55 protein-coding genes and 1 riboswitch (2 of these 56 only partly in view) are annotated in these 56,209 nt (G+C 69.9%); of the genes, 41 read left to right on the plus strand and 14 right to left on the minus strand.

The window, feature by feature from the left end; all coding sequences use genetic code 11:
• Positions 1-1,027, minus strand: the start of a protein-coding gene (locus NGF19_RS10795) for a hypothetical protein (RefSeq protein ID WP_252424414.1). 1,082 nt of this gene lie to the left of the window's left edge; the window shows 1,027 of its 2,109 coding nt (coding positions 1-1,027); it begins with the start codon at positions 1,025-1,027; its stop codon lies beyond the left edge, outside the window.
• 233 nt (positions 1,028-1,260) lie between these two features.
• On the opposite strand from NGF19_RS10795, the gene NGF19_RS10800 reads away from it, so the two are divergent.
• Genes NGF19_RS10800 through NGF19_RS10810 form a run of 3 tightly spaced genes read left to right on the plus strand, consistent with a single transcriptional unit; the run spans position 1,261 to position 2,481 of the window.
• Positions 1,261-2,205, plus strand: coding sequence for a helix-turn-helix domain-containing protein (locus tag NGF19_RS10800; protein WP_252424415.1), 945 nt, complete (start codon positions 1,261-1,263; stop codon positions 2,203-2,205).
• Positions 2,168-2,284, plus strand: a complete 117-nt coding sequence (locus tag NGF19_RS10805; protein ID WP_252424721.1) for a DUF397 domain-containing protein — start codon at positions 2,168-2,170, stop codon at positions 2,282-2,284. The genes NGF19_RS10800 and NGF19_RS10805 overlap by 38 nt, the downstream gene beginning before the upstream one ends.
• Positions 2,281-2,481: a DUF397 domain-containing protein gene (locus tag NGF19_RS10810; RefSeq protein ID WP_252424416.1), complete on the plus strand. Its 201-nt coding sequence runs from the start codon at positions 2,281-2,283 to the stop codon at positions 2,479-2,481. The genes NGF19_RS10805 and NGF19_RS10810 overlap by 4 nt, the downstream gene beginning before the upstream one ends.
• A gap of 2 nt (positions 2,482-2,483) precedes the next feature.
• Here the strand turns inward: NGF19_RS10810 and NGF19_RS10815 are convergent, their stop codons facing one another.
• Positions 2,484-2,879 carry a PLD nuclease N-terminal domain-containing protein gene (locus NGF19_RS10815; protein WP_252424417.1) on the minus strand — a complete coding sequence of 132 codons (396 nt, stop codon included), beginning with the start codon at positions 2,877-2,879 and terminating at the stop codon, positions 2,484-2,486.
• 332 nt (positions 2,880-3,211) lie between these two features.
• On the opposite strand from NGF19_RS10815, the gene NGF19_RS10820 reads away from it, so the two are divergent.
• From NGF19_RS10820 to NGF19_RS10855, 8 genes are all read left to right on the plus strand, one after another.
• Entirely contained in the window at positions 3,212-4,669 is a 1,458-nt protein-coding gene (locus NGF19_RS10820) for a menaquinone biosynthesis decarboxylase (RefSeq protein ID WP_252424418.1), read from the plus strand.
• A gap of 82 nt (positions 4,670-4,751) precedes the next feature.
• Positions 4,752-5,654 (plus strand): menaquinone biosynthesis prenyltransferase MqnP, encoded by a 903-nt coding sequence (gene mqnP / locus NGF19_RS10825; protein WP_252424419.1) that lies wholly within the window; start codon positions 4,752-4,754, stop codon positions 5,652-5,654.
• Positions 5,655-5,700: 46 nt separating this feature from the next.
• On the plus strand, positions 5,701-6,276 hold the full coding sequence (locus tag NGF19_RS10830; RefSeq protein ID WP_252424420.1) for a Uma2 family endonuclease: 576 nt from the start codon (positions 5,701-5,703) through the stop codon (positions 6,274-6,276).
• A 103-nt stretch (positions 6,277-6,379) separates the two neighbouring features.
• Complete coding sequence (locus NGF19_RS10835) at positions 6,380-7,060, plus strand: UbiX family flavin prenyltransferase (protein ID WP_252424422.1); 681 nt, start codon at positions 6,380-6,382, stop codon at positions 7,058-7,060.
• Between the two features lie 153 nt (positions 7,061-7,213).
• On the plus strand, positions 7,214-7,669 hold the full coding sequence (locus tag NGF19_RS10840) for an Lrp/AsnC family transcriptional regulator (RefSeq protein ID WP_252424424.1): 456 nt from the start codon (positions 7,214-7,216) through the stop codon (positions 7,667-7,669).
• A 93-nt stretch (positions 7,670-7,762) separates the two neighbouring features.
• Positions 7,763-8,926: an aminofutalosine synthase MqnE gene (mqnE, locus tag NGF19_RS10845; RefSeq protein ID WP_252424426.1), complete on the plus strand. Its 1,164-nt coding sequence runs from the start codon at positions 7,763-7,765 to the stop codon at positions 8,924-8,926.
• 159 nt (positions 8,927-9,085) lie between these two features.
• Positions 9,086-9,610 (plus strand): GNAT family N-acetyltransferase, encoded by a 525-nt coding sequence (locus tag NGF19_RS10850; RefSeq protein WP_252424428.1) that lies wholly within the window; start codon positions 9,086-9,088, stop codon positions 9,608-9,610.
• 97 nt (positions 9,611-9,707) lie between these two features.
• Positions 9,708-10,013: a DUF4229 domain-containing protein gene (locus NGF19_RS10855; RefSeq protein ID WP_252424430.1), complete on the plus strand. Its 306-nt coding sequence runs from the start codon at positions 9,708-9,710 to the stop codon at positions 10,011-10,013.
• Here NGF19_RS10855 and NGF19_RS10860 read toward each other — a convergent pair.
• Entirely contained in the window at positions 9,982-10,848 is an 867-nt protein-coding gene (locus NGF19_RS10860; RefSeq protein ID WP_252424432.1) for a MaoC/PaaZ C-terminal domain-containing protein, read from the minus strand. The genes NGF19_RS10855 and NGF19_RS10860 overlap by 32 nt on opposite strands.
• A gap of 181 nt (positions 10,849-11,029) precedes the next feature.
• On the opposite strand from NGF19_RS10860, the gene NGF19_RS10865 reads away from it, so the two are divergent.
• Entirely contained in the window at positions 11,030-12,235 is a 1,206-nt protein-coding gene (locus NGF19_RS10865; RefSeq protein WP_252424434.1) for a cytochrome P450, read from the plus strand.
• A gap of 36 nt (positions 12,236-12,271) precedes the next feature.
• Here the strand turns inward: NGF19_RS10865 and NGF19_RS10870 are convergent, their stop codons facing one another.
• Together NGF19_RS10870 and NGF19_RS10875 are read right to left on the minus strand one after the other, a co-directional pair.
• Entirely contained in the window at positions 12,272-12,586 is a 315-nt protein-coding gene (locus tag NGF19_RS10870; RefSeq protein ID WP_252424436.1) for an AzlD domain-containing protein, read from the minus strand.
• Positions 12,583-13,272: an AzlC family ABC transporter permease gene (locus tag NGF19_RS10875; protein WP_252424438.1), complete on the minus strand. Its 690-nt coding sequence runs from the start codon at positions 13,270-13,272 to the stop codon at positions 12,583-12,585. Before NGF19_RS10875 ends, NGF19_RS10870 begins: the two co-directional genes overlap by 4 nt.
• A gap of 68 nt (positions 13,273-13,340) precedes the next feature.
• Between NGF19_RS10875 and NGF19_RS10880 the strand changes: the two genes are divergently transcribed.
• Positions 13,341-13,919: a helix-turn-helix domain-containing protein gene (locus NGF19_RS10880; protein ID WP_252424439.1), complete on the plus strand. Its 579-nt coding sequence runs from the start codon at positions 13,341-13,343 to the stop codon at positions 13,917-13,919.
• A 182-nt stretch (positions 13,920-14,101) separates the two neighbouring features.
• Here the strand turns inward: NGF19_RS10880 and NGF19_RS10885 are convergent, their stop codons facing one another.
• A complete protein-coding gene (locus tag NGF19_RS10885) occupies positions 14,102-14,305 on the minus strand; it encodes a cold-shock protein (protein WP_043442843.1) in 204 nt (67 codons plus the stop codon).
• 385 nt (positions 14,306-14,690) lie between these two features.
• On the opposite strand from NGF19_RS10885, the gene NGF19_RS10890 reads away from it, so the two are divergent.
• A complete protein-coding gene (locus NGF19_RS10890) occupies positions 14,691-15,539 on the plus strand; it encodes a menaquinone biosynthetic enzyme MqnA/MqnD family protein (RefSeq protein ID WP_252424440.1) in 849 nt (282 codons plus the stop codon).
• 36 nt (positions 15,540-15,575) lie between these two features.
• Here the strand turns inward: NGF19_RS10890 and NGF19_RS10895 are convergent, their stop codons facing one another.
• Complete coding sequence (locus tag NGF19_RS10895) at positions 15,576-16,556, minus strand: DUF8017 domain-containing protein (protein WP_252424722.1); 981 nt, start codon at positions 16,554-16,556, stop codon at positions 15,576-15,578.
• A gap of 137 nt (positions 16,557-16,693) precedes the next feature.
• Between NGF19_RS10895 and NGF19_RS10900 the strand changes: the two genes are divergently transcribed.
• The 4 genes from NGF19_RS10900 to NGF19_RS10915 all read left to right on the plus strand — a co-directional run bounded on the left by NGF19_RS10900 (position 16,694) and on the right by NGF19_RS10915 (position 21,733).
• The gene (locus tag NGF19_RS10900; RefSeq protein ID WP_252424441.1) at positions 16,694-18,358 is read left to right on the plus strand and encodes a serine/threonine-protein kinase; all 1,665 of its coding nucleotides are present in this window, start codon (positions 16,694-16,696) and stop codon (positions 18,356-18,358) included.
• Positions 18,359-19,051: 693 nt separating this feature from the next.
• On the plus strand, positions 19,052-20,266 hold the full coding sequence (mqnC, locus tag NGF19_RS10905) for a cyclic dehypoxanthinyl futalosine synthase (RefSeq protein ID WP_252424442.1): 1,215 nt from the start codon (positions 19,052-19,054) through the stop codon (positions 20,264-20,266).
• Between the two features lie 43 nt (positions 20,267-20,309).
• Positions 20,310-20,954: an amidohydrolase family protein gene (locus NGF19_RS10910; RefSeq protein ID WP_252424443.1), complete on the plus strand. Its 645-nt coding sequence runs from the start codon at positions 20,310-20,312 to the stop codon at positions 20,952-20,954.
• Between the two features lie 86 nt (positions 20,955-21,040).
• Positions 21,041-21,733: a demethylmenaquinone methyltransferase gene (locus tag NGF19_RS10915; RefSeq protein WP_252424444.1), complete on the plus strand. Its 693-nt coding sequence runs from the start codon at positions 21,041-21,043 to the stop codon at positions 21,731-21,733.
• A 23-nt stretch (positions 21,734-21,756) separates the two neighbouring features.
• On the opposite strand, the gene NGF19_RS10920 is transcribed toward NGF19_RS10915, so the two are convergent.
• Both NGF19_RS10920 and NGF19_RS10925 read right to left on the minus strand, forming a co-directional pair.
• Positions 21,757-22,089, minus strand: a complete 333-nt coding sequence (locus NGF19_RS10920) for a PASTA domain-containing protein (RefSeq protein WP_252424445.1) — start codon at positions 22,087-22,089, stop codon at positions 21,757-21,759.
• Between the two features lie 94 nt (positions 22,090-22,183).
• Positions 22,184-22,687 (minus strand): GNAT family N-acetyltransferase, encoded by a 504-nt coding sequence (locus tag NGF19_RS10925; protein WP_252424446.1) that lies wholly within the window; start codon positions 22,685-22,687, stop codon positions 22,184-22,186.
• 194 nt (positions 22,688-22,881) lie between these two features.
• On the opposite strand from NGF19_RS10925, the gene NGF19_RS10930 reads away from it, so the two are divergent.
• Positions 22,882-24,171 (plus strand): geranylgeranyl reductase family protein, encoded by a 1,290-nt coding sequence (locus tag NGF19_RS10930; RefSeq protein WP_252424447.1) that lies wholly within the window; start codon positions 22,882-22,884, stop codon positions 24,169-24,171.
• A 76-nt stretch (positions 24,172-24,247) separates the two neighbouring features.
• Here the strand turns inward: NGF19_RS10930 and def are convergent, their stop codons facing one another.
• Complete coding sequence (gene def / locus NGF19_RS10935) at positions 24,248-24,886, minus strand: peptide deformylase (protein ID WP_252424449.1); 639 nt, start codon at positions 24,884-24,886, stop codon at positions 24,248-24,250.
• 104 nt (positions 24,887-24,990) lie between these two features.
• Here def and NGF19_RS10940 point away from each other — a divergent pair, with 104 nt between their 5' ends.
• Complete coding sequence (locus NGF19_RS10940) at positions 24,991-25,506, plus strand: winged helix-turn-helix domain-containing protein (protein WP_252424451.1); 516 nt, start codon at positions 24,991-24,993, stop codon at positions 25,504-25,506.
• Between the two features lie 115 nt (positions 25,507-25,621).
• On the opposite strand, the gene NGF19_RS10945 is transcribed toward NGF19_RS10940, so the two are convergent.
• Positions 25,622-26,470, minus strand: coding sequence for a C40 family peptidase (locus NGF19_RS10945; RefSeq protein ID WP_252424453.1), 849 nt, complete (start codon positions 26,468-26,470; stop codon positions 25,622-25,624).
• Positions 26,471-27,266: 796 nt separating this feature from the next.
• Here NGF19_RS10945 and NGF19_RS10950 point away from each other — a divergent pair.
• The 14 genes from NGF19_RS10950 to nuoN are packed head-to-tail and all read left to right on the plus strand — an operon-like array spanning position 27,267 to position 43,337.
• Positions 27,267-27,626: an NADH-quinone oxidoreductase subunit A gene (locus tag NGF19_RS10950; RefSeq protein WP_252424455.1), complete on the plus strand. Its 360-nt coding sequence runs from the start codon at positions 27,267-27,269 to the stop codon at positions 27,624-27,626.
• Positions 27,627-27,639: 13 nt separating this feature from the next.
• Entirely contained in the window at positions 27,640-28,194 is a 555-nt protein-coding gene (locus tag NGF19_RS10955; RefSeq protein ID WP_252424457.1) for a NuoB/complex I 20 kDa subunit family protein, read from the plus strand.
• Complete coding sequence (locus NGF19_RS10960; protein WP_252424459.1) at positions 28,191-28,982, plus strand: NADH-quinone oxidoreductase subunit C; 792 nt, start codon at positions 28,191-28,193, stop codon at positions 28,980-28,982. The genes NGF19_RS10955 and NGF19_RS10960 overlap by 4 nt, the downstream gene beginning before the upstream one ends.
• Complete coding sequence (locus NGF19_RS10965; protein ID WP_252424461.1) at positions 28,979-30,310, plus strand: NADH-quinone oxidoreductase subunit D; 1,332 nt, start codon at positions 28,979-28,981, stop codon at positions 30,308-30,310. The genes NGF19_RS10960 and NGF19_RS10965 overlap by 4 nt, the downstream gene beginning before the upstream one ends.
• Positions 30,307-31,197 (plus strand): NADH-quinone oxidoreductase subunit NuoE, encoded by an 891-nt coding sequence (gene nuoE, locus NGF19_RS10970; protein WP_252424463.1) that lies wholly within the window; start codon positions 30,307-30,309, stop codon positions 31,195-31,197. Before NGF19_RS10965 ends, nuoE begins: the two co-directional genes overlap by 4 nt.
• Positions 31,197-32,576, plus strand: coding sequence for an NADH-quinone oxidoreductase subunit NuoF (nuoF, locus tag NGF19_RS10975; RefSeq protein WP_252424465.1), 1,380 nt, complete (start codon positions 31,197-31,199; stop codon positions 32,574-32,576). The genes nuoE and nuoF overlap by 1 nt, the downstream gene beginning before the upstream one ends.
• Positions 32,573-35,077, plus strand: coding sequence for an NADH-quinone oxidoreductase subunit G (locus tag NGF19_RS10980; RefSeq protein ID WP_252424467.1), 2,505 nt, complete (start codon positions 32,573-32,575; stop codon positions 35,075-35,077). The genes nuoF and NGF19_RS10980 overlap by 4 nt, the downstream gene beginning before the upstream one ends.
• Complete coding sequence (nuoH, locus tag NGF19_RS10985) at positions 35,074-36,441, plus strand: NADH-quinone oxidoreductase subunit NuoH (protein WP_252424468.1); 1,368 nt, start codon at positions 35,074-35,076, stop codon at positions 36,439-36,441. The genes NGF19_RS10980 and nuoH overlap by 4 nt, the downstream gene beginning before the upstream one ends.
• Positions 36,442-36,448: 7 nt before the next feature.
• Positions 36,449-37,072 carry an NADH-quinone oxidoreductase subunit NuoI gene (gene nuoI, locus NGF19_RS10990; RefSeq protein WP_252424723.1) on the plus strand — a complete coding sequence of 208 codons (624 nt, stop codon included), beginning with the start codon at positions 36,449-36,451 and terminating at the stop codon, positions 37,070-37,072.
• A complete protein-coding gene (locus NGF19_RS10995; protein ID WP_252424470.1) occupies positions 37,069-37,908 on the plus strand; it encodes an NADH-quinone oxidoreductase subunit J in 840 nt (279 codons plus the stop codon). The genes nuoI and NGF19_RS10995 overlap by 4 nt, the downstream gene beginning before the upstream one ends.
• Entirely contained in the window at positions 37,905-38,204 is a 300-nt protein-coding gene (gene nuoK, locus NGF19_RS11000; RefSeq protein ID WP_252424471.1) for an NADH-quinone oxidoreductase subunit NuoK, read from the plus strand. The genes NGF19_RS10995 and nuoK overlap by 4 nt, the downstream gene beginning before the upstream one ends.
• Before the next feature lie 14 nt (positions 38,205-38,218).
• On the plus strand, positions 38,219-40,114 hold the full coding sequence (gene nuoL, locus NGF19_RS11005) for an NADH-quinone oxidoreductase subunit L (protein WP_252424473.1): 1,896 nt from the start codon (positions 38,219-38,221) through the stop codon (positions 40,112-40,114).
• Between the two features lie 5 nt (positions 40,115-40,119).
• Complete coding sequence (locus NGF19_RS11010; RefSeq protein ID WP_252424475.1) at positions 40,120-41,691, plus strand: NADH-quinone oxidoreductase subunit M; 1,572 nt, start codon at positions 40,120-40,122, stop codon at positions 41,689-41,691.
• The gene (nuoN, locus tag NGF19_RS11015) at positions 41,688-43,337 is read left to right on the plus strand and encodes an NADH-quinone oxidoreductase subunit NuoN (protein ID WP_252424477.1); all 1,650 of its coding nucleotides are present in this window, start codon (positions 41,688-41,690) and stop codon (positions 43,335-43,337) included. Before NGF19_RS11010 ends, nuoN begins: the two co-directional genes overlap by 4 nt.
• 73 nt (positions 43,338-43,410) lie before the next feature.
• Here the strand turns inward: nuoN and NGF19_RS11020 are convergent, their stop codons facing one another.
• Positions 43,411-44,010 (minus strand): Uma2 family endonuclease, encoded by a 600-nt coding sequence (locus tag NGF19_RS11020; RefSeq protein WP_252424479.1) that lies wholly within the window; start codon positions 44,008-44,010, stop codon positions 43,411-43,413.
• A gap of 185 nt (positions 44,011-44,195) precedes the next feature.
• On the opposite strand from NGF19_RS11020, the gene recQ reads away from it, so the two are divergent.
• A complete protein-coding gene (gene recQ / locus NGF19_RS11025; RefSeq protein ID WP_252424481.1) occupies positions 44,196-46,190 on the plus strand; it encodes a DNA helicase RecQ in 1,995 nt (664 codons plus the stop codon).
• A 187-nt stretch (positions 46,191-46,377) separates the two neighbouring features.
• On the opposite strand, the gene fahA is transcribed toward recQ, so the two are convergent.
• Entirely contained in the window at positions 46,378-47,604 is a 1,227-nt protein-coding gene (gene fahA / locus NGF19_RS11030) for a fumarylacetoacetase (protein WP_252424483.1), read from the minus strand.
• A gap of 272 nt (positions 47,605-47,876) precedes the next feature.
• On the opposite strand from fahA, the gene NGF19_RS11035 reads away from it, so the two are divergent.
• The 3 genes from NGF19_RS11035 (at position 47,877) to NGF19_RS11045 (ending at position 51,350) form a co-directional block, all read left to right on the plus strand.
• Entirely contained in the window at positions 47,877-49,148 is a 1,272-nt protein-coding gene (locus tag NGF19_RS11035; protein ID WP_252424485.1) for a carboxylate--amine ligase, read from the plus strand.
• Positions 49,149-49,206: 58 nt separating this feature from the next.
• Entirely contained in the window at positions 49,207-50,409 is a 1,203-nt protein-coding gene (locus tag NGF19_RS11040; RefSeq protein WP_252424487.1) for an FAD-dependent oxidoreductase, read from the plus strand.
• 134 nt (positions 50,410-50,543) lie between these two features.
• Positions 50,544-51,350 carry an HAD family hydrolase gene (locus NGF19_RS11045; RefSeq protein WP_252424489.1) on the plus strand — a complete coding sequence of 269 codons (807 nt, stop codon included), beginning with the start codon at positions 50,544-50,546 and terminating at the stop codon, positions 51,348-51,350.
• Positions 51,351-51,368: 18 nt separating this feature from the next.
• Here NGF19_RS11045 and NGF19_RS11050 read toward each other — a convergent pair whose 3' ends face one another.
• The gene (locus NGF19_RS11050) at positions 51,369-51,866 is read right to left on the minus strand and encodes a transglycosylase SLT domain-containing protein (RefSeq protein ID WP_252424491.1); all 498 of its coding nucleotides are present in this window, start codon (positions 51,864-51,866) and stop codon (positions 51,369-51,371) included.
• Between the two features lie 4 nt (positions 51,867-51,870).
• Positions 51,871-52,038: riboswitch (cyclic di-AMP (ydaO/yuaA leader) on the minus strand.
• 657 nt (positions 52,039-52,695) lie between these two features.
• On the opposite strand from NGF19_RS11050, the gene NGF19_RS11055 reads away from it, so the two are divergent.
• The 3 genes from NGF19_RS11055 to NGF19_RS11065 form a co-directional block, all read left to right on the plus strand.
• Complete coding sequence (locus NGF19_RS11055) at positions 52,696-53,706, plus strand: polyprenyl synthetase family protein (protein ID WP_252424493.1); 1,011 nt, start codon at positions 52,696-52,698, stop codon at positions 53,704-53,706.
• A 321-nt stretch (positions 53,707-54,027) separates the two neighbouring features.
• Positions 54,028-55,287 (plus strand): LolA family protein, encoded by a 1,260-nt coding sequence (locus NGF19_RS11060; RefSeq protein WP_252424495.1) that lies wholly within the window; start codon positions 54,028-54,030, stop codon positions 55,285-55,287.
• A 123-nt stretch (positions 55,288-55,410) separates the two neighbouring features.
• On the plus strand, positions 55,411-56,209 hold the 5' portion of the coding sequence (locus NGF19_RS11065; protein ID WP_252424496.1) for an ABC transporter ATP-binding protein. Its footprint extends 260 nt past the window's final position; the window shows 799 of its 1,059 coding nt (coding positions 1-799); the start codon lies at positions 55,411-55,413; the stop codon falls past the right edge of the window.

Raw genomic sequence — 56,209 nt, forward strand, 5'->3', positions numbered from 1 at the left:
AGCCGGTGGCGCGGGTGACCTCGGTCAGCGAGCGCCGGGCGGCGTTGGGGAGCGCCGGGAAGGTGCCGCCGCCCGGGAGCGTCCGACCGCGCAGGGCGGCGAAGAAGACGACCTGGTCGCGGATGCCGTCCGCGCGGTCGCGCAGCACGTACTCCATGACGGCGCGCCCGGCGGGCGCGTGCACGTTGTCGAGCAGCACGACCGGGCGGCCCAGGCGGTGCGAGCGCTGCATGACGCTCGCGTAGGCCTCGTCCAGGTCGGCCAGCAGGGCGCGGACGAGATGGCGCTCGGCGTGGGCGCGGGAGTCGCCGTCGGCCCGGAAGTGCCCCGACAGCAGGATCAGGCCGAGCTTGGGGTTGCCGCCCGCGTTCGGATAGTCCCGGTACCAGCCGACGGCCCGGCGCAGCCGCCGATGGGTCGGCGAGACGCCCTCGCTGAAGGACTCCAGCGTCGCCTCGATGATCCCTTCCACGACGGGCCCGGTGTGGGACATGGTCGAGACGAGCTTGGCGACGACCTTGGTCGCCCAGCGGCCGGCGAAGCCGTCGAGGAAGGACCGCGAGTCGTTGAGCAGCAGGATCCGCTCGGCCTCCTGCCGCATCCGGGGCATGTCCCGGTCGCTCCAGCCGCCCGCGGCGACGGCGAGCAGCCCGGAGGCGAGCCGCGGGAACCCGATCCGCCGGGCGCCCTTCACCGGCTCGGCGAGCTGCTCGGCGATCGTGGTGAGCGCCTGGGCGACCGGCGACCAGGCCGCGACGGGCCGCTCCGGCGGCGCGACGGCGAACTGCGGCTCCTCGCCGTCGACCAGCGCGATGGGCGTATGCCCCTGATAGGCGGCGCGCACCTCGCCGAGCAGCGCGCTCTTGCCGAGCCCGCGCCCACCCGTGAACACCACGAACGGGACGTCCACCGCATGCTCGTACGGGCCGGAGCGAAGCTGATACGGGCGCAGCCCGACCAACCGCGAGGCAAGACCGGGCGGGTCCGTGTCGAACAGCGGCCCCCGGCCGTGCAGCCGTCTGTCCACCGCGTCTCCCCCCGGGACGGTCCGGTCGGATGTGCTGCTGTGATGTGTACCCAACCCAGTGTAAGAAAGGGAGAGTTGATTCGGACTGGGGTGTGCGGTGTCCATTGGGTCACGGAATTCCCCGCGCCCGCGCGCTGCCGTGTCCGTTCCCTCATGCCCTCCCGCTCGTTACTCCGAATGGGGCGTTTCGACGCCCGCTGTGGGTGAGTGGCGCACTGTCAGAGGGGGGAGTTGTGGGCAGACGCAACGCCGAGGTCGGCTCGGGAGCCGGTACCGCAGCGCTGTTCGGCGAGGTGCTCAGGTACTTCCGTGAGGCAGCCGGGCTCACGCAGGAGGGCTTGGCGCGCGAGATCCCGTGCGACCGTTCGTTCGTGACGCGCGTGGAGGCGGGTACACGGGTACCGCAGGACTGGTTCGCGAAGAAGTGCGACGAACTGCTGGGCACGGGTGGGGTGTTGCTGCGACTGTGGCAGAAGATCGACTGGTATGGGCGGGTGGAGCATCCGGACTGGTTCCGGCAGCGGGCTGACATGGACGCGGAGGCAGTGGCGCTGCGGGAGTATCAAGAGCGCGTCATACCTGGCCTGTTGCAGACGGAGGACTACGCGAGGGCTCTGTTCTCGCGTGTTGCGACCGGTGAAGAAGTCGAGGAACGAGTTCACGCCCGACTGAGCCGACAGCAGCGGTTCCTGGCTGAGGACGGTCCGTTGTACCTCGTGGTGCTGGACGAGAGCTGTCTGCGTAATGTGGTGGAGAACTCAGCCGTTATGCGGGACCAGTGCGCGCACCTGCTCGCCGTGGGGCGTCGCCCCAACATTCGTATTCAGGTGGCCCCCGCCGGCCCTCGCGAACTCTCCCGGCCCAGTGGTTCCATGTCGTTGATCACGCTGCCGGACGGCCATCAGTGGGTCTATTCGGAATCGCTGGATCGTGGCCATTTCACCGACGAACCAATCGTGTTCGCATGCCACAGCCAGACCTATGATGTGCTCAGGGCCGACGCTCTGTCAGTCCCGGAATCCGCCGCTTTGATCGGTGACGTGATGGAGGGTTACGAGCAGCATGGACAGGTACGAACTCAGCGCGGCGATGTGGATCAAGAGCAGCTACAGCGACTCCAACGGCGGCAATTGCGTCGAAATCGCCCCCGGTTTCCCCGCCGCCGTCCCCGTTCGTGACAGCAAGGTTCCGGACGGCCCGGTGCTGTCGGTCTCGCGCCGGGCTTGGTCGGCGTTCGTCGCGGACGTAGCGCGATGAACCGGCACGAACTCAGCGCGGCGATGTGGATCAAGAGCAGCTACAGCGACTCCAACGGCGGCGACTGCGTCGAAATCGCCCCCGGTTTCCCCGCCGCCGTCCCCGTTCGTGATAGCAAGTCCCCTGATGGCCCGGTGCTGTTGGTCTCGCGCCGGGCCTGGTCGGCGTTCGTCGCGGCAGCGGGGCGCCGCGTCTGACGTCAGTCCGCCGAGGGCTCCTCGCCTCGCTCCCGCCGCCGCAGCTCCTCCTCGCGGCGGCGCAGGTCGGCCTCCCAGTCCTTCAGCAGCGACTCGTCCTTCTTGTTCTCTTCCTTCAGCGACTTGAGGAACTCGGGGTTGTCATCGGGCGCGACCCAGGTCGTGCGGTGGTTGCGATGCCACTCCGAGGGCGTGGCGCCGCCCGCCGGAGCCTGGCGCACCTTGCCGGCGACGAGCCAGGCGATCGGGCCGACCAGCACCTCGCCGAAGAGCAGGATGATGATCACCCAGACCACCTTGGGCAGCCCCCGCACCTGCTCCTCGGGGGTGTTCAGGCAGTCGATGAAGGCATAGATCCACAACGCGAGGACCAGCAGGAAGGGCAGATACCGGAACATGGTTGTGCGATCCCCCCAGAGGACGGTGACAGAGCCGGGGACGGCCCGGTGACGGGGTCAGGGTAGCCCGTACCCCCGACACCCTTCCGCGTCGAACCCGACGGGTCTGGGGCCTGTATGGAGTTGCCCGTCGTTCGCCCGGAGGGCGGGCGTCACGGCGTCTGGTGCGGTGCATCGCAAGGCGGAGGGTCGCCCGCGTACTGGGTGTACGCGGGTGATCCGACAACGCGGCGAGGTGCCGTGCCAGGCGTCGTGACGCAGGTGGGCAACTCCATACAGGCCCCAGGGGGTGGGCGCAGGGGCGGCGCGGCGCCTCGGCGATACTGGTGCGCATGGCTTACGACGATCTTCGGACCCTGCTCCGGGCGCTGGAGCGCGAGGGCGATCTCAAACGCGTGAAGGCGGAGGTCGACCCCTATCTGGAAGTCGGGGAGATCGTCGACCGGGTGCAGAAGTCCGGCGGGCCCGCGCTGCTCTTCGAGAACGTGCGCGGTGCGTCGATGCCGCTCGCCATGAACGTCTTCGGGACCGACCGGCGCCTGCTGAAGGCCCTCGGCCTGAAGTCGTACGGCGAGATCTCCGAGAAGATCGGCGGCCTGCTGAAGCCCGAACTGCCGCACGGGTTCGTCGGGATGCGCGAGGCCTTCGGGAAGCTCGGCACGATGGCCCATGTGCCGCCGCGGAAGGTCAAGGCGGACAGCGCGCCCGTGCAGGAGGTCGTGCTGCACGGCGACGACGTCGATCTCGACGCCCTGCCCGCGCTGTTCACCTGGCCCCAGGACGGCGGCTCCTTCTTCAACCTCGGGCTCACCCACACCAAGGACCCGGAGACCGGGATCCGCAACCTCGGGCTGTACCGCCTCCAGCGCCACGACCGGCACACCATCGGGATGCACTGGCAGATCCACAAGGACAGCCGCAACCACTACCAGGTGGCCGCCAAGCGCGGCGAGAAGCTCCCGGTCGCCATCGCCTTCGGCTGCCCGCCCGCCGTCACCTACGCCTCCACCGCGCCCCTGCCCGGCGACATCGACGAGTACCTCTTCGCCGGGTTCATCGCGGGCCGGCGCATCGAGATGGTCGACTGCAAGACCGTCCCGCTCCAGGTCCCGGCCCATGCCGAGGTCGTCCTCGAAGGCTGGCTGGAGCCCGGCGAGATGCTGCCGGAGGGGCCGTTCGGCGACCACACCGGCTTCTACACGCCGCAGGAGCCCTTCCCGGCGCTGACGATCGACTGCGTCACCATGCGCCGGCGCCCGCTGCTCCAGTCGATCGTGGTGGGCCGCCCCCCGACGGAGGACGGTCCCCTCGGCCGGGCCACCGAGCGCTTCTTCCTCCCCCTGCTCAAGATCATCGTGCCGGACATCGTGGACTACCACCTGCCCGAGGCGGGCGGGTTCCACAACTGCGCGATCGTGTCGATCGACAAGAAGTACCCCAAGCACGCCCAGAAGGTGATGCACGCGATCTGGGGCGCGCACATGATGTCGCTGACCAAGCTCATCGTGGTCGTCGACGCCGACTGCGACGTCCACGATCTGCACGAGGTCGCCTGGCGGGCCCTCGGCAACACGGACTACGCCCGTGACCTCACGGTCGTGGAAGGCCCCGTCGACCATCTCGACCACGCCTCCTACCAGCAGTTCTGGGGCGGCAAGGCGGGCATCGACGCGACGAGGAAGTGGCCCGAGGAGGGCTACACCCGGGACGGCGGCTGGCCCGAGATGGTGCTGTCCGACCCGGAGACATCCGAACGGGTGACGCGACGCTGGAAGGAGTACGGGCTCTGATGCGGCCGTACACGCTGGAAGCAGGCAGCGCGGAGACGGGGCTTCCCCGCCGCCGCGGGGATGAACCGGAGTACGCGTTCTGATGAGTTCAGCATCCGCCGCGATCCCGCAGCCAGGACGTACCAAGGCGTTCCTGCGCCTGGTGATGATCGAGCACTCCGTGTTCGCCCTGCCCTTCGCGTACATCGCCGCGCTGACCGCGATGTACAAGTGGGACGAGTCCATCCACTGGGGACGGTTGCTGCTCGTCACCGTCTGCATGGTGGGGCTGCGGACCTTCGCGATGGCGGTCAACCGGATCATCGACCGGGAGATCGACGCCCGTAACCCGAGGACCGCGCACCGCGAACTGGTCACGGGCGCGATGTCCGTCCGCCACGCGTGGACCGGCGCGCTGATCGCCCTGGTGGTCTTCCTGGGCTCCGCGGCCCTGCTCAACCCGCTCTGCCTCGCCCTCACCCCCGTCGCGGTGATCCCGATGGTGGTCTACCCCTACGGCAAGCGGTTCACGAACTTCCCGCAGGCCATTCTGGGTCTCGCCCAGGCGATGGGCCCGGTCGGCGGCTGGCTGGCGATCAGCGGCACCTGGTCCTGGGACGCGGTGATCCTCGGCCTCGCGGTCGGCGTCTGGATCGGCGGCTTCGACCTGATCTACGCCTGCCAGGACGTGGAGACGGACCGAGAGATCGGCGTCAGGTCGGTACCGGCCCGCTTCGGCATCCCGGCGGCGATCCGGGGCGCCCGGGTGTGCCACACGATCACGACGGCGCTGCTCGCGTGGTACGGGGTCACCACCGGCGCCGGGGTCTTCTTCTGGCTGGGCCTCGCGATCACGGCGGGCGCCTTCGTCTACGAGCACACGATCGTCCGCCCCCACGACCTCAGCCGCCTCGACCGCGCGTTCTTCAGCGTCAACGGGTTCATCGGCATTGCCCTGTTCGTGTGCGCGCTCCTCGACCTTCTGGTCCGGGGTCTGACCGTGTGAGTACGGTGCGGCCTACCGCCGAGGGCAGGACCCCAGGGAGGCCGCCGTGACCGTCTCGGGCATCGATCGTCTGCACGCGCAGCTCAGCAGGCTGGAGGACATGTTCCCCGGCTATGTGACGGAGATCGTCGAGGGCAGCATCGTGCTGAACCCGGTCAGGCCGTTTCACGGGAAGACGATCCAGCAGGTGTGGACGCTGCTCGGGGAACAGCTTCCGGCGGAGTGGGCCATGGTGAGCGATGTGGCGTTCCCCTTCGACGACGCCAACGAGTTCTGCCCGGATCTCGCCGTCATCCCGGCCGAGGCGGAGGCCGAGAACCGCAGCGCGTACCCGTGCGACCTGATCGAGTTCGTCGCCGAAGTGGTGTCCCCGGAGAGCGTGCGCCGCGACTACGAAGTGAAGCCGCGCTGGTACGCCTCCCGAGGCATCGCCAACTACCTGATCTTCGACCCGCTCCAGGGTCACGCCGTCACGATGTGGAATCCGGGCCCCGAGGGCTACCGAGGTCGCGACACCATCCCCTACGGCCCCGATCTGATCATCGACTCCCCTCTCGGGAAGCTGACCCTCACCACCGCCCGCCTCCCCGTCGACCCGAAGGCGCGCCCCCGGCCCTGTTGACATCGGGCACTCATCCCGCGGCCGTCGCCGGGCATATGCCCTGCCCCCCTGGGCCGGTTCTCGCTTCCGGGTGCCGGATAGGCTCGGTGTTGTGAACCCAGTCATGCCAGGAGACACGCCGCGCAGGCCTTGGATCGTGGGGGTGTCCGGCGCTTCCGGCACCCCGTATGCGGCTGCCGTGCTGCGCGGGCTCCTCGCCGCGGGGGAGAGCGTCGATCTCGTCGTCTCCCGGGCCGCGCGGCTCACGCTGCTGGACGAGACCGGCATCTCCTTCCGTGACGCGCACTGGCGGGAGGATCTGCGGGAGTGGCTGGAGCGGGGGGCCGACAGCAAGCCCGGCACCTTCGAGGTGGACCTCGACGGCGACCGCGTCCGGTACTGGAGCGCGGGCGACCTGGCCGCCGGGCCGTCCTCGGGGTCGTACCCCGCGCGCGGCATGCTGATCGTGCCCGCCTCCACGGCCTGTGTGGCCGGGGTCGCACTGGGGCTGTCCAAGGATCTGTTGCAGCGGGCCGCGAGCGTCACGCTCAAGGAGGGGCGCCCGCTGGTCGTCGCGGTACGGGAGACCCCGCTGAGCGGCCAGACGCTACGGCAGTTGGTGGCGCTGGACGACGCGGGCGCCGTCGTCCTGCCGGCCACTCCGGCGTTCTACGCGGGGGCGACCCATATCCAGGATCTGGTGGACTTCGTCGCGGGGCGGGTGCTGGACGCGGCAGGGGTGCCGCACGGCCTGTACCGGCGGTGGAAGGGAGAGCTGGGGAGCGGCTCTCGGCCCGGCGCCTAGGCGTGCCAGGGGTGGGGGCAGCGTTTCACAGCGGCGGGCCTGTGCAAGGGCTCGTCGTTGATCGTATGCGAGATTCACAGGGAGAGACCCCTGTGTTCCTTAACTTCTATACGTAGACTGCGGGAACGCCGAACAATGAAAGGCTTCGGATCTATGGATGCCGTTGACAGGCAGCTCATCCAGGCCCTGCGGGAGAACGGCAGGGCCTCTTATGCCGAACTCGGCCGACTGGTCGGCCTCTCCGGGCCCAGCGTCACCGACCGCATCAACCGCCTGGAGGCGGCCGGCGTCATCACGGGCTACCGCGCCACCGTGGACGCCGCCTCCCTCGGCCTCGGCGTGACCGCCCTCATCGGCATCTCGCTCTCCGACGACGCGGACCACGAGGACGTGGCCCAGCGCCTGAAGAACCTTCAGGAGATCGAGGACTGCTGGTTCATCGCCGGTGACGACTCCTTCATGCTCAAGGTGCGCGCGGACGACGTGGACGGCCTGGAGAAGACGATCCGCCGTCTGTCGGGAACCCAGGGTGTCTCCCGCACGCGGACGACGATCGTGCTCTCCACGAAGTGGGAGAACCGGGTCGGCGAGCTGCCCGAGCCCGAGTAGCGGCGGCGGGAAGCGGCGTTCCGTGGCGGCACCGGCCGCCCGCGGGCGGCAGAGTACGGTGGGGCGAAGTTGTCGGCAGGGAGAGGTAGAGGGATGGATGTCGGGCTCAAGCGCGAGCTGGAGGACAAGGTCCGGGCCGGTGAGCGGCTGACCCGCGAGGACGGCATCGCGCTGTACGAGTCGGACGACCTGGCCTGGCTGGGCGGCCTCGCGCACAAGGTGCGGACCCGTAAGAACGGTGACGTCGTCCACTTCAACGTCAACCGTCACCTCAACATGACGAACGTGTGCACCGCCTCCTGCGCCTACTGCTCCTTCCAGCGCAAGCCGGGCGAGAAGGACGCGTACACGATGCGCATCGAGGAGGCGGTCCGGCTCGCCACGGCGATGGAGTCGGAGAACCTCACCGAACTGCACATCGTCAACGGCCTGCACCCGAACCTGCCGTGGCGCTACTACCCGCGCTCGCTGCGGGAGTTGAAGGCCGCCCTGCCGGGCGTCTCGCTGAAGGCGTTCACGGCCACGGAGATCCACCACTTCGAGACGATCTCGGGCCTTTCGGCCTCCGAGATCCTCGACGAGCTGATCGACGCGGGCCTGGAGTCGCTGACCGGCGGCGGCGCCGAGATCTTCGACTGGGAGGTCCGGCAGCACATCGTCGACCACAAGACCCACTGGGAGGACTGGTCGCGCATCCACCGCCTGGCGCACGAGAAGGGTCTGAAGACCCCGTGCACCATGCTCTACGGGCACATCGAGGAGCCCCGCCACCGCGTGGACCACGTGCTGCGGCTGCGTGAACTCCAGGACGAGACCGGCGGCTTCCAGGTCTTCATCCCGCTGCGCTACCAGCACGACTTCGTGGACATGAAGGACGGCAAGATCCGCAACCGCCTTCAGGCGCGCACCACGATGGCGACCGGCGCCGAGGCCCTGAAGACCTTCGCGGTCTCGCGGCTGCTGTTCGACAACGTCCCCCACGTCAAGGTCTTCTGGGTGATGCACGGCGTGCAGACCGCGCAACTGGCCCTCCAGCACGGCGCCGACGACATGGACGGCTCGGTCGTCGAGTACAAGATCACGCACGACGCGGACAACTACGGCACGCCGAACAAGCTGACCCGTGAGGACCTGCTCGACCTGATCCGTGACGCGGGCTTCCGCCCGGTGGAGCGCAACACGCGCTACGAGATCATCCGCGAGTACGAGGGCCCGGACCCGGCCCGCCGGGACGAGCCGCAGCCCATGCGCCTCTGAGTCCTCCCCTCACTCCGTACCACCTCATGACAGGCCCCGGCTCCGGCCGGGGCCTGTCGCGTGTACGGGAGCGGTATGCCGCGTGTACGGGAGCGGTACGGGAGGCGGAGGGGACGTGAGGTCTTGAGCTGTCGAGGGTGTAATAGATAACATCGGTCTGTGCCTCTTACCTTCGCGCTCGATCCTTCCATGACCCCGGCCCTGCACGACGACATCCTCGACCTGTGGACCGACACGTCCAACGCGGGCGGCGCCGTGGGCTTCGTCCCGCCGGTCACGCGCGAGGAGATACGCCCGAGCCTCGTCAGACAGCTCGCGGTGATGGCCGAGGGGCGCGCCCGGCTGCTCATCGGGTACGACGAGGAGCACAAGGTGGCCGCCACCGCCTTCCTCACCTTCAACACCGACCGGATGGCGGCGCACTGGCTGTGGCTCTACACGGTGATGGTGCATCCGCGGCACCAGGGCAAGGGCTACGGCCGGGACCTGATGGCCGCCGCGGCGGACGCGGCCCGCGGCTGCGAGGGCATCGAGGCGATACGGCTCACCTGCCGGGGCGGCCACGGCCTGGAGCGGTTCTACGCCTCCTGCGGCTACAAGGAGGTCGGCCGGGTGCCCGGCGCGGTCCGGATGGCGGACGGGGACGACCGCGACGAGATCGTGATGCTGCTGCCGCTGGGGTGACACGTCCGGGCCCAACCCCCCTGCAAGATCGGCGGGCTGGTCGTGTTTCACTGGATGGTGTCCTTTGGGCCTGTCCGGAACGAAAGAGTGGTGTGACATGCTCCGCTACACGCTGATGCGCCTCGGTGTCTTCGCGGGCTGCCTCGTGGTCGTTTCGGGCCTCGTCTACTCGGGCCTCGCCCCGCGCGGCCTCGGTGACTCCAACGGCCTGTGGATCATCCTGCTCGCCCTACTGATCTCGGCCCCGATCAGCTTCGTGGTGCTGCGCAAGGAGCGGGACCGGGCCTCCGAGCAGATCGTCGGCAAGGTCGAGCGCGTGAAGGCCAACCTCGAGGCCAACCGCTCCCAGGAGGACGCGGCGGACGACACCGTCAGGACGCAGGGCCAGACCCAGACGTCGTGACGACCGTGCCGACGAGGTGAAGCCGCTTCCCGCCGCGTAGCGCGAAACGGTCCCCGTCGGCCGCGTAGGTCACCGTCCCCGGAAGCAGTACGGGCGCCCTGAACTCGGCGCGCACGCGTACGGCGGCACGGGTCGGCTGCTCGGCCAGACACCGGGCGAGACTCCACATGCCGTGCGCGATGGCGCCGGGGAAGCCGAAGAGCCGCGCGGTGACCGGGTGCAGATGGATCGGGTTCCGGTCCCCGGACGCGGTCGCGTACCGCCGCCCGACATCCGCCGCGAGCCGCCACTCGGCGAGCGCGGGCAAGGGGGCCTGATCCTCGGCGGCCGGCGCGGCGGAGGGGGCGGAGCCGACGCGATGCCGGGCCAGACAGGTGCCGGCCGACTCCCACACGAGCCGGTCCCCGGTACGGACCTCGGTGACGACGACCGCCTCCGTACCGCGCCGATGCGGCCGCAACTCCGCGACGTACACCGTGAGTTCGTACGTGTCGTGCGGGAGGAGCCCCTGCCGCTGGGTGATCTCCACGGACGTGTGCACGAGCCCGAGGAGGGGGAGTGGGAACCCCCGTCCCGTCATGATCCGCATGGCCAGAGGGAAGCCGAGGACATGCGGATAGGTGAGGGGGAGCGTGTCGACTCCGGTGGGGAACGCGCAGACACGTTCGTAGGCGGCGAGCCGGACGGGATCGACGCGTACTCCGGGGAGCACGAGGCGGGTGCGGGGGAAGCAGGCGTCGGGCCGGGGGTGCTTGAGAGGCGAGCGGAGGGCGCCGCGGGCGAGAAGGGGAGCGAGCGCGGGCGACCGACGAAGAACGACACGGTCGTGACTCATCGAAGCCCCCTGCCTCGGCCCGCTTGTCCAGGTGTGCCCCACCGTCTCACTCGATCGCAAACGACCGCTAGCCCACCTGGCCCCCGCGGTGGCGGTGCGGGGCGGGCGTCCCCTGTGCTGCGTGCTTCCATCTCGCCAGGCGTATGGAGCAGTGAAGGCGGCGGATAAGGAGAACCGTGCGATGAACCCTGGCAAGGAAGCGATCACGTGCCCGTTCGACTTCAGCGAGGCGCTGGAGTTCGACCCCTCGCTCGCGGCGCTCATGGCCCGCGAGTCCCTCACCCGGATCCGGCTGCCGTACGGCGAGGCCGACGCCTGGCTGGTCACCGGGTTCGAGGGGGTACGCCAGGTGACCACCGACCAGCGGTTCAGCCGGGCGGGGATCATCGGGTCCGACTACCCGCGGCTGACACCGGAGCCCATCGTCTCCCCGGAGTCGATCAACGTGATGGACCCGCCGCACAGCAGTCGGCTGCGGCATCTGGCATCGCAGGCCTTCACCCCGCGGCACGTGGAGGAGATGCGGCACACGATCGCCGGTCTGGCGGACACCCTGCTGGACGAGATGGCCGCACAGGACCAGCCGGCGGACCTCGTCCGGCATCTGTCGAACCCGTTCCCCCGGCAGACCATCTTCGACCTGCTCGGCATCCCCCGGCCCGACTGGCCCCGGATGCAGGAGTACGTCCATCAGTTGCTCGCCACCGGCCCGGACAGCCGCCACACCGCCGCGGCGGCCAAGGCCGAACTGCGGGCCTACTTCCTCGACTTGGTCGAACAGAGGCGGCGCTCCCCCGGGAAGGACCTGATCAGCGCGCTGGCCGCCGCCAAGGAGGGCGACGACACGTTCAGCGACGAGGAACTCGCGGTCATGGCACTGACGTTGACGCTCAGCGGCCAGGACACGGCCACCTGCCAGATCAGCAACATCGCCTATCTCCTCCTGACCCGCCCCGAGTTGATGGCACACCTCAGGCAACGCCCCGAGACCCTGACGGACGTCCTGAACGAACTGCTGCGCTACATCCCCTTCCGCAAGGGCGTCGGCATCCCTCGAGTCGCCCGCGAGGACGTGGAGATGGGCGGCGTACGCATCCGGGCGGGCGACTTCGTCCATGTCTCCTATCTGACGGCGAACCGCGACCCGGAGCGCTATCCGGAGCCGCACACCATCGACCCCGACCGGGCGGGCGCGCCGCACATGACCTTCGGCTGGGGCGGCCACCGCTGTATCGCCGTCCCCCTGGCCATGGCCGAACTCGAAGTGGCCGTCGGCCTGTTGCTGGAGCGCTTCCCCGGGCTCCGGCTGGCGATCCCGCCGCAGGAGGTGCGCTGGGACACGGAGACGATCCGCCGCTTCCCGATCGAACTGCCCGTGGCCTGGTAGAGCCCGTGACGGCGGCCGGGGCGGGATGCCGACCCGCTAGCTCACCCCGGCCGCCCGCAGCAGCGCCGTGGTCAGCGCCGCGCCCAGGACCACCACCACGAACGGCGCCCGGCGCCACGCCAGGACCCCGCCCGTCAACACCCCCGCCGGGCGCGCCCATTCGGCGAAACCGCCCGCCTCGGTGAGCGCGCCCGTGGCCAGCAGGGCGACCAGCAGCACCACCGCACCCGCCGACAGCAACCGCTGGACGTGGTCCGGCAGTTGGACGCGGCCGTGCAGCAGCGGGCCCACCAGCCGGAAGGCGTACGTTCCGACGGCGAGGGCGAGGATCGCCGCGACCATGGCCGTCATACCCGCCTCCCGAGGACGAGCAGCCCCGTGAGGGCCAGCAGCACCGGCACCCCGACCGGTACGAACGGCGTCACCGCCAGCGCCACCGCACCGCCGAGCAGCGCGGCCCGCCGTACGCCCGCGTCCTCGCGTACGGCGGGCAGGACCAGGGCGACGAGGACGGCGGGGAAGGCGGCGTCCAAGCCGAACCGGGCGGTGTCACCGAGCGCGCTCCCGGCCAGCGCGCCGCCGAGCACGCACAGGTTCCACACCGCGTACAGCCCGATCCCCGAGATCCAGAATGCCGCCCGGCGCCGCGCCGGGTCCCGCTGGGCCAGGGCGAAGGCGGCTGTCTCGTCGGTCACCAGATGCGCGCCCGCGAACCGGGCCAGGCGGCCCCGGTCGCCGAGTACGTCCGCCACGGCGAGGCTGAATGCCGCCGTACGGGTGTTCAGCAGCAGCCCGGTGGCCGCCGCGGCCACCGGTCCGCCCCCGGCCAGCAGGATGCCCACGGCGCTGAACTGCGCCGAGCCTGCGTACACCACCAGGGACATCACCACCGGCACCCACACGGGCAGCCCGCCCGCGACGGCGATCGCGCCGAAGGAGACGCCGACCACTCCACTGGCGAGGCAGACGAGTGACACATCACGGAGCAGGGAACGGTCGAGCACCGCAGACGGTGGTGTTCGGTACGGCGAACGCATGTTCCTTACAATGGACAGCGACCCCTCTGTTCGTCAAGGCGAACGATCGGACCGATGGAGCGAACAGCATGACCGACGACGCGACCGCGCCCCCTCCGGCCCGGCTCCCCCTCGACTGGATCGCCGCCGCCCTGCGCCGCGAGCGCGCCCGCGCCGGGTTCTCCCTCTCCGAGCTGGCCAAGCGGGCCGGCATCGCGAAGTCCACGCTGTCCCAGTTGGAGGCGGCGAGCGGCAATCCCAGCGTGGAGACGCTGTGGGCGCTCGGTGTGGCGCTCGGTGTGCCGTTCAGCGCGCTGGTCGAGCCACCGGCCCCGGCGGTGCAGGTGATCCGGGCGGGCGAGGGCCCGGCCGTGCACTCCGAGCAGGCCAGCTACGCGGCGACGCTGCTCTCGGCGAGCCCGCCTGGCGCCCGCCGGGACATCTACCGCGTCCGGCTGGAGCCGGGGTCGGTACGGGCGTCGGAGCCGCATATCCCGGGCTCGATGGAGCACGTGGTGGTGAGCGCGGGACGGGTGCTCGCGGGGCCGCGCGGTGAGGAGGTGGAACTGGGGCCCGGGGACTACATGGCGTACCGCGGTGACGTACCGCACGCGTACGAGGCGCTGGCGCCCGGGACCGTGCTGGTGCTGATCATGCAGCACGTGTAGGGGGTACGGGGGCGAGGCCGGTGCGGGGTGGGGGCGGGCAAAAAGCAGGAGCCCCCTGCGCCGGGGCGCGTGGGGCTCCTTGGGTACTGCTGTCCGTCCGGATCAAAGCATCAGGCTCGTGAGCGCGAGGCCCGGTGAGCCCGAAGGCCTGGAACCGAAGACCGAAGTCCGAGACCGAGGACTCAGATGGCCGTGACGTTCTCCGCCTGCGGACCCTTGGGGCCCTGCGTCACGTCGAAGCTCACCTGCTGGTTCTCCTCGAGCGAGCGGAAACCGTTCGCGTTGATCGCGGAGTAGTGGACGAAGACGTCGGGGCCGCCGCCTTCCTGGGCGATGAAACCAAAGCCCTTTTCGGCGTTGAACCACTTCACGGTTCCGGTAGCCATAAGCCCTCCTTGGGCCCAAAGGGTTGCCCTGCTCCAGAACCTGCAAGTGTGAAAACTGAACGCCCGCACTGCATATGTCTGAAAACGACGAGAGCCCGCGGTTACATGCTCCGCAGGCTCTGTACTGCAAGGAAACCAAACTGCAACTTGCGGCGAGCCTAGCACGCGGGCAGCCGAAAGCAATAGCGCTCAAGATCACGTCACCCGGATGTTTGAACATGCGGCGAGCCGGATTGACGTCAGATGTCTCATCGTAGTCCTAGAAATGGACATCGGGATTCCGGGGGGTCGTCCGGGGCGCTTGCGGGGGCGTCCGAGCCGCGTACGGGCGCCGCGTACGAGCCCTGGGGCCAGCACCGTACAGCATGGGGTCTAGTCTCGCGATGTGGACAATTCTCGCACCCGGCCACGCGTAGGCCACATCCAGTTCCTGAACTGCATGCCCCTGTACTGGGGGCTCGCGAGGACCGGAACGCTGCTGGACTTCGAGCTGACCAAGGACACCCCCGACAAGCTCAACGACATGCTGGTACAGGGCGAACTCGACGTCGCGCCCATCAGCCTGGTCGAGTTCCTCAGGAACGCGGACGAGTTGGTCGCCTTCCCGGACATCGCCGTCGGCTGCGACGGCCCGGTGATGTCCTGTGTGATCGTCTCCCAGGTGCCGCTGGACCGACTCGACGGCGCCCGGGTCGCCCTGGGCTCCACCTCACGGACGTCCGTGCTGCTGGCCCAGTTGCTGCTCGCCGAGCGGTACGGAGTGAAGCCGGACTACTTCACCTGCCCGCCCGACCTCGGTCTGATGATGCGGGAGGCGGAGGCGGCGGTGCTGATCGGCGACGCCGCCCTGCGCGCCAACATGATCGACGGGCCCCGCTACGGCCTTCAGGTGCACGATCTCGGCACGCTGTGGAAGGAGTGGACGGGGCTGCCGTTCGTCTTCGCGGTGTGGGCGGCCCGGCGCGACTACCTGGAGCGCGAGCCGGTCATCACCCGCAAGGTGCACGAGTCCTTCCTGGCCTCCCGGAACCTCTCCCTGGAGGAGGTCCACAAGGTCGCGGAACAGGCGGCCCGTTGGGAGGACTTCGACGAGCAGGTCCTGGAGAAGTACTTCACGACGCTCGACTTCCGCTTCGGCGCCCACCAGTTGGAAGCGGTCACCGAGTTCGCCCGGCGGGTCGGCGAGACGGCCGGGGTGCCGTCGGACGTGAAGGTGGAACTCCTTCAGCCGTAGGAGAGTTGAGGGGGTGGCACCGCCACCCCCGCGCTCTCAGGAGGTCGTCGGGTCCTTGTACAGCCGTACGGTGGAGGCGATCTTCCGTACCGTGGCGTCCGAGACCTCCTCGGGCGCGCCCTTGACACCGACGAACGACCAGGACGCCAGGTCCCCTTGGGCGTTCTTGAAGGCGAAGGTCCACGCCTTGCCGTTCGTCGCGCACTTCTCGGTCTGCTGCACACCGGTGGACCAGGCGCTTCCCAGGCTGCCCTTGAGACCGGACTTCGCGGTGAACGGCTCCACAGTGCCCGGTGTCACCTTCGCCTTGTCCGGCTGGGTGTACAATCCGTAGACCCAGGTCTTCGGGTCGTTCTCGGCTATCTCCTCGGTGCTGCGCGCACCGTTGTTGCCCTTGCTGCCGGCCTGGGCCAGCCGTGTGTACTCCTTCGTGCCGTCCTTGTCGTCGTCCGAGGCGCACCACTGCTCCTTCAGGAACGCGGGGGCGCGCATCCCGATCAGCGGCTTCTCCGCAAGGTCGTCGTCGTCCTTGGCGTCAGTGACGTAGCTGACCCAACTGGGGGACTTGAGCGCCCACTCCGGGGGGACGTCGAAGGCGATGCCTTCGCGTGGGTTCACCACGACCTTCCAGCCCTCGATCGTGGCGGTGTCCGCGTCCGTGTCCGTGCCGCGAGGGTTGCGCGAACTCTCCGACGGTGACGCCGTGTCGGTGGGCTTCGGGTCCGGCTTGTCTTCCTTGCCGCCCCCGATCACGGCGTAGCCGGTCACGCCCGCGGCGATCACGACGGCCGCCGCCGCCACGATGGCGATGGTCCTGGTGCGCTTCCCGCCGCCGCTCGGCGGCGTCGGTGCGGGCACCTGCGCCCCGGACGGCTGGGTCGGCGCGTTCCACGGGGGCGGCTGCTGATACGGGTTCTGCTGGTGGTACCCCGGCTGCTGGTACGGATTCGACGGCTGTCCGGCCCCGGACGACTGTGGGCTCTGCCCGTCCCCCGGCGGCTGCTCTCCTGGCCACATGCGCAGCAACGATACGGCGATCAAGGCGGTAAGCCGAAGGCCCTTCCGTCGTAGGGGAGTTCAGAGCGTGGGCATACCCTGCTGAGGACGTGAGGCGTAGGGGCTTTCGCAGCAGCCCTGGGAGGGAAGGGGAGGTCATGCAGCCGCTCGAGGCCGGTGAGCCCACCGCGGTGGGGCCCTATCGGCTGCTCGGCAGGCTCGGTTCCGGTGGGATGGGCCGCGTCTATCTGGGGCGCAGCGCCGGTGGGCGCACGGTCGCGGTCAAGGTCGTGCATCCGCACTTCGCGCTGGACGAGGAGTTCCGTGCCAGATTCCGCCGCGAGGTGGAGGCCGCGCGGCGGGTCGGCGGCGCGTGGACCGCGCCGGTCCTGGACGCGGACCCGGAGGCCGCGGTGCCCTGGGTGGCGAGCGGGTACGCGGCGGGTCCCTCGCTGGCGGGCGCCGTCGCGGACGGCGGCCCGCTGCCCGAGCACGCGGTACGGGCCCTGGGCGCGGGTCTCGCGGAGGCGCTCGCGGCGGTGCACGGTCTGGGTCTTGTGCACCGGGACGTGAAGCCGTCCAACGTGCTGCTGACCCTGGACGGCCCGCTCCTCATCGACTTCGGCATCGCGCGGGCCGTCGACGGCACGGCGTCGCTGACCTCCACGGGCGCGTCCATCGGCTCGCCCGGCTATATGTCCCCCGAGCAGATCCTCGGCAAGGGCGTCACGGGCGCGGCCGATGTCTTCTCGCTCGGCGCCGTACTGGCGTACGCGGCGACCGGGAACTCCCCCTTCCCCGGTGACTCGTCCGCGGCGCTGCTGTACCAGGTGGTCCACGAAGAGCCCGAACTCGGCGCGCTGGACGGCGAGATACGGGATCTGGTGGCCGCGTGCCTGACCAAGGACCCGGCGGCGCGGCCCACCCCGGCTCAGGTGGCGGCCCGGCTGGCCCCGCAGGGCGCGGCCCGTCTGGTGGCGGGTGGCTGGTTGCCGGGCCGGTTGGTGGAACAGGTCAGCCGCAGTGCCGTACAGCTCCTGAACCTGGAGGCGGCGGAGGCGACGCCGTCGGGACCGGTGGGGTTCAGCAGGGTGTCGACGGGGGCGGAGGCCTGGACGCCTGCCGGTGGGGGTTCCGGCTCGACCCCGGTTCCGGGAGGCTTCGGCCCGGCACCCACCGGGGTCTTCGGCCCACCGCCCGACATGTCCGGCCCTGCCACGCCTCCCCCCGACGGCGGGCCCGGGAAGCTCTCCGTGAGCATGGCCGCGACCTCCGGCCCGGGAGCGGGCGGGCGGGGGCGCCGGGTGAGCTGCACGGTCGCGCTGGCGGTCGCGGGAGCGCTGGCCGCCGTCACGGTCGGCTCGGCGTTCGTGCTCGGCCTGTTCGACAACCGTTCCGCGGACCAGGCGGGCCCCGCGGTCTCTCCCCGGCCCGGCGAGAGTTCGGGGGAGGCGGGCGGCAGCCAGGGCAAGGACGTTCCCGCGGCCTACCTGGGCACTTGGGAGGGCGAGGTGAGGGCCCTCGGAGGCACGCTGCCCGCGGGCACGTACCGCCTCACCGTCCACCAAGCCGCCCGGGGTGAGGAGTTCGGCACTCTGCGACAGACCGACCAACTCGGCGGCATCTGCGAGGAGGTGCTCCTCCTGGGCAAGGCCACGAAGACTCGGCTCACCGCGACGGGCGTGGCCAAGAAGAACGGTCGCGCGGTGTGCACGAAGGGCCGTCACTCCGTACGGCTGACTCCTGTCGGCGACGACCTCGAGATCGAGTCGACCGACACGGACGCGGGAAATCCGACGGCACGGCTGACGAAGGTCGAGTAGGGGTGGTCGGTCGAGCCGGAATCGTGCCGGTCGTGCACCCGGCTCCGGCCTTCGGGGTACCTGCGGGGCGAAGCTTCGCGGCAGCCTCTTATGGCCATGACGGGGGAATTCTCCAAGGCTGAATGCTCCAAGGCTGACGGAATCAAGTGCGACCTCGGCATGCTCATCGACCGCTTGGGTGGCGAGCCCACGCGGCTCGTTCCCGGACACGTGATCGGCGAGATTCCTGTGGCGAAGTCGTTCGCGGCGCAAGCAGGCAGGGAACTTGGCTTTGGCTTCCTGGACGACCAGGCGGTGTTGGGGTTGCTCAGGCTGCGGCGTCGTGACGAAGAGGCGATGTTCAGCGCGGGGGCCAGGGTCGGCGTCCCGCCGGCCGTCATCGGCTTCGGGGCGGTCGTGTCAGATGAATGCAGCTCCCCGGAAGGGTTCTGCGAAATTCCGATGGATGCGGAGAACCTGGGCGGGTCACCGTGTGACTGGTCGAATCGGCAGGCTTCGCAGCACCGTCGCCGGGCTGCTCGCCGATGCGTACGCCGTATGACACCGGCGCCCCTGTCCCGGCGCACGGCCGAACAGCCTGACGTCCGTTCGCTGAACCCCCTGACGTACGCTGGATCGGTCCGTCCGCCCGTCCCCTCACCCCTGTTCGGAACGCGCTTCGCGCCTGTTGTTCCCCTACGAAAGGCACGCCCGGTGACCGAGAAGGCCGACCTCACGTCCCTTGATGTCACAGCCGTCCTCGACCGCGCCGCTGCAGGTGGGCGGATCACTCCCGACGAAGCGCTCGTCCTCTACCGCGACGCGCCGCTGCACGCGCTGGGCGCTGCCGCCGACGCCGTGCGCCGCCGTAAGTACGCGGGCATCGAGCACATCGCCACGTACATCATCGAGCGCAACATCAACTACACGAACGTGTGCGTGACGGCGTGCCGGTTCTGTGCGTTCTACGCGGCTCCGAAGGACACCGCCAAGGGCTGGACGCGCGACCTCGAGGACATCCTGCGGCGCTGTGCCGAAACGGTCGAACTCGGCGGCACCCAGATCATGTTCCAGGGCGGTCACCACCCGGACTACGGCGTCGAGTACTACGAGAAGCACTTCCGGGCCATCAAGGACGCGTTCCCGCAGTTGGTCATCCACAGCCTGGGGGCCTCCGAGGTCGAGCACATGGCGCGGATCTCGGGCGTGACGGTCGAGGAGGCCATCACGCGCATCCACGCCGCCGGGCTCGACTCCTTCGCCGGGGCGGGCGCGGAGTTGCTGCCCGAGCGCCCGCGCAAGGCCATCGCGCCGCTCAAGGAGAGCGGCGAGCGCTGGCTGGAGATCATGGAGATCGCGCACAACCTCGGCGTCGAGTCGACGGCCACCATGCTCATGGGCACGGGCGAGACCAACGCCGAGCGCATCGAGCACCTGCGGATGATCCGTGACGTACAGGACCGCACGGGCGGCTTCCGGGCCTTCATCCCGTACACCTACCAGCCCGAGAACAACCATCTGAAGGGCCGCACGCAGGCGACCATCTTCGAGTACCTGCGGATGATCGCGATCGCCCGCATCTTCCTCGACAACGTCCAGCACATCCAGGGCTCGTGGCTGACCACGGGCAAGGAGATCGGTCAACTCTCCCTGCACTACGGCGCGGACGACCTCGGCTCGATCATGCTGGAGGAGAACGTCGTCTCCTCGGCCGGTGCCAAGCACCGTTCCAACCGCCAGGAGATCATCGACCTGATCCGCAAGGCGGGACGCGTTCCGGCCCAGCGATCCACCACGTACGAGCACCTCGCCGTCCACGACGACCCGGCGAACGACCCCGCCGACGAGCGGGTCGCGTCGCACATCTCCTCGACGGCGATCGAGGGCGGTACGGCGCATCCGGAACTGAAGCTGCTCGACGCCAGGTGAACCGACTGAACCGGCTGGACCGACTGAACCAACCGGCCTTCCCGTGTTGACGATTCATGCCGCCGACCTTCTGATCACGGGGGACCGGGAGCGGCCGTCCCTCGTGCGCGGCGCGGTGCTGGTCGACGGGCGGGTGTGCGCGGGCATCGGTCCGTACGAGGACCTGGCGGGGGCGCATCCGGCCGCCCGCGTCCGGCGCTGGCCGGGACTTCTCACGCCGGGCCTGGTGAACCCGTACGGCCCCGAACTGCTGGAGCGGGCCTACCATCCCGACCCGCGCGAGGCCGACGAACTGGGCACCGAACCGCTCCTGGACGAGGCCCTCGCGGCGCTCCCCATGACCGACACCCGTTGGGGCGCGAGCGCGCGGCGCGGTGTGCAGCGGATGCTGGCGCACGGGACGGTCGCCGTGGCCGGGGAGCCGAGCCGTCCCGCGGTGCGGGACGCCGTGCACCGTGCCGGGCTGGGCCTACGGGCGCGGTCCGCGGCCCCGGCGGGTCGGCCGAGCCTCGATCCGCTGGCCGGGCGGACCCTGGCCGACGCGCTGGTCTCGCCGTTCCCGCCCGAGGGCGCGGACGCCACGTTCGCGGTGTTCGACGCCCCGGACGAGGCGGCGCTCGCCGAGCGGGGCGCCGGTACGTGTGTGGCGACGGTCCTCGCGGGACGGCTGGTGCACCGCCGCCGCTGACCGCGTCGGCGGCGATGGCGCGCGGGTGACGCGTGTAGGGCCGGGCGCCTGCGGTACGTCCGTCCCGTGCTGCCACAATGGGGACCGTGACCCGCGCATCCCTGGACAAGCAGCCGCACGATGTCGCCTCGATGTTCGACGGCGTGGCGGAACGGTACGACCTGACGAACGACGTGCTGTCCCTCGGACAGGCGAGGCTGTGGCGCAAGGAGGTCGCGAAGGCGGTCGACGCGCGCCCCGCGCAGCGGATCCTCGACCTCGCGGCGGGCACGGCGACCTCGTCGCTCCCCTTCACCCGTACCGGCGCGTACGTCGTCCCCTGCGACTTCTCCCTCGGCATGCTCCGCGTCGGCAAGAAGCGGCACACCTGGCTGCCGTTCACGGCGGGCGACGCGACGCGGCTGCCGTTCAAGGACGACGTCTTCGACGCGGTGACGATCTCCTTCGGACTGCGCAACGTGCAGGACACGGACGCGGCCCTGCGTGAGCTGTACCGGGTGACGAAGCCGGGCGGACGGGTCGTGATCAGCGAGTTCTCGCATCCGACCTGGGCGCCCTTTAGGACCGTGTACACCGAGTACCTGATGCGCGCGCTGCCGCCCGTGGCCCGCGCGGTGTCGTCCAACCCCGAGGCGTACGTCTACCTCGCCGAGTCCATTCGCGCCTGGCCCGACCAGCCGGGGCTCGCCGAGCGGCTGCGTACGGCGGGCTGGTCGAAGGTGGCGTGGCGCAACCTGACGGGCGGCGTGGTCGCGCTGCACCGCGGCTTCAAGGCCTGACGGTCTCAGCGGCCTCCACGGTCTCAGCCGGGCAACCTGCCTGCGGGCTCGTCCAGTTCACGGTGGAGTCCGCCCGGCGGTCGGACCTGCGGGCGGGGTTCGCGCACCCCCGCGCCTCCACCGCCCTCGCCCTCACCGAGGCCGAACCACACGGTGATCGCGGCACCCCGGGGCACCTCGGTGCCGGGCGGCGGGTACTGGCGGACGACGTGGTCGACGACCGTGCGGTGGAAGTCCGGCCGGTCCGGCGCGGCCGGCAGGACGCCCTGCCGCGCGGCGGCTTCGCGCGCGTCCACCGCCATCAGACCGACCAGCCGCGGCACACGCACTTCGGGTGTCTTGGGTGGTATACGCACAGATGTCACCCCCAGCGGTACCCGGAAGGGTAACCGGCCGAGGGTGTCACCCGGAAGCGCTCTGTGTCGTTCTGTGGCAATCAACTACCCAGCGTCACAACGCGAGTCGGTAGCAGTGCCCCTCCCGTCCGCCGGGCGTCGTGAACACCTCGGCGAGGCCCATGCCGAGGCGCTGGGCGACCGCGATCGAGCGGGTGTTGCGGGCGTCGACCATGGCCACCACGCTGCTCACGCCCGCCGCCCGTACCCGCTCCAGCGTGGCGAGCGCGGCGGCGGTGGCGTACCCCTTGCCCCAGTGCGCGCGGCCGAGCCGCCAGCCGATCTCGATCTCGCCCTTCGGGCCCCACTCGCGCGGCCAGGGCTGCGCGCCCGTGAACCCCATGGCCGCGCCCGACTCGTCGAGGACGGTCCACAGACAGAAGCCCAGCTCGGCGTCGTGCCGACGCTGGCGGGCCGTCAATTCCTCGTAGACGGACAGCTCGGCGGCCCGGCCGCCGTGGAACTCCATGACCTCGGGGTCGGCGAAGACCCGGTGCCAGGCGACGGCGTCCTCGTCGGTGGGAACGCGCAGCCGCACATCGGGGAGTGCTCGGTTCACGGGAGACAGCCCTTCAGCCAGGAGATCGGTACCGCTGAATAGACTGCCCATGTCCAGCGCCCGTCAGCACGCCCTTTTCGTCGCGGATTTCACAGTGGATCTCACAGCGGATCTCACCGTGGATCTCGCGGCGGTCGCCGCTGTCGCCGCCGCTGGTGCCGTCCGTGCCGTCGAGTCCTGTGGAGAACCCCGCCGTGACCGAACCCCAGCCCCTTACCGAACACAGCGCCGATGTGATCGTCGTCGGGGCCGGGCCAGCCGGTTCCACCACCGCGTACTACCTGGCCAAGGCCGGGCTCGACGTCCTGCTCCTGGAGAAGACCGCGTTCCCGCGCGAGAAGGTGTGCGGCGACGGCCTGACGCCCCGCGCGGTCAAGCAGCTCGTGGCGATGGGCATCGACATCTCCGAGGAGGCCGGCTGGCTGCGCAACAAGGGTCTGCGCATCGTCGGCGGTGGCGTACGGCTCCAGCTCGACTGGCCGGATCTCGCCTCGTACCCGGACTACGGCCTGGTCCGCAAGCGCGACGACTTCGACGAGCAACTGGCCCGCCAGGCGCAGAAGGCGGGCGCGCGCCTGTACGAGCGCTGCAACGTGGGCGCGCCGATCGTCGACGACCGCACCGGCCGGATCACCGGCGTCCACGCCAAGCTGGGCGAGGAGAAGCGCGAAGCCACCTTCCACGCGCCGCTGGTGGTGGCCGCGGACGGCAACTCCTCGCGGCTGTCGCTGGGGATGGGACTGCACCGCCGCGAGGATCGCCCGATGGGCGTCGCGGTCCGTACGTACTTCACCTCCCCGCGCCACGAGGACGACTACCTGGAGTCCTGGCTGGAGCTGTGGGACCGGCGCGGCGGCCAGGAGCGGCTGCTGCCCGGCTACGGCTGGATCTTCGGCATGGGGGACGGCACCAGCAACGTCGGCCTCGGCGTCCTCAACACCTCGGCGTCCTTCAAGGAGCTGGACTGGCGCGAGGTCCTCAAGGCCTGGTGCGCCTCGATGCCCGAGGACTGGGGGTACACGCCGGAGAACATGACCGGCCCGATCCGCGGCGCCGCGCTGCCCATGGCCTTCAACCGCCAACCGCACTACACGAAGGGCCTGCTGCTCGTCGGTGACGCGGGCGGCCTGGTCAACCCCTTCAACGGCGAGGGCATCGCCTACGCCATGGAGTCCGGTCAGATCGCCGCGGACGTCATCGTGCAGGCGGTGGCGCGCGCGACCCCCGCCCAGCGCGAACTGGCCCTGCGGAACTACCCGAAGATCCTCAAGGACACCTACGGCGGCTACTACACGCTGGGCCGCGCGTTCGTGAAGCTCATCGGCAACCCGAAGGTCATGAAGGTCGCCACGGAGCGCGGTCTGACGCATCCGCTGCTGATGAAGTTCACGCTGAAGCTGCTGGCCAACCTGACGGACCCGACGGGTGGGGACGCGATGGACCGGGTGATCAACGGCCTGTCGAAGGTGGCCCCGAAGGCGTGAGGCCCGAAGGCGTGAGGCCCGGGGGCGTGAGGCCCGGGGGCGGAGCGGTCCTACGGAGTGCTCCTATGGAGTGCTTCTACGGAGTGCTCAGCTCCGCCTCCTTCGCCGCGCGTCGCGCGAACACCTCCTCGCGACGGTCCGCCATCTGCCGGAGCGCGTCCCTGCGGTCGCGCTTGGACAGCCGGTCCAGGTACACGTGTCCGTGCAGATGGTCCGTCTCGTGGAGGAGGCAGCGGGCGAAGTAGCCCCTGCCCTCGATGACGAGCGGTACGCCGTCCTTGTCGTGACCCCGGACCACGGCACGGTCGGGCCGCGGCACCTCCCGTGTGGCGCCGGGCACGGACAGGCAGCCCTCGGGCTCGTCGAGGAGGCGGCGGCCCGTGGTGTCCGGTTCGTCCACCACGGGGTTGACGAGGTGGCCGACATGGCGGTCGCCGTACTCGTCGGCGCAGTCGTAGACGAAGAGGCGGAGGTCCACCCCCACCTGGTTCGCCGCGAGCCCGCAGCCGTCGGCCACGTACATCATCAGGAACATGTCGTCGATGAGCGCGGACAGCTCCGGAGAGCCGAACTCCGCGGCGGTGACCTTCCGGCAGGGCCGGTGCAGCACCGCCTCGCCCACCTCGGTGATCCGCCGCACGGCGCCGCGCCGCGCCTCCGGCGCCACCGCGGGGTACGCGTCGACGGGCTTCCCTTGCACGAACACGGTGGGCATCGCTGCTCCTCGTTGCCGCTCGGCCGCTTGTCAGGTGCTTTGCAAAGTAGCAGACTTTGCAAAGCACCTGTAGATGCCGAGACAGAGTGAGATCTGGAGACAGAGTGACCGAAGACGATGTGAGCCGGCCGTCCGAGACCGTGCTCCCCGAGCACGAGGTCCGTACCGCCCTGCTGGCGCTGCTCGCCGAGGTGGGCACCGTCACCGCCACGGAGGCCGCCGCCCGGCTCGGCTACAGCTCCGGCCTGTGCTCGTTCCATCTGCGTCAGCTCGCCCGGTACGGACGCATCGAGGAGGTGCCGGTCAGCCGCGGACGGGCCAAGCCGTGGCGGCTGCGGGGGCAGGCACCCGAACCGGCGGGATTCGGAGACCTCGCGCGCGGCCTGGAGGACGAGAGCTACCAGCAGTGGCTCGCGCAGAAGGAACAGGTCCCGGAGGAGTGGCGGCGGGACGAGGCGTTCAGCGCCGTCGTCTATCTCACGCCGGAGGAGATGGCGGCCGTCGCGGACATCATGCGCCGTGCGCTCACCCGCTACGAGGACCGTGAACAGCGGCCCACCATCCGGCCGGAGGGGGCCCGGCCCGTCGCCGTGGTGACGCGCGTGTTCCCGCTGGTCTGAATCCGCGCATCCGCGTCGATGCGGGTGACGGCGCGTCAACGTCCGAAGGGCTGCCGCACCGATCGGTGCGGCAGCCCTCATGGGGAACGTGGAAAGCCTGTCGGAGCCGCTGTGTTCAGAGGACGCGGACGGCGCCGGACGGCGGGTCGTACGACAGCGGCTTCTCGACGACGCCGCTGGACGGGTTCTGCGCGCCGACGAACATGCCGTCACCGACGTACACCGCGACGTGGTACGCGCTGCCCGCGCCGCCCCAGTAAAGGATGTCGCCGGGCTGGAGGTTGCTCAGCGACACCTGCGTACCGGCGGTCGACTGGTTCTGCGAGACGCGCGGCAGGTCCACGCCGACCTGCTTGAACGCGGCCTGGACGAGGCCGGAGCAGTCCCAGGAGTTGGGACCGGTGCCGCCGGAGACGTACGCGTCGCCGAGCTGCGCCTTGACGAAGGCGATGACCGTGGCGGCCGAACCGGTGGCGGTGGAGCCGCTGTTCACCGTGCCGGACGAGACGCTCGTGGAGGCGCTGACCGGCGCGGCGTCGGTGAGGACGGTGCGCTCGGTGCCGCGCGAGGCGGCGACCTCGGCCTTGCGCTCGGCCTCCGCCTTGCGCTCGGCTTCGGCCTTCTTCTTGGCCTCCGCCGCCTTCTTCTTGGCCTTGGCGAGGTTCGCCTCGGCCTGCTTCGCGGCCTTCGAGACGGCCGCGTCGCGCTCGGCCTGCAACTGGTAGGTGGCGGCGACCTGCTGGGTGGTCTCCGCGGACTGGGCGGCCTGCGCGGCCAGGTCGGCCGTGAGGGTGGGCAGTTCGAGGGTCTGCGTCACCGGCTCGGCTGCGTAGGCGGAGGCCGACGAGCCTGCGACGGCCAGGGTGCCGAGGACGCCACCGGCAACTCCGGCCCGCATCGCGAGAGAAGACGCGCTGCGGTTGCGGGGCTTCCGGTGGCTACGTATGTGAGCGGTGTGGGACATGGCTACTAGCGGTATCAGGGGGCCGTCCGTCGCTTCAAGAAACGTGGGCTGCGCCACAGTTGCTCGATCGCTCCTGCGAACCCCGGGCGTGTCGGCCTTTATTGACGCCGTAACGGGCAAACCGGACAGTGGTGATCATGCCTGTGATCATGGGTTATCGCTGTTACGTCCGAATTGCCCCGCGCCTACCACTCGTCACCATGAGTGGCCAAGCCCGCTTTATGTCGACCACATGTCCATGTGGCAGAGGTCACGGAACGGTCACCATGGCGAGCGCGTCTCGCGTGGGACGACCGTCCGCGTCTCGCGCGCCCTCTCGTTCGCGGTGATCGCTTCCGCACTCATGGGGGCGCGCCCCGCTCGTGAACGCGTGCACGTGTCCACTTACGTCCCCACTCCTCCCCCTGATGTGTGAACGCATCCCATTATCAAGGGATCCGACCCGAAGCCAATTTGCCCTGGACGATCTACTCTTGATATTGGCGAGACGGCGTCTACCAGCGAGAACGATCGAAATTGTCACCTCTTGGTGATCACTTGACTGCTTCGCGTGCGAAGGTCACCGCTCATCCGACTTCATGATCCTTCGTCGGGTGGTGAAGATCACAAAGTACGTAGCGACCCCCGTGTCGCAGATCACATGCGGCCGGGCATAGGATGCGGGGCAGTTGGGCTTGTGACCTGCTTCACATGTTAGCGATCTTCGTTGGGGCGAGCGGGGCTCGTGGGACAGGTGGGGCGGCTGTGGCTCAACCAACCGCCAGCAGTCAGTGCCGACTGAGAGGAGCGAGGAGCGGTGAACGCGTATGCGCCCATCCTCGTACTGGGAGCCCTCGGGGCAGGCTTTGCGATCTTCTCCGTGGTCATGGCCACGATGATCGGTCCGAAGCGGTACAACCGGGCCAAGCTCGAGGCCTACGAGTGCGGTATCGAGCCGACCCCCACGCCGGCCGGTGGCGGGCGCTTCCCCATCAAGTACTACCTGACGGCGATGCTCTTCATCGTCTTCGACATCGAGATCGTCTTCCTCTACCCGTGGGCCGTCACCTTCGACGCCCTCGGGATCTTCGGGCTCGTGGAGATGCTGCTCTTCGTGCTCACCGTCTTCGTCGCGTACGCGTACGTATGGCGGCGCGGCGGCCTGGAATGGGACTGAGGGGCTATACGTCATGGGACTCGAAGAAAAGCTGCCGAGCGGATTCCTTCTGACGACGGTGGAGCAGGCCGCGGGCTGGGTGCGCAAGTCGTCGGTGTTCCCGGCGACCTTCGGACTCGCCTGCTGCGCCATCGAGATGATGACCACCGGCGCCGGCCGCTACGACCTGGCGCGCTTCGGTATGGAGGTCTTCCGGGGATCGCCGCGCCAGGCGGACCTGATGATCGTCGCGGGCCGGGTCAGCCAGAAGATGGCGCCGGTCCTGCGGCAGGTCTATGACCAGATGCCCGCTCCCAAGTGGGTGATCTCCATGGGGGTCTGCGCCTCCTCGGGCGGCATGTTCAACAACTACGCGATCGTCCAGGGCGTCGACCACATCGTCCCCGTCGACATCTATCTGCCCGGCTGCCCGCCGCGCCCGGAGATGCTGATGGACGCGATCCTCAAGCTCCATCACAAGATCCAGAGCTCCAAGCTCGGAGTCAACGCCGAGGAAGCGGCCCGCGAGGCGGAGGAAGCGGCACTCAAGGCGCTCCCGACGATCGAGATGAAGGGGCTGCTGCGATGAGCGACCCGAAGAGCAACGGCGCGAACACACCGCGCAACGGCGCGAACGGGGCCGCCGCGAACGGCAACGGCGTCAATCCCGAGAAGGATCTCGGCACCGCCAACCTCCCCGGGATGCGCGGCGATCACGGCGAGGAGATCCGCGTCCAGCGCGGCATGTTCGGCGCCAACAACGGCGGGGACACCTCCGGTTACGGCGGCCTTGTCCGCCCCGTGCGGCTGCCGGGCGCGGCCACCCGCCCGTACGGCGGCTGGTTCGACGAGGTCGCCGACGAACTGGAGGGCGCGCTGGAGGAACAGGGCATCGTCCCCGGCAACGCGCTGGAGAAGACCGTCGTCGACCGCGGTGAGCTGACCTTCCACATCGAGCGCGAGTACCTCGTCGCCGTCGCCCAGATCCTGCGTGACGACCCGGCGCTCCGCTTCGAACTGTGTATGGGCGTGAGCGGAGTGCACTACCCCGGCGACAAGGGCCGGGAGTTGCACGCCGTCTACCATCTGCGGTCGATCACGCACAACCGGTTGATCCGGCTGGAGGTCAGCGCCCCCGACGCCGACCCGCACGTCCCCTCGCTCGTCGCCGTCTATCCCACCAACGACTGGCACGAGCGCGAGACCTACGACTTCTTCGGTCTGGTCTTCGACGGTCACCCGGCCCTGACGCGGATCATGATGCCCGACGACTGGCAGGGCCATCCGCAGCGCAAGGACTACCCCCTCGGCGGCATCCCCGTCGAGTACAAGGGCGCCCAGATCCCGGCTCCGGACCAGCGGAGGTCGTACTCATGAGCACACAGATCCCTGCCTCCGCGTCGTTGCGCGAGACCACCGAGGGCACCGTCTACACGGTCACCGGTGGTGACTGGGACGAGGTCGTCCAGTCCGCGGCCCGCGCCGACGACGAGCGCATCATCGTCAACATGGGTCCGCAGCACCCCTCCACGCACGGTGTGCTCCGGCTCATCCTGGAGATCGAGGGCGAGACCGTCACCGAGGCCCGCTGCGGCATCGGCTATCTCCACACCGGTATCGAGAAGAACCTCGAATACCGCACGTGGACGCAGGGCACGACGTTCGTGACGCGCATGGACTACCTCACGTCGTTCTTCAACGAGACGGCGTACTGCCTCGGCGTCGAGAAGCTGCTCGGCATCGAGGACCAGGTCCCGGACCGTGCCACGCTCATCCGCGTGCTCCTGATGGAGCTGAACCGGCTCTCCTCCCACCTGGTGTGCATCGCCACCGGAGGCATGGAGCTGGGCGCCACCACGATCATGATCTACGGCTTCCGCGACCGGGAGATGATCCTCGACCTCTACGAGCTGATCACCGGTCTGCGGATGAACCACGCCTTCATCCGCCCCGGCGGACTCGCCCAGGACCTGCCGCCCGGCGCGGTGGACCAGATCCGCGCGTTCGTCAGGAAGATGAAGAAGAACCTCCCGGAGTACGACAAGCTCGCCACCGGGAACCCGATCTTCAAGGGCCGTATGCAGGACATCGGCTATCTCGACCTGGCCGGTTGCATGGCCCTCGGCGCCACGGGCCCGATCCTGCGCGCGGCGGGCCTGCCGCACGACCTGCGCAAGACACAGCCCTACTGCGGTTACGAGACGTTCGACTTCGACATCCCGACCGCCGACACCTGCGACTCCTACGGCCGCTTCCTCATCCGCCTCGAGGAGATGCGCCAGTCGCTCAGGATCGTCGAGCAGTGCCTGGACCGGCTGCAGCCCGGCCCGGTCATGGTCGCCGACAAGAAGATCGCCTGGCCCGCCCAACTGGCCCTGGGCCCGGACGGACTCGGCAACTCGCTCGACCACATCAAGAAGATCATGGGCACCTCCATGGAGGCCCTGATCCACCACTTCAAGCTGGTGACCGAAGGGTTCCGCGTCCCGCCGGGACAAGCGTACGCGGCCGTCGAGTCACCCAAGGGCGAACTCGGCGCGCACGTCGTCTCCGACGGCGGCACCCGCCCCTACCGGGTCCACTTCCGCGACCCGTCCTTCACCAACCTTCAGGCCATGGCGGCGATGTGCGAAGGCGGCCAGGTCGCCGACGTGATCGTCGCCGTCGCGTCCATCGACCCCGTGATGGGAGGCGTCGACCGGTGACCACCAGTTCTTCGGAGCGCGGCGTCGGCCTGGGCATGCCCCAACTGCCCGCACCGGACTACCCGGACGACGTCCGAGCCCGCCTCGAAGCGGACGCGCGCGAGATCATCGGGCGCTACCCGGACTCGCGATCCGCTCTCCTGCCGATGCTGCACCTCGTGCAGTCGGAGGAAGGCCATGTCACCCGCACCGGGATGCGGTTCTGCGCGGACATGCTGGAGCTGACCACGGCCGAGGTCGCCGCGGTCGCCACCTTCTACACCATGTACCGCCGGAGGCCCTCCGGCGACTACCAGGTGGGCGTCTGCACCAACACGCTGTGCGCCGTGATGGGCGGCGACGCGATCTTCGCCGCCCTCCAGGAGCACCTGGGCGTCGGCAACGACGAGACCACCCCCGACGGCAAGGTCACCCTGGAGCACATCGAGTGCAACGCGGCCTGCGACTTCGCACCGGTCGTGATGGTCAACTGGGAGTTCTTCGACAACCAGACCCCGGAGAGCGCCAAGCGCCTGGTGGACGACCTGCGCGCGGGCCGCCGGGTCGACCCCACCCGCGGCGCCCCCTTGTGCACGTTCAAGGAGACGGCCCGGATGCTGGCCGGCTTCCCCGACGAACGGGACGGAGCCGTCGACGCGACCGGCGGGGCGGGACCGGCCTCGCTGGTCGGACTGCGGCTGGCCAAGGGGGACACCGCCGCCGCGCGCGTGGTGCACCCCCGCGACGGCGGGCCGCAGGATGAACCGCGGGACGCGGCGCCGCACGAGCCGTCACCGGCCGAGCACCTCAGCTCCCACGACGCGCCCCAGGAGACCTCGGCCTCCGACCCTGACCACCCGTCACCCGCTTCCGAGTCGGACGGGCCCGTCGACGAGGAGGGGCAGTGATGACCTTGGCACCCGAGAACGGCACCCCCCGCCCGAGCGGATTCGAGGGTGGCTCGGACAGCCCCGAGAAGCTGCTCGTACCCGTCCTGTCGGCCTTCTGGGACGAGGAGAAGTCCTGGACGCTGGACGTCTACCGGCGGCACGAGGGATACGAGGGGCTCCGCAAGGCGCTCGCCATGTCGCCGGACGACCTGATCGCGTACGTCAAGGACTCCGGGCTGCGCGGCCGTGGCGGCGCGGGGTTCCCCACCGGAATGAAGTGGCAGTTCATTCCCCAGGGGGACGGCAAGCCTCACTATCTTGTTGTCAACGCCGACGAGTCGGAGCCCGGAACGTGCAAGGACATTCCGCTCCTCTTCGCGAACCCGCACAGCCTCATCGAGGGCATCGTCATCGCGTGCTACGCCATCAGGTCGTCGCACGCCTTCATCTATCTGCGGGGTGAAGTCGTCCCCGTACTGCGGCGGTTGCACTCGGCCGTCCGCGAGGCCTACGCGGCGGGCTACCTCGGCAAGAACATCCTGGGCAGCGGACTCGATCTCGAACTCACCGTGCACGCGGGCGCGGGCGCGTACATCTGCGGTGAGGAGACCGCGCTGCTGGACTCCCTCGAAGGCCGCCGCGGCCAACCGCGGTTGCGTCCCCCCTTCCCTGCCGTCGCGGGCCTCTACGCGTGCCCCACTGTCGTGAACAACGTCGAGTCCATCGCTTCGGTTCCCGCGATCCTGAACCGGGGCAAGGAATGGTTCCGCTCGATGGGCAGCGAGAAGTCCCCGGGCTTCACGCTGTACTCGCTCAGCGGCCATGTCGCGAGCCCCGGACAGTACGAGGCCCCGCTCGGCATCACCCTGCGTCAACTGCTCGACATGAGCGGCGGGATGCGCCCCGGCCACCGGCTGAAGTTCTGGACGCCGGGCGGCTCCTCGACGCCGATGTTCACCGAGGAACACCTCGATGTCCCGCTGGACTACGAGGGCGTGGGCGCCGCCGGTTCCATGCTCGGCACCAAGGCCCTGCAGTGCTTCGACGAGACGACCTGCGTGGTCCGCGCCGTCACCCGCTGGACCGAGTTCTACGCCCATGAGTCCTGCGGCAAGTGCACACCCTGCCGCGAAGGGACGTACTGGCTCGTGCAGTTGCTGCGGGACATCGAGGCGGGCAAGGGCGCGATGGCCGACCTCGACAAGCTCGCCGACATCGCCGACAACATCAACGGCAAGTCCTTCTGCGCCCTCGGCGACGGCGCCGCCTCACCGATCTTCTCCTCCCTCAAGTACTTCCGCGCGGAGTACGAGGAGCACATCACGGGCCGGGGCTGCCCCTTCGACCCGGCCACATCCACGGCCTGGGCGGACAAGCCCGCGGAGGTGAACGCATGACCATGGCGACCAACGCTCCCGCCGGGGGCGGTCAGGCGGCCCTCCCGCCGGAGGACCTCATCACCCTGACGATCGACGGCATCGAGATCAGCGTGCCCAAGGGCACCCTGGTCATCCGCGCCGCCGAACAGCTCGGCATCGAGGTCCCCCGCTTCTGCGACCACCCCCTGCTCGACCCGGTCGGCGCCTGCCGCCAGTGCATCGTCGAGGTCGAGGGACAGCGCAAGCCCATGGCGTCCTGCACGATCACGTGCACGGACGGCATGGTGGTGCGCACCCAGCTCACCTCGCCCGTCGCCGAGAAGGCCCAGAAGGGTGTGATGGAGCTGCTGCTCATCAACCACCCGCTGGACTGCCCGGTCTGCGACAAGGGCGGCGAGTGCCCGCTGCAGAACCAGGCCATGTCGCACGGCCACGCCGAGTCCCGCTTCGAGGGCAGGAAGCGCACCTACGAGAAGCCCGTCGCGATCTCCACGCAGGTCCTGCTCGACCGCGAACGGTGCGTGCTGTGCGCCCGCTGCACCCGGTTCTCCAACCAGATCGCGGGCGACCCGATGATCGAACTGCTCGAACGGGGCGCGCTCCAGCAGGTCGGCACGGGCGAGGGCGACCCCTTCGAGTCGTACTTCTCCGGGAACACCATCCAGATCTGCCCGGTCGGCGCGCTCACCTCGGCGGCCTACCGCTTCCGCTCCCGCCCCTTCGACCTCGTCTCGTCGCCGTCCGTGTGCGAGCACTGCTCCGGCGGCTGCGCCACCCGCACCGACCACCGGCGCGGCAAGGTCATGCGGCGCCTGGCCGCCGACGACCCCGAGGTCAACGAGGAGTGGATCTGCGACAAGGGGCGGTTCGCCTTCCGCTACGCGCAGCTCAAGGACCGGCTCGACCGGCCGCTCGTGCGCCGCGAGTCCGGCGAACTGGAGCCCGCGTCCTGGCCGGAGGCGCTACAGATCGCGGCCGAGGGCCTGCTGGCCGCGCGCGGCCGGGCCGGGGTGCTGACCGGCGGCCGGCTCACCGTCGAGGACGCCTACGCGTACAGCAAGTTCGCGCGCGTGGCGCTCGACACCAACGACATCGACTTCCGCGCGCGTGTGCACAGCGGCGAGGAGGCTCACTTCCTGGCCGCCCGGGTCGCCGGACGCGGCCGTGACCTCGACGGGACGGGTGCCACGTACACCTCCCTGGAGAAGGCCCCCGCCGTCCTCCTCGTCGGCCTCGAGGCCGAGGAGGAGGCGCCCGGAGTCTTCCTGCGGCTGCGCAAGGCCTGGCGCCGCCACGGTCAGCGGGTGTTCTCGCTCGCCCCGTACGCCACCCGGGGCCTGACCAAGACGGGCGGCACGCTGCTGCCCGCCGCGCCCGGCACCGAGACCGAGTGGCTGGACGCACTGGCGGGCGGCACGGGCCTCGGCGAGGACGGCGCGCGGGCCGCCGAGGCGCTGCGCGCCGAGGGCGCGGTCATCGTCGTCGGGGAACGCCTCGCCGGTGTGGCGGGCGCGCTCACCGCCGCCGTACGCGCCGCGACGGCGACCGGCGCCGAACTCGTGTGGATCCCGCGCCGGGCCGGGGAGCGCGGCGCCCTGGAGGCGGGCGCGCTGCCCGCGCTGCTGCCCGGCGGGCGTCCGGTCACGCACCCGCGCGCGCGGGACGAGGTCGTCGCCGCCTGGGGCCTCGCCGCGCTCCCGCAGCACTACGGCCGCGACACGGCCGGGATCGTCGAGGCCGCGGCCGGTGGCGAACTGCGGGCCCTGGTGGTCGCCGGGGTGGACGTCGCCGACCTGCCCGACCCGGCACGCGCGCGTGCCGCGCTCTCCGCGGTGGACTTCCTGGTCTCGCTCGAACTGCGCCCCAGCGAGGTCACCGCGCACGCGGACGTGGTGCTGCCGGTCGCGGCGGTCGCCGAGAAGGCCGGCACCTTCCTCGACTGGGAGGGCAGGGCCCGCCCCTTCGAGGCCGCGCTCAAGCCCGACCAGATGACCCGCCCCCTGGCCCCCACCGACACACGCGTGCTGCACATGCTCGCCGACGCGATGGACTGCCACCTGGGGCTGCCCGATCTGCACACCGCGCGTACGGAGCTGGACCGGCTCGGCGCCTGGGACGGACCGCGGGCCGACGACCCGCGCGAGACCTCCGGTCCGCTGCCGCGCCCGCTCGCCGGGGAGGCCGTGCTCGCCGGGCACCGGCTGCTGCTCGACCAGGGCCGCCTCCAGGAGGGCGATGACGCGCTCGCCGGTACCCGGCACGCCGCGCACGCGCGCGTGTCGGCCGCCACCGCCGCCGAGGTCGGCGTCAAGGACGGCGACCCGCTGACCGTGACCGGCCCGCGCGGAACCGTCGAACTTCCGCTGCTGATCACCGAGATGCCCGACCGCGTGGTCTGGCTCCCGATGAACTCCACCGGTGGCGGCGTCACCTCCGACACGGGTGCGCTGCCCGGGGGCCTCGTCCGTATCGGTCCGTCCGTGTCCGCCGCCGAAGCCACCGAGGAGGCGAAGGCATGAGCCCGTACCTCGCCGCTGAAGACCTCTCCATGTTCGGCCACGATCCGTGGTGGCTGATCCTGCTCAAGGCGGTCTTCTGCTTCGCCTTCCTGATGGTGACCGTGCTGTTCTCCATCGTCTGGGAACGCAAGGTCGTCGCCTGGATGCAGTTGCGCGTCGGCCCCAACCGGCACGGCCCCTGGGGCATGCTCCAGTCGCTCGCCGACGGCGTGAAGCTGATGCTCAAGGAAGACATCATCGTCAAGCGCGCCGACAAGGCCGTCTACGTCCTCGCGCCGATCGTCGCGGCCATCCCGGCCTTCATGGCGATCGCGGTGATCCCCTTCGGGCCCGCGGGCAACGAGATCTCGATCTTCGGCCACCGTACGACGATGCAGCTCACCGACCTGCCCATCGCCCTGCTCTACATCCTCGCGGTCGCCTCGGTCGGCATCTACGGGATCGTCCTCGCGGGCTGGAGCTCCGGATCCACCTATCCGCTCCTCGGCGGTCTGCGCTCCTGCGCGCAGATGATCTCGTACGAGATCGCCATGGGTGCCGCCTTCGCCTCGGTGTTCCTCTACTCGGGGTCGATGTCGACGTCGACGATCGTCGAGCAGCAGAACGACCGCTGGTACATCCTGCTGCTGCCGGTCTCCTTCCTGATCTACATCGTGACGATGGTCGGCGAGACCAACCGCGCCCCCTTCGACATGCCGGAGTCCGAGGGCGACCTGGTCGGCGGCTTCAACACCGAGTACTCCTCGATCAAGTTCGCGCTGTTCATGCTCGCCGAGTACGTGAACATGGTGACGGTCTCGGCCGTGTCGACCACGCTCTTCCTGGGCGGCTGGCGGGCCCCGTGGCCGATCAGCACCTTCTGGGAGGGCGCGAACCACGGCTGGTGGCCGATGCTCTGGTTCGTCATCAAGGTCCAGTTGCTGCTGTTCTTCTTCATCTGGCTGCGCGGCACGCTCCCGCGGGTCCGCTACGACCAGTTGATGAAGCTCGGCTGGAAGGTCCTCATCCCGGTCTCCGTGGTCTGGCTGATGCTCGTCGCGTCCGTGCGGGCGCTGCGCAACGAGAACTACGGCTTCAGCGACGTGCTCATGTACGTCGGCGGCGGTGTCCTCGCGGTGCTGCTGCTGTCGTTGGTCATCGACATGTTCCGCGGAGCGAAGGCCAAGGAGGCCGCGCGGCCCACCGAGGAGCCCGCCGCCTTCGACCCGATGGCGGGCGGCTTCCCCGTACCTCCCCTGCCCGGACAGGCGCTTCCGCCGGTCCCGCGGCGCCGCTCGCGACGGGAGCGGGAGCTGATTGTCAGTGGTGGGTCGGACACTGTCAGTGACGGAACGTCGGAGGGAAAGGAGGCGTCCGATGGCTGAGAGTCCGATGGCCGAGGAGCCCAAGGAGACCAAGCCCGGTTTCCAGAACCCCGTGGCCGGCTTCGGCGTGACCTTCAGGGCCATGTTCAAGAAGCGGCTCACCGAGCAGTACCCCGAACAGAAGAAGACCACGGCGCCGCGGTTCCACGGCCGGCACCAGCTCAACCGTCATCCGGACGGCCTGGAGAAGTGCGTCGGCTGCGAGCTGTGCGCCTGGGCCTGCCCCGCCGACGCGATCTACGTGGAGGGCGCGGACAACACGGACGAGGAGCGCTACTCCCCGGGCGAGCGGTACGGCCGCGTCTACCAGATCAACTACGCGCGCTGCATCCTGTGCGGCCTGTGCATCGAGGCGTGCCCCACCCGCGCGCTGACGATGACGAACGAGTTCGAGCTGGCCGACTCCAGCCGCGCCAACCTCATCTACACCAAGGAGCAGTTGCTCGCCGGACTCGAGGAGGGCATGGTCGACACCCCCCATGCCCTCTACCCCGGGGCGGACGAACAGGACTACTACCGGGGCCTGGTGACCGAGGCCGCGCCCGGTACGGAGCGTCAGGTCGCCGTCTCCAAGGGAGAGCGGCCGGCGGGCGCGTCGAGCGCGGCCGAAGGACAGGGGGCCGACACGTGACCACACAGCTCGCCGCCTACGCCACCTCCACCGGTGAGGCCTTCCAGTTCTGGGTCCTCGCCACGGTGGCGGTGATCGGCGCCCTGTGCACCGTCTTCATGAAGAAGACCGTGCACAGCGCGCTCTGCCTGGCCGGGACCATGATCGTCCTGGCGGTGTTCTACCTCGCCAACGGCGCCTACTTCCTCGGCATCGTGCAGATCGTCGTCTACACCGGCGCGATCATGATGCTGTTCCTGTTCGTGGTGATGCTGGTCGGCGTCACCGCGGCCGACTCCCTGCGCGAGACCATCAAGGGCCAGCGCTGGTTGGCCCTGCTGTGCGGAGTCGGCTTCGGCGTCCTGCTGTTCGCGGGGATCGCCAACGCGTCCCTGAAGGACTTCGCCGGTCTCGGCACGGCGAACGCCCACGGCAATGTGCAGGGCCTGGCCGCCCTCATCTTCACCAAGTACGTGTTCGCCTTCGAACTCACCGGCGCGCTGCTCATCACGGCCGCGGTCGGCGCCATGGTGCTCACCCACCGCGAGCGCACCGAGCGCGCCCGGACCCAGCGCGAGCTGGCCGAACAGCGCGTACGGGAAGGCGCGCAGGTACCGCCGCTGCCCGCGCCCGGTGTCTACGCCCGGCACAACGCGGTGGACATCGCGGGCCTCCTCCCCGACGGCACGCCGTCCGAGCTGACCGTCAACAGGACGCTGCGGGACCGCGGTCAGATCCGCGACGTCTCCGACCAGGCCCTGAGCGATCTCAAGGCCCTGGAACAGCACGCCGCCGAGCGCCTGGAGCGGGCGAAGCCCGAGCCGACGCGCAAGCGGACCGAGGAGGCGTCGAAGTGAACCCGGTCAACTACCTCTATCTCTCCGCCCTGTTGTTCACGATCGGCGCGACCGGCGTGCTGATCCGGCGGAACGCGATCGTGCTGTTCATGTGCATCGAGCTGATGCTCAACGCCTGCAATCTCGCGTTCGTCACCTTCTCCCGGATGCACGGCAGTCTCGACGGCCAGATCATCGCCTTCTTCACGATGGTCGTCGCCGCCGCGGAGGTCGTGGTCGGGCTCGCGATCATCGTGTCGCTGTTCCGTACCCGCCACTCGGCCTCGGTCGACGACGCCAGCCTGATGAAGCTGTGAGGGGTCGCTGAATCGTGGAGAACCTGATTGCGCTGCTCATCGCGGCGCCCCTGCTCGGAGCGGCCGTCCTGCTGTGCGGCGGCCGACGGCTGGACGCGGTCGGCCACTGGCTCGGCACGTTCCTGGCCGGTGCCTCCTTCGTCCTCGGCGCCGTCCTCTTCACCGACATGCTGGGCAAGGCCGCCGACGCCCGCACGGTGACCCAGCATCTGTTCAGCTGGATTCCGGTGGCCGGCTTCCAGGCCGATGTCACCTTCCGGCTCGACCAGTTGTCGATGACGTTCGTCCTGCTGATCACCGGCGTCGGCTCGCTCATCCATCTGTACTCGATCGGGTACATGGAGCACGACGAGCGCCGCCGCCGCTTCTTCGGCTATCTGAACCTGTTCCTCGCGGCGATGCTGCTGCTCGTCCTCGCCGACAACTACCTCCTGCTGTACGTCGGTTGGGAAGGCGTCGGGCTCGCCTCGTATCTGCTGATCGGCTTCTGGCAGCACAAGCCCAGCGCGGCCACCGCCGCGAAGAAGGCGTTCCTCGTCAACCGCGTCGGCGACATGGGCCTGTCCATCGCGATCATGCTGATGTTCACGACGTTCGGGACCTTCGCCTTCGGCCCGGTCCTCGACAGCGCCGACAAGGTGGGCGAGGGCAGACTCACCGCCATCGGCCTGATGCTGCTGCTCGCCGCGTGCGGCAAGTCCGCCCAGGTGCCGCTGCAGTCCTGGCTCGGGGACGCCATGGAGGGCCCGACCCCGGTCTCGGCCCTCATCCACGCCGCGACCATGGTGACCGCGGGCGTGTATCTGATCGTGCGCTCCGGCGCGATCTTCAACGCGGCGCCCGACGCGCAGTTGGTGGTCACCGTGGTCGGCGCGGTCACGCTCCTGTTCGGTGCGATCGTCGGTTGCGCGAAGGATGACATCAAGAAGGCGCTGGCCGGTTCGACCATGTCGCAGATCGGCTACATGGTGCTCGCCGCGGGCCTCGGCCCCATCGGCTACGTCTTCGCGATCATGCACCTGGTGACGCACGGCTTCTTCAAGGCCGGGCTGTTCCTCGGCGCCGGTTCCGTCATGCACGGTATGAACGACGAGGTCGACATGCGCCGATACGGCGGCCTGCGGACGTACATGCCGGTCACCTTCGTGACCTTCGGCCTCGGCTATCTCGCCATCGTCGGCTTCCCGGGCCTGTCCGGCTTCTTCTCCAAGGACAAGATCATCGAGGCGGCGTTCGCCAAGGGCGGCACCGAGGGCTGGATCCTCGGCGGCGCGGCCCTGCTGGGCGCGGCCATCACGGCGTACTACATGACGCGCGTGATGATCATGACGTTCTTCGGTGAGAAGCGCTGGCAGCCGGACGAGCAGGGCAACGAGCCCCACCCGCACGAGTCGCCCGGGGTCATGACGATCCCGATGATCGTGCTCGCCGTCGGGTCGGTGTTCGCGGGCGGGTTCTTCTCGCTCGGCGACCGCTTCCTGCACTGGCTGGAGCCGGTCACCGGCCATGCGGAGGGCAATTCGCCGGTCAGCGCCATGACGGTCACGGCCGCCACGCTGGTGCTGCTCGTCGTGGGTGCCGGTATCGCCTACGTCCAGTACGGCCGCCGTCCCGTCCCGGCCGTGGCCCCACGCGGCTCGCTGCTCACCCGGGTCGCCCGCCGTGACCTTCTCCAGGACGACTTCAACCATGTCGTCCTCGTCCGCGGTGGAGAGCACCTCACGCGTTCCCTGGTGTATGTCGACCACACCCTGGTCGACGGTGTCGTCAACGGCACGGCGGCCTCCGTCGGCGGCCTGTCCGGACGGCTCCGCCGACTCCAGAACGGCTTCGCGCGGTCGTACGCGGTCTCGATGTTCGGCGGCGCGGCGGTGCTCGTCGCCCTGACCCTGCTGATGAGGGCGGTCTGATAGCGATGTCCTTTCCTCTGCTGACAGCGACGGCGGTGCTCCCGGCGGTGGGGGCGGTCGCCACGGCCGCCGTACCGGCCGCCCGGCGCACCACCGCCAAGTGGCTGGCGCTGCTCTTCTCGCTCGCCACCCTCGTCCTTGCGGCGGTGATCGCGGTCCGCTTCGAGCCGGGCGGCGCCCGCTACCAACTCGCCGAGTCCCATGCCTGGATCAAGGACTTCGGGGTGCGGTACGAGCTGGGGGTGGACGGCATCGGCGTGGCGCTCGTCGCCCTGACCGCGCTGCTGATCCCGTTCGTGATCCTGGCGGGCTGGCACGACGCCGACCCCCTGGAGACCGGGAGCAGGCGCTGGCGGCCGACCCAGGGCTTCTTCGCCCTGATCCTGGCCGTCGAGGCGATGGTGATCCTCTCCTTCGAGGCCACCGACGTCTTCCTCTTCTACATCTTCTTCGAAGCCATGCTCATCCCGATGTACTTCCTCATCGGAGGCTTCGGGGACCGCGCCCACGAGCACGGCGAGCAGGCCGCGGCGACGCAACGGTCGTACGCGGCCGTGAAGTTCCTCCTCTACAACCTGGCCGGTGGTCTGATCATGCTGGCCGCGGTGATCGGCCTGTACACACAGGCGGGGAACTTCTCGCTGCCGGAGATCGCGCAGGCGCGGGCGAACGGCTCGCTGCACCTGGCGACCAGCACCGAACGCTGGCTGTTCCTCGGCTTCTTCTTCGCCTTCGCGGTGAAGGCCCCCCTGTGGCCGCTGCACACGTGGCTGCCCAACGCCATGGGTGAGGCCACCGCCCCGGTCGCCGTGCTGATCACGGCGGTCGTCGACAAGGTGGGCACGTTCGCGATGCTCCGCTTCTGCCTCCAGCTCTTCCCGGAGGCGAGCAAGTGGGCGACGCCCGCCATCCTCGTCCTGGCGCTCATCAGCATCCTCTACGGGGCGCTGCTCGCGGTCGGCCAGCGGGACATCAAGCGGCTGGTGGCGTACGCGTCGATCTCGCACTTCGGCTTCATCATCCTGGGCATCTTCGCGATGACCAGCCAGGGCCAGTCCGGCGCGACGCTCTACATGGTCAACCACGGGATCTCGACCGCCGCCCTGATGCTGGTGGCGGGCTTCCTGATCTCGCGCCGCGGTTCGCGGCTGATCGCGGACTACGGCGGCGTGCAGAAGGTCGCGCCGGTCCTGGCCGGGACGTTCCTGGTTGGCGGCCTGGCCACGCTGTCGCTGCCCGGACTGGCGCCGTTCGTCAGTGAGTTCCTCGTCCTGGTCGGCACGTTCACGCGGCATCCGGCGATCGGCATCATCGCCACCTTCGGCATCGTGCTGGCCGCGCTCTACGTTCTCGTCCTCTACCAGCGGACGATGACGGGCCCGGTGAAGGCGGAGGTCGCCAAGATGCCGGACCTGCGCGTGCGCGAACTCGTGGTGGTCGCCCCGCTGATCGCGTTGCTGATCTTCCTCGGCGTCTATCCGAAGCCGGTCACCGACATCGTCAACCCGGCGGTGCGGCAGACCATGTCCGACGTACACCAGACCGATCCTCAGCCCGAGGTGGAGGCGGCCAAGTGAGCACAGTAGCCGTCCACAGCCTGTGGACAACCGCGGTCGACCCGATCTCGAAGTTCCAGGCCCCGAAGATCGAATACGCCCAATTGTCGCCGACGCTGATCGTCATCGGTGCCGCGCTCGTCGGGGTGCTGATCGAGGCGTTCGTGCCCCGCAAGTCCCGTTACCACGCTCAGGTGTTCGTCTCCGTCGTCGCGCTCGCCGCCGCGTTCGCCGCGGTGGTGGCGCTGGCGTCGGGCGGGTACGGCACCACGAAGGCGCACATCGCCGCGATGGGCGCGCTCGCGGTCGACGGACCGGCCCTGTTCCTCCAGGGGACGATCCTGCTGGCCGGACTGTTCGGCGTGTTCACCTTCGCCGAGCGGCGCCTCGACCCGGCGGCGCACGGCAACCGGGTCGACTCGTTCGCGGCGCAGGCCGCGTCCGTGCCCGGCAGCGACAGCGAGAAGGCCGCCGTGAAGGCCGGGTTCACGACGACGGAGGCGTTCCCGCTGCTGCTGTTCGCGGTCGGCGGCATGCTCGTCTTTCCCTCGGCCAACGACCTGCTGACCCTCTTCGTGGCCCTGGAGGTCTTCTCGCTGCCGCTGTACCTGCTGTGCGCCCTGGCGCGCCGCAAGCGGCTCATGTCGCAGGAGGCCGCGGTCAAGTACTTCCTGCTCGGCGCGTTCGCCTCCGCGTTCACGCTGTTCGGCATCGCGCTGCTGTACGGGTACGCGGGTTCGGTGTCGTACGCGACCATCGCCCAGGTCGTCGACGGCACGGTGACGAACGTCGACCCGGCCCTCGCCAACACCATGGGCAACGACGTGCTGCTGCTCATCGGCGCCGCGATGATCGTGATGGGGCTGCTGTTCAAGGTGGGCGCGGTGCCGTTCCACATGTGGACGCCGGACGTGTACCAGGGCGCGCCGACCCCGGTGACCGGCTTCATGGCGGCGGCGACCAAGGTGGCGGCGTTCGGCGCGCTGCTGCGGCTGCTGTACGTGGTCCTGCCGGGCCTGCGCTGGGACTGGCGGCCGGTGATGTGGGCCGTCGCGATCGTCACGATGCTGGGCGGCGCGATCGTCGCGATCACGCAGACCGACATCAAGCGCCTGCTGGCGTACTCGTCGATCGCGCACGCCGGATTCATCCTCGCGGGTGTCATCGCGACCACCCGCAGCGGTGTGTCCTCGGTCCTCTTCTATCTGGCCGCGTACTCGTTCGTGACGATCGGCGCCTTCGCCGTCGTGACCCTGGTCCGTGACGCGGGCGGCGAGGCGACCCATCTGTCCAAGTGGGCCGGGCTCGGACGCAGGTCCCCGCTGGTGGCGGCCGTGTTCGCGGTGTTCCTGCTGGCCTTCGCGGGCATCCCGCTGACGTCCGGCTTCGCCGGGAAGTTCGCGGTGTTCAAGGCGGCGGCCGAGGGCGGGGCGATCCCGCTGGTCGTGATCGGTGTGATCTCGTCGGCGGTCGCCGCGTTCTTCTACATCCGCGTGATCGTCCTGATGTTCTTCAGCGAACCGAACCCCGAGGGCCCGACGGTGGCGGTCCCCTCCCCGCTGACCCTGACGGCGATCGGAGCGGGCGTGGCGGTCACCCTGGTCCTGGGCGTGGCCCCGCAGTACTTCCTGAACCTGGCGAGCCAGGCAAGCGTCTTCGTGCGCTGACCCCGGCTCCCACAGACAACGGCCTGGCACCCGCTCGGGGGGTGCCGGGCCGTCGTGCTCGTACGGAAGCGGGTCACTGCTTCGGCGCACGGCGCGCCTTGATCCGGGTGAGGTCCAGGTCGACCGCGAACGGAACATCCACCTTCATCCGTTCACGGAAGATCCCCACGCTGACGTAGGCGCCGGTGGTGGGCTCCAACTCGAAGGCGTGCACGGCGGCGCGGCCGTCCTCGTTCTCGACCCGCCAGTAGTGGGGGATCTTCGCCCTGGCGTACTTGAGGGGCTTGGTCTCCCGGTCGCGGGAGACGGAGTCCTCCGAGACGACCTCGATGGCCAGGACGACGGCTTCGGCCGGGAACCGGGTCTGCGTCGGGTCCTCCACGACCTCGCCGTGCACCACGACCACGTCCGGCTCGGGCCTGTTCTGGCGGTCGATGTCGATGGTGAACCGGCCGAGGACCTCAAGATCCGCGGGAGCCAGGGATCGGACCTGCCGTGCGAAGAAGCTCACAGCGCATGTGTGAAAGAGGGTCTGCGGACAGGCGAAGACCAGGCTCCCGTCGATCAGTTCCGTGTGCGGCGGCAGATTCGGAAGTCGGTCCAGGTCGTCTGCGGTCCAGCCGCCCTCCGGCGGGACCGGCCAGGTGGGCGTGGATGCCTTCGGGGTTCCCATGGGCGGAGTCTGAACAGTGCATTCGGACCGGCGACCGGAAACGGACGGGGCTCCCACCCACGGGTGAACGAGTGTCGTGCCCTTGACCAGGCAGAGGCGGCCGGTCTGTGGATAACTCCGGAGCTGTCGGCGCGGGCGCCTATCGTGGACGCAGTGGTCGAGGGACGACGTGCGGGGGACAGGCGATGGACGGGACGAGTGTGATGACCGAGGCGGGTGTGATGCCGGAGGCGTACGGCGGGAGCGAGGCGCTGGCCACGCTGCACCGGGTCTTCGGGTACGAGGCCTTCCGCGGTGAGCAGGAAGCGATCATCGAGCATGTCGTGGCCGGTGGTGACGCCGTCGTCCTCATGCCGACCGGTGGCGGCAAGTCCCTCTGCTATCAGATCCCGGCCCTGGTCAGGCCCGGTACGGGCGTGGTGGTCTCCCCGCTGATCGCCCTGATGCAGGACCAGGTGGACGCGCTGCGGGCGCTCGGTGTGCGCGCCGGGTTCGTGAACTCCACGCAGGACTTCGACGAGCGGCGCGTGGTCGAGGCGGAGTTCCTGGCCGGCGAGCTGGACCTGCTCTATCTGGCCCCCGAGCGGCTGCGCCTGGAGTCCACCCTCGACCTGCTCTCGCGCGGCAAGATCTCCCTCTTCGCGATCGACGAGGCGCACTGCGTCTCGCAGTGGGGCCACGACTTCCGCCCCGACTACCTGGCACTGTCCCTGCTGGGCGAGCGCTGGCCGGACGTCCCCCGGATCGCGCTCACGGCCACCGCGACGCACGCGACGCATCAGGAGATCACGCAGCGGCTGAACATCCCGGCCGCCCGCCACTTCGTCGCGAGCTTCGACCGGCCCAACATCCAGTACCGGATCGTGCCGAAGGCCGACCCCAAGAAGCAGCTCTTGTCGTTCCTGCGCGAGGAGCACGCGGGCGACGCGGGCATCGTGTACTGCCTCTCGCGGAACTCGGTGGAGAAGACCGCGGAGTTCCTCACCCGCAACGGCGTCGAGGCCGTGCCGTACCACGCGGGCCTGGACGCGGGCACGCGCGCGGCGCACCAGTCCCGCTTCCTCCGCGAGGACGGCCTGGTCGTGGTCGCGACCATCGCGTTCGGCATGGGCATCGACAAGCCGGACGTACGGTTCGTCGCCCACCTCGACCTGCCGAAGTCCGTCGAGGGCTACTACCAGGAGACGGGCCGCGCGGGCCGCGACGGACTGCCGTCCACGGCCTGGATGGCGTACGGGCTCAACGACGTCATACAGCAGCGCAAGCTGATCCAGTCCGGGGAGGGCGACGAGGCGTTCCGCCGCAGGTCGCAGGGGCATCTGGACGCGATGCTGGCGCTGTGCGAGACGGTCCACTGCCGCCGCGGCCAGTTGCTCGCCTACTTCGGCCAGGACGCCGAGGCGGGAGCCTGCGGCAACTGCGACACCTGCCTGGTCCCGCCCGACACCTGGGACGGCACGATCGCGGCGCAGAAGGTGCTGTCCACGGTGTGGCGGCTCGACCGGGAGCGGCGGCAGAAGTTCGGTGCCGTGCAGATCGTCGACATCCTGCTGGGCCGGCGCACGGCCAAGGTCATCCAGTTCGACCACGACCAGCTCTCCGTGTTCGGTATCGGCGAGGAGCTGACCGAGGGCGAATGGCGGGGCGTCGTCCGGCAGTTGCTCGCTCAGGGGCTGCTCGCCGTCGAGGGCGAGTACGGGACGCTGGTGCTGACGGAGGCGAGCGGGGAGGTGCTGGGGCGCAAGCGCGAGGTGCCGTTGCGCAAGGAGCCGAAGAAGCCGGCCGCGTCCCGGTCGTCGTCGGGAACCGCGCGGTCGGACCGCAAGCCGAGGACGGCCGCCGCCGAACTGCCCCCGGAGCTGGCCCCCGCCTTCGAGGCCCTGCGTGCCTGGCGCGCCGAACAGGCCCGTGAGCAGGGCGTGCCCGCCTACGTCATCTTCCACGACGCCACGCTCCGGGAGATCGCCACGGTGTGGCCGTCGACGGTGGCGGAGCTGGGCGGAGTCAGCGGCGTGGGCGAGAAGAAGCTGGCGACGTACGGGGAGGGCGTACTCGGGGTACTGAAGTCACTGAGCGGCACCCCCGACACGGCCACCCCGACGACCCCGGACGACTGGCCGCAGGAGGAGCCGGAGCCGGAAGACCACGAGGGGCCGGAGGACTGGGCGGCAGGGATATAGCCGCGAGGGACGGTGTGTCCCGCGCCGAGGTGCCGGGGGCCTCTGCCGGATGGCCACGCGGTGGCAGTGCTGCCACCGCGTGCCGCGGGTGCGTGGCCGTCCCGCCCGTCGTCAGGCCCGCACCGGCCCCGCCGCCCCGCCGCCCCGCCGCCCCGTCGTCAGGTGACCGGTCCACCCGCCCGGTGGCTCACGCGAACGTGTCCGTGGCCGGAATCACCCGGCCCGTCACCTCGCCGAGGCCCACTCGGGTTCCGGCCGGGCCCGGGGCCCAGGCGGTCAGGGTGACCACGTCGCCGTCCTCGAGGAACGTGCGCTTGCCGTCGGGGAGTTCGAGTGGTTCCCGGCCGTTCCACGTCAGTTCGAGGAGCGAGCCGCGCTCGTTCTCCGCCGAGCCGCTCACGGTGCCCGAGCCGTACAGATCGCCGGTCCGCAGCGACGCCCCGTTCACCGTCATGTGCGCCAACTGCTGTGCGGCCGTCCAGTACATCGTCGAGAAGGGAGGTTCGGAGACCACATGGCCGTTGATCGCGACGGAGATACGCAGGTCGTAGCCCGCCGGTTCCTCCTGCGTGTCGTCCAGGTACGGCAGCAGTGGGTGCGTGCGCTCCGGCGGTGCCACCCGCGCTTCCTCCAGCGCGTCCAGCGGGGTGATCCACGCCGAGACCGAGGTGGCGAAGGACTTGCCGAGGAACGGCCCGAGCGGCACGTACTCCCAGGCCTGGACGTCCCGCGCCGACCAATCGTTGAGCAGGCACAGCCCGAACACATGGTCCCGGAACGCGGACAGCCCGACCGGGCGCCCCAGTTGGGAGGGGACCCCCACTACGAACCCGACCTCCGCCTCGATGTCCAGGCGGACGGACGGACCGAAGACCGGCGCCGGGTCCGTGGGCGCCTTGCGCTGCCCGTGCGGACGTACGACGTCCGTGCCCGAGACCACGACCGTCCCCGACCGGCCGTGGTAACCGATCGGCAGATGCTTCCAGTTGGGGGTCAGCGAGTCCGCGGCGTCGGGGCGGAAGATCTGCCCGACATTGCGGGCGTGGTTCTCGGAGGCATAGAAGTCGACGTAGTCCGCGACCTCGAAGGGCAGATGCAGGGTCACCTCGGAGAGCGGGCGCAGCAGGGGCTCGACGGTCTCGCGATGCGCGGGCACCGTCACCCAGGCCGTCAGCGCACGGCGCACATCCGACCAGGCGGTGCGCCCCGCGGCCAGCAGCGGGCCGAGCGACGGCTGTGCCAGCAGGGAGACATAGGGAGAACCGAGCGCCTTCGCCGCGGCGCCCGCGTCGAGTACGTGATCGCCCAGCCGGACGCCCACGGTCCGCTGGTCGGAGCCGGTCGGTGAGAACACGCCGTAGGGGAGGTTGTGCGGGCCGAAGGGGTCACCCTCGGGGACATCGAAGGGGGGCATGGGATCCTGCCTCGCTTTCGTGCAACGCCAGGTGTGCCGTGCATGGGCTGCGTTCCATGTGGTCGACCCACACGTTACGGGTGAGTTGCTTGTCTTGGGCAGTGTCTAAAGGGTTCGCAATGTCCGGATAGGCCTTGTCGGAGCGTTCAATTCCGGCTTAGCGTCCCTTGGGGGACATGGACGGGATGAGGCCGGTCCTAGGGCCTGTCTGACAATTCCCGTCTGCCGCGGGAATTGTCAGACAGGCCCTAGGGGGACACGTGGGGGGACCCGTGGCCAGGAGTACAGGTACCGGCGGTGCGCCGCCCGGCGTGGACCGCGAAGTGCCGGGGCTCATCGTGAAGTTCGGCGACTACCCGCTGCACCACGGCGGCGTGGGTGCCATCCGCAGCCTGGGCAGGCTCGGCATACCGATGTACGCGATCACGGAGGACCGCTACACCCCGGCCGCCCTCTCCCGCTATCTGCGCCGCGCCTTCGTCTGGCCGACCACCGGGACGGAGGCTCCGGAGCGGCTCGTGGAGGGCCTGTTGCGCATCGGGCGCCGTATCGGCCGTCCGACCGTCCTGGTCCCCACCGACGAGGAGGCCGCGGTCCTGATCGCCGAGCATCAGGACGCGTTGGCAGGACCCTTCCTGTTCCCGAAGGTGGACGCGGGGCTGCCGCGCCGCCTGGCCAGCAAGCAGGGCCTGCACGACCTGTGCGGGGAACACGGCATCCCGAGCCCGGCGGCGGCCTTCCCGCAGTCGTACGACGACATCGTGCGCTTCGCCGAGAAGGCCCGCTTCCCGGTGGTGGCGAAGAACCGCGAGGCCTTCGTGCGCCGTGAGCGGCCCGCCGTGAACGGCACCACGAAGATCACCACACCCGAGGGGCTCCTCGCGCTCGCCAGGCACTGGGGCGAGCGACCGGGCGTGATCCTCCAGGAGTATCTGCCCCGGGAGGAGGCCGAGGACTGGATCGTGCACGCGTACTTCGACCAGGACTCGACCCCGCTCGCCCTGTTCACCGGCGTCAAGGTCCGCTCCTGGCCGCCGCACGCGGGCATGACGGCGCACGCGTACGTCGTCGACAACCCGGAACTCGCGGACCTCGCCGCCCGTTTCATCAAACAGATCGGCTTCACCGGCATCATCGACCTCGACCTGCGCTTCGACCGGCGCGACGGTCGGTACAAGCTGCTCGACTTCAACCCGCGCATGGGCGCCCAGTTCCGTCTCTTCGAGAACGAGGCGGGGGTGGACGTCGTCCGCGCTCTCCATCTCGATCTGACCGGCCGCCCGGTCCCGGACGGCGAACAGCGGGCCGGCCATCGGTATGTCGTGGAGAACATCGACCTGCCCGCACTGATCGCCTACCGCCGCAGCGGCTATACGACGCCGCACGCCCCGGCGCGCGCGAGCGGGACGGAGCTGGCCTGGTTCGCGGGTGACGACCTGCGGCCGTTCTTCACGATGCTCGCCCGGTTCGTCCGGCCGGGCTCCAAGCACCTGTACCGGCTCTGGCGGACCAACCGCCGTGGCCGTGGGGCGGGTTCGGGCTGACCGCCCGGCCCGGTCTCCACCACGAAGCAGGCATGTGTGCGTCCTGGGGAGGGACTTCGTGATCCAACCGGTAGCAGTCATCGGCGCCGGGCCGTTCGGCCTGTCCACCGCCGCCCATCTGCGGGCGCGCGGCATCCCGGTGCGCGTCTTCGGCGAGCCCATGGTGAGCTGGCGCGACCATATGCCCGAGGGCATGCTCCTCAAGTCGACCCCGGTCGCCTCGAACATCGACGCCCCCCGGCGGGGCCACACCCTGGTCGACTACTGCGACGCGGCGGGCATCCACCGACTGGTGACCGACGAGGACATCATCCCGGTCGAGACGTTCCAGGCCTACGGCGAGTGGTTCCAGCAGCAGCAGGTGCCCGAACTGGAGCGGACCCGGGTCGTCTCGGTGGATCGGCGCACGGGCGGTGACTTCGAACTGAAGCTGGACTCGGGGGAGTTGTTCACCGCGCGGGCGGTGGTGGTGGCGACCGGACTGTCCGGGCTCGCCCACGTCCCGCGCGAGCTGGCGGGGGCGGCGGCGGACGGCCCCGCCCCGACGGCCCCGCTCTCCCACAGCTCCCAGCACCACGAGCTGACCCGGTTCTGCGGCAAGGACCTGCTGGTCGTCGGCGCGGGCCAGTCCGCTCTGGAGACGGCGGCGCTGGCGGCCGAGGCGGGCGCGCGGGTCCGCGTGGTCGCGCGCGGCCGGGGCCAGGTCTCCTTCGGCGCCCCGCCCTGGCGCCAGCCCAAGCTGCGGCCCGAGTCGCCGTTCGGCCGCGCCTGGTCGCTGTGGGCCCTCAGCTACTACCCGCACCCGTACCGCTATCTGCCCGCCCAGGCGCGCCACTACCTGGTCCGCCGTGTCCTCGGCCCGCTCGGCGCGTGGTGGCTGCGTGACCGCTTCGAGGGCGCGGTGCGGGTGCGCGAGGTCTCCCGCATCGTCGGCGCGTCCGCGACCGACGTCGGCGCGGCGCTGACGGTACGGACGCACGCGGGCCGTACGGAGGAGCTGACCGCGGACCATGTGATCGCGGCGACCGGCTACCGCGTGGACATCGCCGCGATGGACTTCCTGGGCCATGAGCTGCGTACGGAACTGGCGGTGAGCCGGGGCGCGCCGAAGCTCGGCGCGGGCTATGTGTCGTCCGTCCCCGGCCTCTACTTCACGGGACTTCCGGCGGCGGCCTCGTACGGCCCGGTGATGCGCTTCGTGTGCGGTACGGAGTTCGCCTCGCCGCGGCTGGCCAAGCATCTGGCGGCGGCGCACGGCTGAGGCCAACGACTCGGTACGGGACGGGACTTGCCGAACCCCCTACCGTAGCGTGTCGATCACGACGTGTACGGGAGAACGGGACCTCGTCCGGTTCGCGCCGAGTCGCCCGGCGGTTCCGTCCGTATTCTCTGATCATGGCCGCACCCCTCGCATACGCCCTTATCGCCACAGACCTGGACGGCACGCTGTTGCGGGGTGACGACACGCTCTCCGACCGGTCGAAGGCGGTGCTGGAGCGGGCTACGGCGGCCGGCGCACAGCATCTCGTGGTGACGGGGCGCCCGGCACCGAGGACGCGGCCCCTGCTGGACGATCTCGGCAGCAGGGGGCTCGCGGTGTGCGGACAGGGCGCGCAGGTGTACGACGCGGGCGCGGACAGGCTGCTGTTCTCCGTCACCCTGGACCGGGAGCTGGCCGAGACCGCGCTCGGCAAGATCGAGGCCGAGGTCGGGCAGGTGTACGCGGCTGTCGACCAGGACGGGGTGGACGGGCTCACGCTCATCGAGCCCGGCTATCTGATGCCGCACCCCACGCTGCCCGCGGTACGGGTCGAGCGGCGCGACGATCTGTGGTGCGAGCCGATCAGCAAGGTGCTGCTGCGCCATCACGCCCTGTCGGACGACGAGTTGGCGGCGGTGGCCCGTGAGGCGGTCGGCTCGCTCGCGACGGTCACCATGTCGGGGCCCGGCACGGTCGAGCTTCAGCCGCTCGGTGTCACCAAGGCGACCGGGCTCGCGTTGGCGGCCGAGTATCTGGGCCTAGCGCGGACGTCGACCATCGCCTTCGGCGACATGCCCAATGACATCCCCATGTTCCGCTGGGCGGCGCACGGCGTCGCCATGGCCAACGCCCATCCGGAACTCAAGGCGGTCGCGGACGAGGTCACCACGTCGAACGAGGACGACGGCATCGCCGTCGTCCTCGAAAGACTCTTCTCGTGAGGCCCGCCAGGACTGGCCTCAGTAGGCGCTGTTGACGTTGTCGATCGAGCCGTACCGCGCGGCGGCGTAGTTGCACGCGGCGGTGATGTTCGCGACCGGGTCGTACGGGTCGAACGCGGTGCCCGGCACGTGGTACGTGCGGAAGGTCGGGTCGATGACCTGGAGGAGGCCCTTGGACGGGATGCCCGCGCGGGCGTTGGAGTCCCAGAGGTTGATGGCCTTCGGGTTGCCCGAGGACTCACGCATCACGTTGCGGTAGATGCCGTCGTACGAGCCCGGGATGTTGTGCTGGGACATGATCGACAGCGACTGGCGTATCCAGCTGTCGAGGGTCGTGCCCTGGGTCTTCAGGGTCACGGTCTGGGCGGGCTCGGGAGCGGCGAAAGCGCTGGTGGCGCCCACGACGGGGAGGGCGAGAGCGGCGGCGCCGGCTCCCATGAGACCGAGAGTGCGGGTGAGACGGGAGGCCTTGGAGCCACGGTCCCGACGGCGTGCGGGCAGGGCGAAAGCGGGCATGTCGTATTCCTCTCCTACGCCTGCGAGGTGAGCTGTCGGGTTCGGGCGGGGAGGTGCCCGGCCGTGTCCTCGAAACGAGGCACGGCTTCACCCCGAGCCGGTCCGGCGCGATGTCCGGTTCGGCGACTTACCTGGGTCCCCCGCTCCTGCCTGCATGGGGTCGATGGGATCTCGGGCGGTGGCAGGATTCGGCGTCCGCTCGAGTGAAGGGAACGTATGCGGAAGCGCATGTCCGAAACAAGGCCGAACGTCATGATCAGGTCTAAATGACCTTGACATGGGGGAATGGCGGTAATGATCCAATTTGCTGAGCGAGAATCAACTTGCCGTTCGCGAACGGGAGTTTGGTGACCGTCCCGAATTGCCCGACCCGGTGGGTGCGTGACCTATTTCACTTACGGCATCTTGATCTCACATCGGTAACTAAGGGATATGTAGGGCTAATTCGGGCGAAGTTGGAGCGTTCTGCGCGCCCGGGGAGAGGTGGTAGTGGGTGATTTGCCTTGTTTGTCCCCGAGGTGTGACCTACGAAATCCGGACACGTGGAGGTGGCGTGCGGAGGTGGCGTCGACTCTGCAGGGCGCTCTTCGTTTGTCCCGATATGCACCCATTTGGGTAACCTGATCATGGACGCACCGTTCGTGATCCGATACCGCCCGGCCTGGAACAGCGGGCGCTCGTGGTGATCGAAACGTGACCGGATACGCTGACTTGAGTGGTGGCGGCGACAGATCGACAAGCTCCATGAGCCGGTCGACCGGCAGCGTCGTCGACCACGTGACCATTCTTGAGACCCACCGTGTGACCGGCAGCAGACAGGAGACCCCACGTGACCGTCGTCGGGCCGTTCGGGCTGAGCATGCGGGACCAGGCTCTGGAAGCCGATGTCCAGGCCGGGCTGACCGCTGTCGAGGAAGGGCTGCTCGACGCCACCAAGAGCGAGGTCCCCTTCATCACGGAGGCCGCGCAGCACTTGGTGCGCGCGGGCGGGAAGCGCTTCCGGCCGCTGCTCGTGATGCTCGCGGCGCAGTTCGGTGACCCGTACGCGCCCGGGATCGTGCCCTCCGCCGTGGTCGTGGAGCTGACCCACCTGGCCACGCTGTACCACGACGACGTGATGGACGAGGCCGAGGTGCGGCGCGGGGTCGACAGCGCCAACACCCGCTGGGGCAACGCGCTCGCGGTCCTCACCGGTGACTTCCTCTTCGCCAGGGCGTCGCACATCCTGGCCGACCTCGGCCCGGAGGCGGTCCGTATCCAGGCCGAGGCCTTCGAGCGGCTGGTCACGGGCCAGATCCTGGAGACGGCGGGCCCCCGGGACGGCCGTGACCCGGTGGAGCACTACCTCGACGTCCTCGGCGGCAAGACGGGTTCGCTGGTGGCCGTGGCCTGCCGGTTCGGCGCCATGATGTCGGGCGCCGACGAGACCGTCGTGGACGTACTGACGCAGTACGGCGAGCGGCTCGGCGTGGCGTTCCAGCTTGCCGACGACGTACTGGACATCGCCTCGGACTCGCACGAGTCCGGCAAGACGCCCGGGACGGATCTGCGGGAGGGCGTCCCCACGCTGCCCGTCCTGCATCTGCGCGAGCGCGCGGAGCGCCTCGGGCTGCCCGAGGACATCGCGCTGCGCGAGCTGCTGGAGTCTGATCTCTCCGACGATGCCCGCCACGCCGAAGCTCTCGCCCGCCTCCGCGTCCACCCGGCGCTGGAGCAGGCCCGCCGCGACACGCTCCGCTACGCGAAGGAGGCGCGGGCGGCTCTGAGCCCGCTGCCCGAGTGCGGTGCGAAGGCCGCCCTGACGCACCTGTGCGACGCGGTGGTGCACCGGGCGGGCTGACCGCCGCCGCGGCCGAAGCCCACGCCCGGCACTTCCCTCACCGACCCGTCACGCCTTCGTGAGAAGCGCGCGGCGGGTCACGCGTTCGTCGCCCCCGTCGAGCGGGAGTCCTCCACATCCCCTACGGGTCGGGGGAGCAGCCGTCCTGCCGTGTCATACCCCAGGATTAGGCCGAGTTGGGCCCGCGGTCTGACGCTTCCCCGTAGCGGATTTGGTCAGATGAGAGACACCACCTCACAGGAGTTCGGGTGACAATGGCGGCGCAGGGGTGGACGAGTGCACAGGAGACAGGCCGCCGCCGACGACGGAGGTAAGGCAGACATGGCACCGTACGAATCCGACGAGAGCACGCCCGCCGGGGAAGCCGGGAACGCCCACGGCATGCGACGCAAGGCCGCGCGGTACGTCGTTCCGGTCGCGGTGGTGGGAGTGGCCGCGGCGACCATCGGGCTCGCCCCGGCGTTCGCGGGATCCGGCGACCCCGACCTGCCGAAGATCAGCGCGCAGCAGCTCATCGAGAAGATCGCCAAGTCGGACACCCAGCAGATGTCCGGCACGGTGAAGATCAGCACGGACCTGGGCCTGCCCGACCTCGGCGGGCTGCAGAACAGCCTCGCCTCGGGCGCGCTCGCCCAGGGAGCGGAGGACAAGGGCGGCTCGACCGCCGACCCGAAGTCCAAGGCGCTCGAACTGGCTTCCGGTAGTCACACCGTGCGGATCGCGGCCGACGGCCAGGACAAGCAGAAGATCTCGATCATCGAGAAGGCCGCCGAGTACAGCGTCATCCGCAACGGCGACGACGTATGGGCGTACGACAGCGCGTCGAACGAGGCGTACCACGCGACCGGCGCGGGCGACCACGGACGCCGTGAGGCCACGCCCAAGGACGTGCCCGCCACGCCCAAGGACTTCGCCGAGGAGGCCCTGAAGGCCGCCGACAAGACGACCTCGGTCACGGTGGACGGCACGGCCCAGGTAGCGGGCCGGGACGCGTACAAGCTGCTCATCAGGCCGAAGCAGTCGGGCACCACGGTCGGCGCGATCAGCATCGCGGTGGACGCGAAGACCGGGACGCCGCTGAAGTTCACGCTGACCCCGTCGTCGGGCGGCGCGGCCGTCGTGGACGCGGGCTTCACGGAGGTCTCCTTCGCCAAGCCGGCGGCGTCGACGTTCCGCTTCACGCCGCCCAAGGGGACGAAGGTCACGCAGGGCGACGACCTGGCGAAGGAGCAGCGGAAGGCGCAGCCCAAGGGCGACGAGAAGAAGGCGCTCGAAGGGAAGCTCGCGGGGGCGAAGACGAAGACCATCGGGGAGGGCTGGAACTCGATCGTGGTCCTCGACGGCGGCAACGGCGGCAAGGGCATGGCGCCCTCGGGCCGGTCGTCCGACAGCCGGTCGTCCGACAACGGTGCGGCATCCGGCTTCCTGAACTCGCTGGGCGACCGGGTCACCGGTACGTTCGGCAAGGGCACGGTCTTCTCGACGCGCCTGGTCAACGCCCTGGTCACGGACGACGGCACGGTGTACGCGGGCGCGGTGACCAAGGACGCGCTGGTGAAGGCGGCGAACGCGGAGAAGTAGGGCCCGTGTTCGGCGGTGGCGAGCGGCCGAGGGTCACGGTCGGCCGACGGTGACGATCGGTCGGCGGCACGAGTGGCCGGGTGGCCGGGTGGCTGAGCAGCCGACGTACGAGCAGGAGAGCTGATGGAGGAGCGGTCCGTCGCGGAAGCGGAGACGGAAGCGAAAGCGGAGACGGGAGCGGGAGCAGGGCCGGACGTGGTGGCGGGTGATCAAGGGGGCCCGGTTGCCCCGGGCGACCTGGGTGACCCGAGCGCCCCGGTCATCGCCACCCGCTCTCTCACCAAGCGCTACCGCGGCGGACAGCTCGCCGTGGACGGGCTCGACCTGACCGTCCCGGCGGGCAGCATCTTCGGCTTCCTCGGGCCGAACGGCTCCGGCAAGACCACCACCATCCGCATGCTGATGGGCCTGATCGAGCCCACCTCCGGCACGGCGCGCGTTCTGGGGCAGCCCATGCCCCGCTCCTCGCGCGCCGTGCTCCCGCACGTCGGCGCCCTGATCGAGGGTCCGGCGCTGTACGGCTTCCTCTCGGGCCGGGACAACCTCCTGCGGTACGACGCCGCCGACCCCACCGCCGACCCGCGCACCCGGCGCACGCGCGTCGAGACCGCCCTCGACCGGGTCGGCCTCTCGGCTGCCGCCGGGAAGAAGGCGAGGGCGTACTCCCTGGGCATGAAGCAGCGTCTGGGGCTCGCCGCCGCCCTGCTGCAGCCCCGTAAGCTCCTCGTCCTGGACGAGCCGACCAACGGTCTCGACCCGCAGGGCATGCGCGAGATCCGCACCCTGGTACGGGAGTTGGCGTCGGACGGTACGACGGTCTTCCTCTCCTCGCATCTGCTGGACGAGATCGAGCAGGTCTGCACGCATGCCGCGGTCATGGCCCAGGGCCGTCTGATCACCCAGGGCGCGGTGGCGGACCTCG

Origin of the sequence: Streptomyces macrolidinus, from assembly GCF_023887685.1 — a bacterium.
In the GTDB taxonomy this organism is placed as follows: Bacteria; Actinomycetota; Actinomycetes; order Streptomycetales; family Streptomycetaceae; genus Streptomyces; species Streptomyces macrolidinus.

Excerpts from the sequence above, each read along its gene's own strand:
- NGF19_RS10810 (WP_252424416.1), top strand. The coding sequence starts at position 2,281 with ATGAACCGGCACGAACTCAGCGCGGCGATGTGGATCAAGAGCAGCTAC.
- NGF19_RS10815 (WP_252424417.1), bottom strand. The coding sequence starts at position 2,879 with ATGTTCCGGTATCTGCCCTTCCTGCTGGTCCTCGCGTTGTGGATCTAT.
- NGF19_RS10820 (WP_252424418.1), top strand. The coding sequence starts at position 3,212 with ATGGCTTACGACGATCTTCGGACCCTGCTCCGGGCGCTGGAGCGCGAG.
- mqnP (WP_252424419.1), top strand. The coding sequence starts at position 4,752 with ATGAGTTCAGCATCCGCCGCGATCCCGCAGCCAGGACGTACCAAGGCG.
- NGF19_RS10835 (WP_252424422.1), top strand. The coding sequence starts at position 6,380 with ATGCCAGGAGACACGCCGCGCAGGCCTTGGATCGTGGGGGTGTCCGGC.
- NGF19_RS10840 (WP_252424424.1), top strand. The coding sequence starts at position 7,214 with ATGGATGCCGTTGACAGGCAGCTCATCCAGGCCCTGCGGGAGAACGGC.
- mqnE (WP_252424426.1), top strand. The coding sequence starts at position 7,763 with ATGGATGTCGGGCTCAAGCGCGAGCTGGAGGACAAGGTCCGGGCCGGT.
- NGF19_RS10855 (WP_252424430.1), top strand. The coding sequence starts at position 9,708 with ATGCTCCGCTACACGCTGATGCGCCTCGGTGTCTTCGCGGGCTGCCTC.
- NGF19_RS10860 (WP_252424432.1), bottom strand. The coding sequence starts at position 10,848 with ATGAGTCACGACCGTGTCGTTCTTCGTCGGTCGCCCGCGCTCGCTCCC.
- NGF19_RS10865 (WP_252424434.1), top strand. The coding sequence starts at position 11,030 with ATGAACCCTGGCAAGGAAGCGATCACGTGCCCGTTCGACTTCAGCGAG.
- NGF19_RS10870 (WP_252424436.1), bottom strand. The coding sequence starts at position 12,586 with ATGACGGCCATGGTCGCGGCGATCCTCGCCCTCGCCGTCGGAACGTAC.
- NGF19_RS10875 (WP_252424438.1), bottom strand. The coding sequence starts at position 13,272 with ATGCGTTCGCCGTACCGAACACCACCGTCTGCGGTGCTCGACCGTTCC.
- NGF19_RS10880 (WP_252424439.1), top strand. The coding sequence starts at position 13,341 with ATGACCGACGACGCGACCGCGCCCCCTCCGGCCCGGCTCCCCCTCGAC.
- NGF19_RS10885 (WP_043442843.1), bottom strand. The coding sequence starts at position 14,305 with ATGGCTACCGGAACCGTGAAGTGGTTCAACGCCGAAAAGGGCTTTGGT.
- NGF19_RS10895 (WP_252424722.1), bottom strand. The coding sequence starts at position 16,556 with ATGTGGCCAGGAGAGCAGCCGCCGGGGGACGGGCAGAGCCCACAGTCG.
- NGF19_RS10900 (WP_252424441.1), top strand. The coding sequence starts at position 16,694 with ATGCAGCCGCTCGAGGCCGGTGAGCCCACCGCGGTGGGGCCCTATCGG.
- def (WP_252424449.1), bottom strand. The coding sequence starts at position 24,886 with ATGCCCACCGTGTTCGTGCAAGGGAAGCCCGTCGACGCGTACCCCGCG.
- NGF19_RS10945 (WP_252424453.1), bottom strand. The coding sequence starts at position 26,470 with ATGTCCCACACCGCTCACATACGTAGCCACCGGAAGCCCCGCAACCGC.
- NGF19_RS10955 (WP_252424457.1), top strand. The coding sequence starts at position 27,640 with ATGGGACTCGAAGAAAAGCTGCCGAGCGGATTCCTTCTGACGACGGTG.
- NGF19_RS10960 (WP_252424459.1), top strand. The coding sequence starts at position 28,191 with ATGAGCGACCCGAAGAGCAACGGCGCGAACACACCGCGCAACGGCGCG.
- NGF19_RS10965 (WP_252424461.1), top strand. The coding sequence starts at position 28,979 with ATGAGCACACAGATCCCTGCCTCCGCGTCGTTGCGCGAGACCACCGAG.
- nuoF (WP_252424465.1), top strand. The coding sequence starts at position 31,197 with ATGACCTTGGCACCCGAGAACGGCACCCCCCGCCCGAGCGGATTCGAG.
- NGF19_RS10980 (WP_252424467.1), top strand. The coding sequence starts at position 32,573 with ATGACCATGGCGACCAACGCTCCCGCCGGGGGCGGTCAGGCGGCCCTC.
- nuoH (WP_252424468.1), top strand. The coding sequence starts at position 35,074 with ATGAGCCCGTACCTCGCCGCTGAAGACCTCTCCATGTTCGGCCACGAT.
- nuoI (WP_252424723.1), top strand. The coding sequence starts at position 36,449 with ATGGCCGAGGAGCCCAAGGAGACCAAGCCCGGTTTCCAGAACCCCGTG.
- NGF19_RS11010 (WP_252424475.1), top strand. The coding sequence starts at position 40,120 with ATGTCCTTTCCTCTGCTGACAGCGACGGCGGTGCTCCCGGCGGTGGGG.
- NGF19_RS11020 (WP_252424479.1), bottom strand. The coding sequence starts at position 44,010 with ATGGGAACCCCGAAGGCATCCACGCCCACCTGGCCGGTCCCGCCGGAG.
- recQ (WP_252424481.1), top strand. The coding sequence starts at position 44,196 with ATGGACGGGACGAGTGTGATGACCGAGGCGGGTGTGATGCCGGAGGCG.
- fahA (WP_252424483.1), bottom strand. The coding sequence starts at position 47,604 with ATGCCCCCCTTCGATGTCCCCGAGGGTGACCCCTTCGGCCCGCACAAC.
- NGF19_RS11045 (WP_252424489.1), top strand. The coding sequence starts at position 50,544 with ATGGCCGCACCCCTCGCATACGCCCTTATCGCCACAGACCTGGACGGC.
- NGF19_RS11050 (WP_252424491.1), bottom strand. The coding sequence starts at position 51,866 with ATGCCCGCTTTCGCCCTGCCCGCACGCCGTCGGGACCGTGGCTCCAAG.
- NGF19_RS11060 (WP_252424495.1), top strand. The coding sequence starts at position 54,028 with ATGGCACCGTACGAATCCGACGAGAGCACGCCCGCCGGGGAAGCCGGG.